This is a genomic window from Streptomyces galbus (assembly GCF_005280195.1).
Taxonomy (GTDB): domain Bacteria; phylum Actinomycetota; class Actinomycetes; order Streptomycetales; family Streptomycetaceae; genus Streptomyces; species Streptomyces galbus.
Genome location: NZ_SZPR01000012.1, coordinates 1 through 57232, shown reverse-complemented (window position 1 = coordinate 57232; position 57232 = coordinate 1). Strand labels below are relative to the sequence as shown.

General features: G+C 73.5%; 48 protein-coding genes (1 of these 48 cut by a window edge). 24 read left to right on the top strand and 24 right to left on the bottom strand.

What is annotated here, in order from left to right; translation table 11 throughout:
- A protein-coding gene (locus E4U92_RS13265; RefSeq protein WP_137300572.1) for a DMT family protein crosses the window boundary here: on the top strand, positions 1–852 show its 3' portion. 162 nt of this gene lie to the left of the window's left edge; the window shows 852 of its 1014 coding nt (coding positions 163–1014); its start codon lies beyond the left edge, outside the window; its stop codon occupies positions 850–852.
- 34 nt (positions 853–886) lie between these two features.
- Here E4U92_RS13265 and E4U92_RS13260 read toward each other — a convergent pair whose 3' ends face one another.
- Entirely contained in the window at positions 887–1729 is an 843-nt protein-coding gene (locus E4U92_RS13260) for an LURP-one-related family protein (protein ID WP_137300571.1), read from the bottom strand.
- A 43-nt stretch (positions 1730–1772) separates the two neighbouring features.
- Positions 1773–3824: a phosphocholine-specific phospholipase C gene (locus E4U92_RS13255; protein ID WP_137300570.1), complete on the bottom strand. Its 2052-nt coding sequence runs from the start codon at positions 3822–3824 to the stop codon at positions 1773–1775.
- A gap of 286 nt (positions 3825–4110) precedes the next feature.
- Between E4U92_RS13255 and E4U92_RS36610 the strand changes: the two genes are divergently transcribed.
- Positions 4111–4230, top strand: coding sequence for an endo alpha-1,4 polygalactosaminidase (locus tag E4U92_RS36610; protein ID WP_137300569.1), 120 nt, complete (start codon positions 4111–4113; stop codon positions 4228–4230).
- A 111-nt stretch (positions 4231–4341) separates the two neighbouring features.
- On the opposite strand, the gene E4U92_RS13245 is transcribed toward E4U92_RS36610, so the two are convergent.
- Positions 4342–5274, bottom strand: coding sequence for a LysR family transcriptional regulator (locus E4U92_RS13245; protein ID WP_137300568.1), 933 nt, complete (start codon positions 5272–5274; stop codon positions 4342–4344).
- Between the two features lie 201 nt (positions 5275–5475).
- Between E4U92_RS13245 and E4U92_RS13240 the strand changes: the two genes are divergently transcribed.
- Genes E4U92_RS13240 through cydC form a run of 4 tightly spaced genes read left to right on the top strand, consistent with a single transcriptional unit; the run spans position 5476 to position 11318 of the window.
- On the top strand, positions 5476–6768 hold the full coding sequence (locus tag E4U92_RS13240; protein WP_137300567.1) for a cytochrome ubiquinol oxidase subunit I: 1293 nt from the start codon (positions 5476–5478) through the stop codon (positions 6766–6768).
- A gap of 55 nt (positions 6769–6823) precedes the next feature.
- Positions 6824–7852, top strand: a complete 1029-nt coding sequence (cydB, locus tag E4U92_RS13235; protein ID WP_137300566.1) for a cytochrome d ubiquinol oxidase subunit II — start codon at positions 6824–6826, stop codon at positions 7850–7852.
- A 29-nt stretch (positions 7853–7881) separates the two neighbouring features.
- The gene (cydD, locus tag E4U92_RS13230; RefSeq protein WP_137300565.1) at positions 7882–9591 is read left to right on the top strand and encodes a thiol reductant ABC exporter subunit CydD; all 1710 of its coding nucleotides are present in this window, start codon (positions 7882–7884) and stop codon (positions 9589–9591) included.
- Complete coding sequence (gene cydC / locus E4U92_RS13225) at positions 9588–11318, top strand: thiol reductant ABC exporter subunit CydC (protein WP_137300564.1); 1731 nt, start codon at positions 9588–9590, stop codon at positions 11316–11318. Before cydD ends, cydC begins: the two co-directional genes overlap by 4 nt.
- A gap of 132 nt (positions 11319–11450) precedes the next feature.
- Here cydC and E4U92_RS13220 read toward each other — a convergent pair whose 3' ends face one another.
- Together E4U92_RS13220 and E4U92_RS13215 are read right to left on the bottom strand one after the other, a co-directional pair.
- On the bottom strand, positions 11451–13607 hold the full coding sequence (locus E4U92_RS13220) for a discoidin domain-containing protein (protein ID WP_174863842.1): 2157 nt from the start codon (positions 13605–13607) through the stop codon (positions 11451–11453).
- A gap of 397 nt (positions 13608–14004) precedes the next feature.
- The gene (locus E4U92_RS13215; protein ID WP_137300562.1) at positions 14005–14673 is read right to left on the bottom strand and encodes an MmyB family transcriptional regulator; all 669 of its coding nucleotides are present in this window, start codon (positions 14671–14673) and stop codon (positions 14005–14007) included.
- 241 nt (positions 14674–14914) lie between these two features.
- On the opposite strand from E4U92_RS13215, the gene E4U92_RS13210 reads away from it, so the two are divergent.
- From E4U92_RS13210 to E4U92_RS13200, 3 genes are all read left to right on the top strand, one after another.
- Positions 14915–15559 (top strand): helix-turn-helix domain-containing protein, encoded by a 645-nt coding sequence (locus E4U92_RS13210; protein ID WP_137300561.1) that lies wholly within the window; start codon positions 14915–14917, stop codon positions 15557–15559.
- 32 nt (positions 15560–15591) lie between these two features.
- Positions 15592–16146, top strand: coding sequence for a toxin-antitoxin system, toxin component (locus E4U92_RS13205; protein WP_174863883.1), 555 nt, complete (start codon positions 15592–15594; stop codon positions 16144–16146).
- 191 nt (positions 16147–16337) lie between these two features.
- Positions 16338–16610 carry a hypothetical protein gene (locus E4U92_RS13200; protein ID WP_137300559.1) on the top strand — a complete coding sequence of 91 codons (273 nt, stop codon included), beginning with the start codon at positions 16338–16340 and terminating at the stop codon, positions 16608–16610.
- Positions 16611–16624: 14 nt separating this feature from the next.
- On the opposite strand, the gene E4U92_RS13195 is transcribed toward E4U92_RS13200, so the two are convergent.
- Positions 16625–17344, bottom strand: a complete 720-nt coding sequence (locus E4U92_RS13195) for a 4'-phosphopantetheinyl transferase family protein (protein ID WP_137300558.1) — start codon at positions 17342–17344, stop codon at positions 16625–16627.
- The gene (locus E4U92_RS13190) at positions 17341–18282 is read right to left on the bottom strand and encodes a metallophosphoesterase family protein (protein ID WP_137300557.1); all 942 of its coding nucleotides are present in this window, start codon (positions 18280–18282) and stop codon (positions 17341–17343) included. Before E4U92_RS13190 ends, E4U92_RS13195 begins: the two co-directional genes overlap by 4 nt.
- 334 nt (positions 18283–18616) lie before the next feature.
- Between E4U92_RS13190 and E4U92_RS13185 the strand changes: the two genes are divergently transcribed.
- Positions 18617–19744 (top strand): ATP-grasp domain-containing protein, encoded by a 1128-nt coding sequence (locus E4U92_RS13185; protein ID WP_137300556.1) that lies wholly within the window; start codon positions 18617–18619, stop codon positions 19742–19744.
- 185 nt (positions 19745–19929) lie between these two features.
- Positions 19930–21618 (top strand): carbohydrate binding domain-containing protein, encoded by a 1689-nt coding sequence (locus tag E4U92_RS13180; RefSeq protein ID WP_137300555.1) that lies wholly within the window; start codon positions 19930–19932, stop codon positions 21616–21618.
- 311 nt (positions 21619–21929) lie between these two features.
- On the opposite strand, the gene E4U92_RS13175 is transcribed toward E4U92_RS13180, so the two are convergent.
- The 4 genes from E4U92_RS13175 to E4U92_RS13160 all read right to left on the bottom strand — a co-directional run bounded on the left by E4U92_RS13175 (position 21930) and on the right by E4U92_RS13160 (position 28181).
- A complete protein-coding gene (locus E4U92_RS13175; protein WP_137300554.1) occupies positions 21930–25010 on the bottom strand; it encodes an alpha-mannosidase in 3081 nt (1026 codons plus the stop codon).
- A gap of 59 nt (positions 25011–25069) precedes the next feature.
- Positions 25070–26407 carry a 6-phospho-beta-glucosidase gene (locus tag E4U92_RS13170; protein ID WP_137300553.1) on the bottom strand — a complete coding sequence of 446 codons (1338 nt, stop codon included), beginning with the start codon at positions 26405–26407 and terminating at the stop codon, positions 25070–25072.
- Between the two features lie 163 nt (positions 26408–26570).
- Positions 26571–27374: a formate/nitrite transporter family protein gene (locus E4U92_RS13165; RefSeq protein WP_137300552.1), complete on the bottom strand. Its 804-nt coding sequence runs from the start codon at positions 27372–27374 to the stop codon at positions 26571–26573.
- 120 nt (positions 27375–27494) lie between these two features.
- Complete coding sequence (locus E4U92_RS13160; protein ID WP_137300551.1) at positions 27495–28181, bottom strand: hypothetical protein; 687 nt, start codon at positions 28179–28181, stop codon at positions 27495–27497.
- 474 nt (positions 28182–28655) lie between these two features.
- Here E4U92_RS13160 and E4U92_RS13155 point away from each other — a divergent pair, with 474 nt between their 5' ends.
- Positions 28656–28964: a hypothetical protein gene (locus tag E4U92_RS13155; RefSeq protein ID WP_137300550.1), complete on the top strand. Its 309-nt coding sequence runs from the start codon at positions 28656–28658 to the stop codon at positions 28962–28964.
- 230 nt (positions 28965–29194) lie between these two features.
- Here E4U92_RS13155 and E4U92_RS13150 read toward each other — a convergent pair whose 3' ends face one another.
- From E4U92_RS13150 to E4U92_RS13110, 9 genes are all read right to left on the bottom strand, one after another.
- Complete coding sequence (locus tag E4U92_RS13150; RefSeq protein ID WP_137300540.1) at positions 29195–29365, bottom strand: hydrophobic protein; 171 nt, start codon at positions 29363–29365, stop codon at positions 29195–29197.
- Positions 29366–29451: 86 nt separating this feature from the next.
- Positions 29452–30474 (bottom strand): SH3 domain-containing protein, encoded by a 1023-nt coding sequence (locus E4U92_RS13145; RefSeq protein ID WP_174863840.1) that lies wholly within the window; start codon positions 30472–30474, stop codon positions 29452–29454.
- Positions 30475–30942: 468 nt separating this feature from the next.
- The gene (locus tag E4U92_RS13140; protein ID WP_137300549.1) at positions 30943–31248 is read right to left on the bottom strand and encodes a hypothetical protein; all 306 of its coding nucleotides are present in this window, start codon (positions 31246–31248) and stop codon (positions 30943–30945) included.
- 145 nt (positions 31249–31393) lie between these two features.
- Complete coding sequence (locus E4U92_RS13135; RefSeq protein WP_137300548.1) at positions 31394–32155, bottom strand: dienelactone hydrolase family protein; 762 nt, start codon at positions 32153–32155, stop codon at positions 31394–31396.
- Positions 32156–32263: 108 nt separating this feature from the next.
- Positions 32264–35527 (bottom strand): amidohydrolase family protein, encoded by a 3264-nt coding sequence (locus E4U92_RS13130; protein WP_137300547.1) that lies wholly within the window; start codon positions 35525–35527, stop codon positions 32264–32266.
- Between the two features lie 169 nt (positions 35528–35696).
- A complete protein-coding gene (locus E4U92_RS13125; RefSeq protein ID WP_229862004.1) occupies positions 35697–36695 on the bottom strand; it encodes an ArsR/SmtB family transcription factor in 999 nt (332 codons plus the stop codon).
- Between the two features lie 214 nt (positions 36696–36909).
- The gene (locus E4U92_RS13120) at positions 36910–37194 is read right to left on the bottom strand and encodes a hypothetical protein (RefSeq protein ID WP_137300546.1); all 285 of its coding nucleotides are present in this window, start codon (positions 37192–37194) and stop codon (positions 36910–36912) included.
- A gap of 37 nt (positions 37195–37231) precedes the next feature.
- Positions 37232–39847: a class IV lanthionine synthetase LanL gene (lanL, locus tag E4U92_RS13115; protein ID WP_137300545.1), complete on the bottom strand. Its 2616-nt coding sequence runs from the start codon at positions 39845–39847 to the stop codon at positions 37232–37234.
- Positions 39848–39850: 3 nt separating this feature from the next.
- Positions 39851–40033, bottom strand: coding sequence for an SflA family class IV lanthipeptide (locus E4U92_RS13110; RefSeq protein WP_137300544.1), 183 nt, complete (start codon positions 40031–40033; stop codon positions 39851–39853).
- Between the two features lie 356 nt (positions 40034–40389).
- Here E4U92_RS13110 and E4U92_RS13105 point away from each other — a divergent pair, with 356 nt between their 5' ends.
- From E4U92_RS13105 to E4U92_RS13095, 3 genes are all read left to right on the top strand, one after another.
- On the top strand, positions 40390–40968 hold the full coding sequence (locus E4U92_RS13105) for a snapalysin family zinc-dependent metalloprotease (protein WP_137300543.1): 579 nt from the start codon (positions 40390–40392) through the stop codon (positions 40966–40968).
- A 140-nt stretch (positions 40969–41108) separates the two neighbouring features.
- Positions 41109–41882, top strand: a complete 774-nt coding sequence (locus E4U92_RS13100) for an alpha/beta fold hydrolase (protein WP_168725105.1) — start codon at positions 41109–41111, stop codon at positions 41880–41882.
- 141 nt (positions 41883–42023) lie between these two features.
- Positions 42024–43628, top strand: coding sequence for an amidase (locus E4U92_RS13095; RefSeq protein ID WP_137300541.1), 1605 nt, complete (start codon positions 42024–42026; stop codon positions 43626–43628).
- A 173-nt stretch (positions 43629–43801) separates the two neighbouring features.
- On the opposite strand, the gene E4U92_RS13090 is transcribed toward E4U92_RS13095, so the two are convergent.
- The gene (locus E4U92_RS13090; protein WP_137300540.1) at positions 43802–43972 is read right to left on the bottom strand and encodes a hydrophobic protein; all 171 of its coding nucleotides are present in this window, start codon (positions 43970–43972) and stop codon (positions 43802–43804) included.
- A 257-nt stretch (positions 43973–44229) separates the two neighbouring features.
- Between E4U92_RS13090 and E4U92_RS13085 the strand changes: the two genes are divergently transcribed.
- On the top strand, positions 44230–44835 hold the full coding sequence (locus tag E4U92_RS13085) for a cadmium resistance transporter (RefSeq protein ID WP_137300539.1): 606 nt from the start codon (positions 44230–44232) through the stop codon (positions 44833–44835).
- A 58-nt stretch (positions 44836–44893) separates the two neighbouring features.
- On the opposite strand, the gene E4U92_RS13080 is transcribed toward E4U92_RS13085, so the two are convergent.
- Positions 44894–45673, bottom strand: coding sequence for an NAD(P)H-dependent oxidoreductase (locus E4U92_RS13080; RefSeq protein ID WP_137300538.1), 780 nt, complete (start codon positions 45671–45673; stop codon positions 44894–44896).
- A gap of 138 nt (positions 45674–45811) precedes the next feature.
- Between E4U92_RS13080 and E4U92_RS13075 the strand changes: the two genes are divergently transcribed.
- A complete protein-coding gene (locus E4U92_RS13075) occupies positions 45812–46723 on the top strand; it encodes a helix-turn-helix transcriptional regulator (protein ID WP_137300537.1) in 912 nt (303 codons plus the stop codon).
- Between the two features lie 40 nt (positions 46724–46763).
- Here the strand turns inward: E4U92_RS13075 and E4U92_RS13070 are convergent, their stop codons facing one another.
- A complete protein-coding gene (locus tag E4U92_RS13070; RefSeq protein ID WP_229862001.1) occupies positions 46764–47450 on the bottom strand; it encodes a TetR family transcriptional regulator in 687 nt (228 codons plus the stop codon).
- A gap of 46 nt (positions 47451–47496) precedes the next feature.
- On the opposite strand from E4U92_RS13070, the gene E4U92_RS13065 reads away from it, so the two are divergent.
- Complete coding sequence (locus E4U92_RS13065) at positions 47497–47961, top strand: SRPBCC family protein (protein WP_137300536.1); 465 nt, start codon at positions 47497–47499, stop codon at positions 47959–47961.
- Positions 47962–48172: 211 nt separating this feature from the next.
- Positions 48173–49564 (top strand): glycoside hydrolase family 16 protein, encoded by a 1392-nt coding sequence (locus E4U92_RS13060; RefSeq protein ID WP_137300535.1) that lies wholly within the window; start codon positions 48173–48175, stop codon positions 49562–49564.
- 117 nt (positions 49565–49681) lie between these two features.
- On the opposite strand, the gene E4U92_RS13055 is transcribed toward E4U92_RS13060, so the two are convergent.
- A complete protein-coding gene (locus E4U92_RS13055; RefSeq protein WP_137300534.1) occupies positions 49682–50605 on the bottom strand; it encodes a helix-turn-helix domain-containing protein in 924 nt (307 codons plus the stop codon).
- Between the two features lie 210 nt (positions 50606–50815).
- Between E4U92_RS13055 and tkt the strand changes: the two genes are divergently transcribed.
- The 5 genes from tkt to E4U92_RS13030 all read left to right on the top strand — a co-directional run.
- Positions 50816–52891 carry a transketolase gene (tkt, locus tag E4U92_RS13050; protein ID WP_137300533.1) on the top strand — a complete coding sequence of 692 codons (2076 nt, stop codon included), beginning with the start codon at positions 50816–50818 and terminating at the stop codon, positions 52889–52891.
- Positions 52892–52909: 18 nt separating this feature from the next.
- Positions 52910–54058: a transaldolase gene (gene tal / locus E4U92_RS13045; protein ID WP_137300532.1), complete on the top strand. Its 1149-nt coding sequence runs from the start codon at positions 52910–52912 to the stop codon at positions 54056–54058.
- Complete coding sequence (gene zwf, locus E4U92_RS13040; protein WP_137300531.1) at positions 54055–55587, top strand: glucose-6-phosphate dehydrogenase; 1533 nt, start codon at positions 54055–54057, stop codon at positions 55585–55587. Before tal ends, zwf begins: the two co-directional genes overlap by 4 nt.
- Entirely contained in the window at positions 55584–56519 is a 936-nt protein-coding gene (opcA, locus tag E4U92_RS13035) for a glucose-6-phosphate dehydrogenase assembly protein OpcA (protein ID WP_137300530.1), read from the top strand. Before zwf ends, opcA begins: the two co-directional genes overlap by 4 nt.
- On the top strand, positions 56512–57232 hold a 721-nt coding region (locus E4U92_RS13030; RefSeq protein ID WP_479681748.1), incomplete at its 3' end, for a glucose-6-phosphate isomerase. The genes opcA and E4U92_RS13030, both read left to right, overlap by 8 nt.

The following is a 57232-nucleotide window of genomic DNA, read 5'->3' as shown; positions in this document are numbered from 1 at the left end:
TCGGCCGCGCTGCTGCACGTGGTGGCGCTCAAGTACGGCCCGCTGACCGTGGTGCAGCCGCTGGGCGCGCTCACCCTGGTCGCGGCCGTGCCGCTGGGCGCCCGGGTCGCGGGCCGGCGGGTCGGCGCCGCCGAGTGGCGGGGCACCGCGTACACCCTGCTCGGCCTCGCGGTGATCCTCGTCGCGGCCTCGGGCCCGGCGCCCGACGACGTGCTGAGCGTGCCCGAGGCGATCGCGGTCGCGGGCACCACGGCCGCGCTGATCGGCCTGCTGGCCCGGCCCGGCGCCCGGCCCGGGCTGCGGCACGCGACCGCGTCGGGCTTCGCCTCCGGCGTCGCCTCGGCGCTCACCCAGACGGTCACGGTGGCCGCGACGGACCGCTCCGGGTCGGTGCTGAGCCTCCAGGTGGTCGGGGTGGCGCTGCTGGTGGCCGCGTTCGCCGCCGGCGGGCTGCTGCTGTCGCAGACGGCCTACCGGGACGGTCTCGGCGCCCCGCTGGCCGTGGTGACGCTAGCCAACCCGCTGGCCGCCGCGGTGATCGGCCTGTCCCTGCTCGGCGAGCGGCTGCGCGGCGGTCCGGCCGGTGTGCTGCTCGCCCTGGCCGGCGCGGCGTTCGCGTCGTGGGGCGTGGTGCTGCTGTCGCGTACGGCGCCGGAGCCGGTGGCGGACGACGGGCGCGCCGTCGGGGCGGCGGGCGGGGGCGCGCTCGCCGCGGAGGACCGCGCGGCGGTCGGCGTCGACGAGGAGCACCCCGTGGCCGTCGTGCTGGCGCTCGACGCGGCGTCCGCTCCGCCCGACCACGTGCCGATGCCCCGGCCCGCGACCGGACCGGGGCACCTCACACCGCTGTAGGCCGGGCCCCGGCACCGACCGGGGCCGCGGGGGCTCAGCCGAGGCCGCGGGAGTCCTGCTTGAGCGCGGTGTCGACGGTCAGGGCCGTGGCGACGACGAGGCTCAGCAGCGGCTCGGGAAGCTGGTAGTGGATCTGCAGGACGTAGTTGTCCGCAGTCGTGAACAGCGTCTTGGCCAGGCCCTCCCACGTCTTGGTGATCCGGGCGACCTCGTTGTCCGCGTGGTCGACGATCGCGAAGTTCCAGGCCCGCCAGTTCTCCGCCTTGATCGCGCCGATCTGCTGCCCGTTCGCCGTGATCGCGAAGTTGATCTTCCCGATGACGTTCTGCTGGACGATCTCGCCGACCGGCTGCCCGTCCGGCCGCTCCACGATCACCCGGGACTTCAGGAACTTCGCGGGCCGGGTCAGCCGCAGCACCGGCCGGCCCTGGGCGTCGCGGATCTCCAGCTTGTGCGTCAGGTACTGGTCGATGCTCGCGAGGAAGCGCACGACCTTGCGCAGGGCGCTCTGGCCGACCTGGACGACGGAGCCGAGCTGGTTGCCCTGCTGGTCCATGACCTTGTACTCGTTGGTCAGCTCGATCAGCTTGGCCTTCTGGTTCACCACCAGCACCGGCTCGGTGAACAGGGTGCCGCCGCCGGGGCCGCCCGCGGCGACGCCGGCCTGCTGCTGGACCTGGTGCTGCACGCGCGGGTCGGGCGCCGCGGGCTGGGCCGGGACGTGCGGTGCGGCCGGGGGCTGTGCGGGCGCGGCCTGCGCCTGCTGGTCGGCGTGCGTGTGGTCGGTCCAGCGGGCGCCGTCCCAGTAGCGCAGCGTCCGGGCCGCGCCGTGCGGATCCGGGTACCAACCAGCAGGTGTGTTCGAATGCGTGGTCACCGGGGCACACTACCCCGGCCCGGCCGGATCTCCACCGTGGTCCTCACTCGGTCACGATCGCGGGGTCGCTGACGCCCGGCCGGCCGTTCTCGACGTGCCCGGCGAAGCGCCGTACGAAGGTCGACTCGGCGTCGGAGGTGACGGTCAGGTCGTACCACCGCTTGCTCGCGGCGAGGTCGACGACCCGCTTCAGCACGGCCCCGGGCCGCACCCGCACCGTCGTACGGCGGTCGCGGTAGCCGTCCGTCACCGTCAACTGCGCCGTCCGCGTGCCCCTGTTGGTGAAGGTCAGCTCGACGTCGTCGCCGACGTGCCGTGCGACGACCTCGGCGCCCGCGGCCCTGTTCGACCCGGCGAAGGCGCGCAGGAAGCCGTTGGGGCCGTGCACCGTCAGGTCGTACGAGCCGCCCGAGTACGCGGAGTTCCAGGTGTCCGAGACGGTCCGGCCGGCCCCGGTGGTGTAACTCCACGGGCCGTCGGTGCGGTTGCCGGAGGTCACCAGGAAGGCGGCGCCGGTGTGCGGGCCGGAGGCGAAGGTGAGCGTGAGCCTGCCGGCCGCGGCGTCGACGGTGGCGTCCACGGAGGGCACGTACCGCAGCGCCCGGGCGGGCCGCAGTCCGCGCTCCTGCTTGGGCAGCACGCCGTGCGCGGGCGGGGTGGGCACGTAGTCGGGGTGGCGCAGGCGGTCCGGCGGCGCGTAGCGGTCGGTGTCGGGCAGGGTGACCGGCCGGGTGTCGCCGCGGGAGAAGTCGAAGGCCGCGGTCAGGTCGCCGCAGACCGTGCGGCGCCACGGGGAGATGTTCGGCTCGTGCACGCCGAAGCGGCGCTCCATGAACCGGATGATCGAGGTGTGGTCGAACGTCTCGGAGCAGACCCAGCCGCCCTTGCTCCAGGGCGAGACGACGAGCATCGGCACGCGCTGCCCGAGCCCGTAGGGGCCGGCGACGTGGCCGGCGTCGCCCGCGAAGACGTCCGGGCCGACGTCGACCGTGGACCTGCCCTGCGCGGCGGAGGCCGGCGGGAAGGGCGGGACGAGGTGGTCGAAGAAGCCGTCGTTCTCGTCGTAGGTGATGAACAGGGCGGTCCTCGCCCACACGGCCGGGTCGGCGGTGAGCGCCTCGAGCACCTGGGCGATGTACCAGGCGCCGTAGTTGGCGGGCCAGTTGGGGTGCTCGGTGAAGGCCTCGGGGGCGACGATCCAGGAGATCTGCGGCAGCCTGCCGCCGGTGACGTCGGCCTTCAGCCGGTCGAAGAAGCCCTCGCCGGTGCGGGCGTCGGTGCCGGTGCGGGCCTTGTCGTAGAGGGGGTCGCCGGGGCGGGCGTTGCGGTACTGGGTGAAGTACAGCAGCGAGTTGTCGCCGTAGTTGCCGCGGTAGGCGTCGGGGATCCAGCCCCAGGAGCCCTGCGCGTCGAGGCCGTCGCCGACGTCCTGGTAGATCTTCCACGACACCCCGGCCTCCTCCAGCCGCTCGGGGTAGGTCGTCCAGCTGTACCCGGCCTCGTCGTTGCCGAGGACGGGCCCACCGCCCTTGCCGTCGTTGCCCGTGTACCCCGTCCACATGTAGTAGCGGTTGGGGTCCGTGGAGCCGATGAACGAGCAGTGGTAGGCGTCGCAGACGGTGAAGGTGTCCGCGAGGGCGTAGTGGAACGGGATGTCGCGCCGCTCCAGGTAGGCCATCGTCGTGGAGCCCTTCGAGGGCACCCACTTGTCGTACCTGCCCCGGTCGAAGGCGGCGTGCCCGTCGTTCCAGCCGTGCGGCAGGTCCTGGATGAAGGCGAGGCCCAGGTCGTCCAGGTCGGGGCGGAAGGGCAGGACGTCCTTGGTGCCGTCGGACTGGTGCCACACCGACGTGCCGTCGGGGCGCGTGACCGGGCGCGGGTCGCCGAAGCCGCGGACGCCCCTGAGGCGGCCGAAGTAGTGGTCGAAGGAACGGTTCTCCTGCATGAGGACGACGATGTGCTCGACGTCCTCGATCGACCCGGTGCGGTGGTTGGCCGGCAGGGCGGCGGCGCGCTCGATGCTGGCATTGAGCGCGGTGAACGCCGTGGTGGCGCCCGCGAGCTGGAGGAATCGGCGCCGGTTGACTTCGGGCATGGCTGGTGGACCTCTCGTCCTGACGGGCTGCGAACCGGCCGGGTTCTGACGGGATGCGCGCACAGAGTGTTCCAGCGGCACCGAACGCCACGGAAGGGTGCGGTGGCGGGGGCGTGAAGTCCGGCGGTACGCGGGGGGTGCGGAGCGACAGGATCCGGCCGGGTCGGGGCCACTGGGACGCAGGGACGGCGGTCGGTGGGACCGCCGTGGACGCGGACCGCCGCGACGGGTCCGCGTGACACCGGCCGTCATGGACAGCGGCCGTCGTGGACGAGGGGAACTCACGATGACGCGCCGGACGCCGGTCCGAACGGCCGTGGTGGCGACGATGCCGGGCGCGCTGTTGTCGGGGCTGCTCGGCCACTTCGACTTCGCGGTCAACGAGGAGTGCGCCCCGCGGCGATGACCGGGCCGCCGCCCGGCCAAGTGGTCCGCCACCGTCCGAGCGGTGATCGGCACGCCGGCCCGAAGAGCCACCGGCGTCACCACCAGGGCGGGACCGCGGGACTCACCGCGGTCAGCCGGCGCACCCTGCTCGGTGCTCCTCCGGTGAGTGACCCGGCCCTGGCAGCCGGTGGGTCATGAACGGCTTGCTCGTGATGAACGTCCGGAACTGCAGCGCCGCTTCGGACAGGTGGGTGTGGCGGTTCCACACCAGGCTGAGCACCCGGTGGCAGTCGGGCGCGTCCACGTGCACCCAGGCGAGTGGGATGCGCGTGCCGGCCTGGCGGGACATCGCGGGGATGAGGCCGATGCCGAGGCCCGCGCTGATCAGGTCCCCGCTGGCGCCGGGTTCGTCGCTCTCGCAGGACAGCACCGGAGTGAGGCCTTCGGCCGCGAACAGTCGGTCGAGCAGGGCGCGTTGCCAGCCGCGCCGGGTCGTGACGAACGGCTCGTCGGCGAGTTCGGGGACGGTCACGGTGTCGCGGCCGTCCAGCCGGTGCCCGTGCGGCACGCCGAGCAGGACCTCCTCGCGGACGAGTTCGATCGACGCCAGGTGCGTCCCCGTCAGCGGCTGCGAGGCCACGCAGAAGTCGACCTCCCGGGCGCGCAGCTGGCGGTCCATCTCGTCCGCGTCCGACTGGAACAGCCGGACGTCGGCGCGGGGGTGGGCGGCCCGGAAGCTGCCGAGGACGGGACTGATCGTGAGCAGGGTCTCGGAGGCGACACTGACCCGGCCGAGCCCGGTGTCGCGGGCCTCGTGGACCGCCCGGCGCCCGTCGTCCAGCTCGCTCAGCGAGCGGTCGACGTGCCGCAGGAACACCGTGCCGTACTGGTTCAGCCGGATCCGGCGGCCCTTGCGGTCGAACAGCGGCGAGCCCAGCTCGGCCTCCAGGCGTGCGATGGCGCGGCTGAGCGAGGGCTGGGCGATGCGGAGCTCCTCCGCGGCGCGGCTGATGTGCTCGTAACGGGCGACGGCCTGGAAGTAGCGCAGCTGCAACAGATCCACGGTCCACCTTCGCTCATGTCTTATGGGTCATCTGTACATAGCCAAACCGGTCTTGGAATGCATAAGCAATTGTCCCTACGGTTTTCCGCAGGGGTCACCGCACAGGTACCGGGCAAAGGCGCCCGGCGCCTGCACACGCGAAGTGGGGCCCCGCACCCGTCCGACGTCCGTCCGGCCACCGTCCCCCAGGAAGGTCGCACCATGAGCGCTGCGGATCTGGCCCGACTCCAGTTCGCGGCCACGACCACCGTCCACTGGCTGTTCGTGATCCTCACCATGGGGCTCGTCCCACTCGTGGCGATCATGCACACCAGGGCCGCGTGCACCCACGATCCCGCCAAGAGGGCCCTCCGGGAACGCATGACGCGCTTCTGGGGCCAGCTCTACGTCATCAACTACGCGGTCGGCATCGTCACCGGCCTCGTCATGGAGTTCCAGTTCGGGTTGAGCTGGAGCGGCCTGAGCAAGTTCGCCGGCAACGTCTTCGGCGCCCCGCTGGCGCTGGAGACCCTCATCGCCTTCTTCGCCGAGTCCACGTTCCTCGGCATGTGGATCTTCGGCTGGGGACGCATCCGCAGCAGCGTGCACGTCACGCTGATCTGGCTGGTCGCGCTGACGGCCTACGCCTCCGGCTTCTGGATCCTGATCGCCAACGGCTTCATGCAGCACCCCGTGGGCTACGAGGTCCGCGGCGGCGTCGCCTACCTGACCGACTTCGGTGCCCTGCTCGGCAACCCCAACGCCCTGCTGGCGCTGGGCCACCTGACGCTGGGCGCGCTCACCACCGCGGGCGTCTTCGTCGCCGGGGTCAGCGCCTGGCACTTCGCCCGGGGCACGAAGGAGACCCAGCTGTTCCGCAGTTCCCTGCGGCTGGGTGTCTGGGTGGGCATGCTCGCCTCGTTCTTCGTCATCATCGTCGGCCAGCTCCAGGTCCCGGTGCTGGACCGGACCCAGCCCATGAAGACGGCCGCGCTGAACAACGACGGCGTCGCCCGTCTGCAGGCGCAGTTCGTCGGGCAGCACGGGCCCGGCGACTACGTACCCCCGCACGACTGGCTGCGCATCGCGATGGACACGATGACGATCATCGGGAACACGGTGTCCACCGTCACGTTCCTCGCCGTCTTCCTGCTGTGGAAGGACTGGCTGGTGCGCTGGCGTCCCCTGGCCTACCTGATGACGGCCATGATCCCGCTGCCCTTCGTCGCCGCCGTCGGCGGCTGGGTCTTCCGCGAGGTCGGGCGCCAACCGTGGATCGTCTACGGCCAGTTGACCGTCGAGGACGCGCTGTCCCACGTGAGCACCACCTCGCTGGCCGTGTCCTGCACGGTGTTCATCGCCGTCTTCGTCGCGCTCGCGGTGACGAACTGGACCCTCATCGCACGCTTCGCCCGCCGCGGCCCGGAGGCGACCCAGCTCGGCGCCACCGAGCCGCTCGCCGACGACGTTCCCGACAGCGGCGCCGACGGGAAGCAGCCGGTCCCGGTCTTCTGAGCCGGCGCCCCCGGGGCCCGGCGAACCTCATCGCTGAGACGGAAAGTGGAACGACATGAGTCTCGAGACCCTCTGGCTGGGCATGCTCGGCCTGCTCCTCGCCGGGTACTTCGTGCTCGGCGGCTACGACTACGGCGTACAGATGCTGCACCCGCTGCTGCGCGCCGACCCCGACGCCGAGCGGGAGCGACGGACCGGCCAGAACGCCGCCCTCGAGGCCATGGCGCCGTTCTTCCTGGGCAACGAGGTCTGGCTGGTCGCCTTCGCCGGGGTCCTGTTCGGCGCCTTCCCGCACCTGGAAGGGACCCTGCTGTCCGGGCTGTACCCCCTGATCGTGGCGATCCTCGTCGGGCTCGTCGTCGGCAACGCCGCGGTGCAGCTGCGGGGCCGGGCGGACAGCGCCCGCGGCCGTCGCTGCTGGGACGTCCTGATCGTGTTCGGCGGCGCCCTGCCCGCCCTGTGCTGGGGACTCGTCGTCGGCCTGCTGCTGCACGGCGTGCCCCGCCGGGCGGACGGGAGCTTCCACCTGGGTGCCGGTGACGTGTTCTCACCGTTCGTGCTGGCCTGCGGGGTGACCACCGCGCTGCTCTTCGCCGCGCACGGAGCCGCCTTCGTCACGCTGCGCTCGGCCCCCCGGCTCGCCGCCACCGCACGGCGGCTGGGCGCGGGGCTCGTGCGCGCGACCGGCGCCGTCGGCCTGCTGCCGCTGCTGCTGACGCTCTTCGGCGCGGGCGCCTCCATGACCAACCGGGTGACCTCGGCGGTCGTCGCCGCCCTGTTCGCGGCGGCCCTCACCGGCGCCTGGTGGTTTCTGACCCAGGGGCACCACGTCCGGGCGTTCGCGGCCACCAGCTGCGCGACCCTGCTGCCCGTGCTGCTGGTCGGGGCGGGTCACTACCCGTACCTCCTCATCAGCTCGGCCGGGGCGGGTCTGACCGTCGGCCAGTCCGTCACCGACAGCGCCACGCTGAGGATCCTCTCCGCGTTCGGTGTCGCGGTGATCCCGACGATCCTCACCTACCAGGTGTGGAGCTGGTGGGCGTTCCGGGGGCGCACGGGCCGGCGCCACCCCAGCTACTTCTGAGCCGTACCAGCGACGGGAGAGACCCCAGGATGCAGCCGGTCGAACGCCGCCTGATGCGGGAAGTACCGGCGCTGCGGCGCCACATGGCGTACTCCACGGCGCTGGCGCTGCTGGGCGCCGCGACGGTGGTCGCCCAGGCGGGCCTGCTGGCGAAGGTCTGCGCGGACGGTTTCGTCGGACACGCGGTGCGGGACACAGCCCTGGCCGCGCTGGCCGCCGTCCTGACGCTGCGTGCGCTGCTGACCTGGGCCCGCGGGACCCTCGCCCAGCGCGCCGCGGCCGACGCCAAGCACACGCTGCGCGAGCGGATCACGAGCCGGCTGCGACGCACCGGCCCGCTGCGGCTCGCCGCCCGCCGCCATGGCGAGACCGCGACGCTGCTCACCCGCGGCCTGGACGCCCTGGACGCGTACGTCGTCGGCTACCTGACCACGATGACGGCCACCGCGGTGGTCCCCCTCACCGTCACGGCCTGGCTGTGGTGGACCGACTGGACGTCGGCGCTGATCGTCGTCGTGACGCTGCCGCTGATCCCCGTCTTCGGGGCGCTGGTCGGCATGCACACCGCGCAGCGCACCGCCCGGCAGTGGCGGTTGCTGAGCCGACTGGGCGGCCACTTCCTGGACGTGGTGGCCGGTCTGCCGACCCTCCGGGCCTTCGGCCGTGAGGTGCACCAGACGCGGGTGGTGGGCGAGATGGCCGACGCCCACCGGCGGGCCACGGTGCGCACCCTGCGCGTGGCGTTCCTGTCCTCCCTCGTCCTGGAGACGGTCGCCACGCTCTCCGTGGCCCTGGTGGCCGTCCCGGTGGGCCTGCGGCTGCTCGCCGGCGAGCTGGACCTGCGCACCGCCCTGACCGTCCTGTTCCTCGCCCCCGAGGCGTACCTGCCGCTGCGGGCGGCGGGAGCCGCCTTCCACGACAGCGCCGAGGGCATCGCGGTGGCCGAGCGGGTCTTCGCGCTCCTCGACGAGGAGGACGACCAGCACGACGAGGGCACCGTCCCGCAACGCGCGGCCCGCCTCCTCGCCGCTCCCGACGGCCGTACGGCGCGGCTGCGGCTCGACCGCGTGACGGTCCGTTACCCGGACCGCCCTATCCCGGCCCTGCACGACGTGTCCCTCACCGTGCGTCCCGGCGAGCACGTGGCCTTGGTCGGCCCGAGCGGCGCGGGCAAGTCGACGCTGCTGTCCCTGCTGCTCGGCTTCGCCGTCCCGGCCTCGGGCCGGGTCACCGTCGACGGCACCGACCTCGGGGCGCTGGATGCCGACGCGTGGCGCGCCCAGGTGGCCTGGGTGCCGCAGCGCCCGCACCTGTTCGCGGTGTCCGTCGCCGACAACATCCGCCTCGGCCGTCCGCACGCCGACATCGCCGAGGTGCGGGCGGCGGCCCGGGCCGCCTGTGCCGACCGCTTCGTCGAGGCACTGCCGAACGGGTACGACACCGTGCTCGGTGAGCAGGGGGCCGGGCTCTCGGCCGGCCAGCGGCAGCGGATCGCGCTCGCCCGCGCCTTCCTGAAGGACGCCCCCGTGCTGCTCCTCGACGAACCGACCGCCCATCTCGACCCGGAGAGCGAGGCCGCCGTCACCCGTGCCACCGTCGCGCTCATGCGCGGCCGGACCGCGGTGGTCGTCGCCCACCGCACCAGCCTGCTGCCCCACGCCGACCGCATCGTCACGGTACGGGCCGGAGCCCTGGTCGCTCCCCGGGCCGACGTCACCGAAGGGCTGCCGGCCTCGTGACGGAGCGCGCCCGGACCGCGGCCCCCGCCCGTGGGTCCCGCCCCACGATCCGTCTCCTGCGCTTCCTGTTGCCCCACTGGCGCAGGCTGCTGCCCGCCGCGCTCGCCGCGGCCGGCAGCGAACTCGCCGCCGCCGCGCTGACGGCCACCGCCGCCTGGCTGATCACCCGCGCCGCGCAGCAGCCGCCGCTCGCCGCGGTGAGCGTCGCGATCGTCGCCGTACGGGCCCTCGCCCTGGGGCGCGGCACGCTGCGCTACGCGGACCGGCTCCTCGGTCACGACGGCGTCCTGCGGGCGGTGGCCGGCTTCCGCACCCGCATCTACGAGGCACTGGTGCCGCTCGCCCCGGCGGGTACGCCCGCCTTCCGCAGCGGCGACCTGCTGACCCGCCTCGTCGACGACGTCGACGCCGCCCAGGACCTGCTGCTGCGCGTCCTGATCCCGGTCGCGGCCGGCTGCGTCGTCGCGACGGGCGCCGGCGTGACGGCGGCCCTGCTGCTGCCGCAGGCGGGCGCGCTGCTCGGTCTGCTGCTGGCCCTGGCGGGAGTCCTCGTGCCCGGCCTGGTGCTCGCGGTGTCCCGCCGCGCGGGCCGCGCGGAGAAGGCGGCGCGCGCGGAACTCGCCGCGGCGACCCTGGATCTGACCCGGGGTGCGGCCGACCTCGCGGCGTACGGCGCCCGGGACCGTGCCGAGGGCCGAGCCCGGGACGCCTCCGCCCGGATCGCGGCACTGGAGCGCTCGGCGGCCCTGACGACCACGTCGGCCTCGGCCGTGGTGCTGCTGCTGCAGGGTGGGGCGACGGTCGGCGTCACCTGGCTGGCGCTGCGCGCGCACGCGGCCGGCGCGTTGCCCGCCGTGCACCTCACCGTCCTCGCGGTGCTCGCGCTGGTCTCCTTCGAGGCTCTCGCGCCCCTGCCCGGCGCGGCCCGCCGCCTCGTCGCGGTACGGGCCTCCGCGCGCCGGCTGGCCGACCTGCTGGACACCCCTCCCCCGGTCGCCGACCCGCCCGTCCCCCTGCCGTTGGACACGGACGAGCCCCTCGGCGTGGACATCACCGACCTGCGCGTACGACACCGCGCCGACGGCCCCGCTGCCCTGGACGGGGTGAGCCTGCGGCTGCCACCCGGCCGCCGGGTCGCGCTCCTGGGCGCCAGCGGGTCCGGCAAGTCGACGTTGATCGCGGCGCTCATGCGGTTCGTCCCGTACGAGGCCGGAAGCATCCGCGTGGGCGGGCGCGAACTGCGTGACTGCTCGGGCGCCGACGTCCGCCGCGTGATCACGGGCATGACCCAGGACGCGCACGTCTTCCACACCACGATCCGCGCCAACCTGCTGCTGGCCCGTCCCGACGCCACGGACGGCGACCTGCGCGAAGCGGCTCGCAGGGCCCGGCTCCTCGACTGGATCGAGTCGCTGGCCGAGGGCTGGGACACCTTCGTCGGCGGCGACGGCGCGACCCTCTCGGGCGGTCAGCGCAGGCGTCTGCTGCTGGCCCGCGCGCTGCTCGCCGACCCGCCCGTCCTGGTCCTGGACGAACCCACCGAGGGACTCGACCCCGACACCGCGGCCGCCGTCCTCGCCGACGTCCTCGACGCCACCCGCGGCCGTACCACCCTCCTGGTCACCCACGAGCAGTCGGGCCTGGCCGCCGCCGACGAGACGGTGGTCCTCGAGGGCGGCCGCATCCGTCCTGTGAGCCTGAACAGCCCGGCAACCGTGGCGCGTTGAGAGGAGCGGCGGGGCAGCGGATCCCGGTCCACCACGCACCTGGCCCCGCGCTGCGCCGGGCCCGGATCCGCGTCAGCGTCAGCGTCAGCGTCAGCGGGCGGATCCTGGCGGCGGAGCGCGGGGCTTGTGGGGTCAGGAGGTCAGGTAGGCCTCCACCTCGCTGAACTGGCCCGCCGGCCAGCCGGTGTTGCCGGTGACCGTCAGGCGCAGGTAACGCAGGTTCGTGCCTGCCGGCAGGGAGACGGTCGCCGTGTTGCCGGTCGCCGGGTCGAAGCGGTAGCCCTGGGCGCCGACGACCGTGCTGAACGACGAGCCGTCGGTGCTGCCGAGGACGGTGACCGTCTCGGTGCGGGCGCCCCACGCGGAGGACGGCGGCAGCTTCAGCACCAGCCGCCGCACGGCGTAGCCGGCGCCGAGGTCGACGGTGAGGGACTGCGGGAAGGCGTTGTTGGCGGACTCCCAGTAGCTGTTCGCGTCGCCGTCGACCGCCCTGCCGGGCGTGTAGACGTCCTGCGAGCCGGTGGCGGTGGCCGGCCGGCCCTTGGCGAGGTTGCGGTTGGGGTCGGGCTGGGGGTTGCTCTGGCCGGGCTGCGGCCAGGTCGAGCAGTCCGACCAGGTGCTGTTCCAGCCGGAGTTGCCGCCGCCGTCGGTGAGGGTGAAGGCGCCGGAGTTCGCCGGGTAGGGGCAGTTGTAGACGCCGGCCGCGCCGACCTGGGTGGCGGTGACGTCCCGGAAGGTCGCGGCGCCCTGGGCCTCGGCCTGGACGACGACCGTACCGGTGTTGCGGACGGTGGCACCGCTGACGGTGACCCCGCGCACGGGGTAGCCCTGTCCCCCGCCGGAGACGAACTCGAAGGCGCTGTACGGGCTGTCGGTGATGGTGGTGTTGGTGATGTTCACGGTCGCGTTGATCGCGCTGTCGTAGGAGTCGACGCGCAGCGCGCCCATCGGGTGGTTCCAGTTGGGGTTGATCGCGCCGGTGCGCACGAGGGTGTTGCCGTCGACCGTGATGGTGCCGGCCAGCGGGGAGAACGGGTCGAGGAACTTCTGGTTGGACACGGCGATGCCGCTGCCGAGGGCGTTGGTGTCGGAGACGAGGTTGTTGCGCACCGCGATGTCGGTGCCGCCGTAGACGGCGATGCCGTTGGCCAGGTTGGGCTGGGTGATGGTGTTGTTGTCGAAGCTGCTGTTGGTGTCGGGCGCGTACAGCGACCACATGGCGAGCGCGTCGTCGCCCTGGTTGCGCAGGAAGTTGTTGCGGACCCGGGCGCCACGCGCGTTGCCGTTGAGGTTGAGGCCGTCGGCGGTGGTGTCGAGGATGCGGTTGTTCTCCACGACCAGGTTGTCGTTGTTGCCGGTCAGCCAGAGCCCGACCTTGAGGTGCTGGATCCACATCCCGGAGACCGAGGAGCCCGGGCCGAGCGAGCCGTTGACGAAGTTGTCGGGGTTGGAGTCGACGCGTTCGGTGACCTCGCCGATCACCGCGAAGTCCCTGATGCGGACGTTGCCGGCCGAGCTCGACTGGTCGATGAAGCGCGAGGTGTGGACGACCGAGTACCAGCTGCCGGCGCCCTGGAGGGTGACGTTCTGGACGCCGCTGAGGGACGACGTGATCCGGTAGTCGCCCGGCGGGATCCACACCGTGCCGCCCTGGGCGGCGGCGATCGCGTCGCGGAAGGCCTGCGTGGAGTCGCCCTGGCCGCTCGGGTCGGCGCCTTTGGAGGTGACGGAGACCGACCCGGCGGGCTGCCCTGCGGCCGCGGCGACCTGCTCGAAGTCGGCGACGTCGACGGTGACCTGGGTGCCGGTGGACTCCACGGCGACCTTGTCGCCGGGCTGGACGGTCTGCCCGAGCAGCAGGCGGGCGTTGTCGTAGAAGTGGTGGGTGCGCGAGCCCGCGATCCAGCCCGTGTCGACGTAGGAGTACTTCGAGGTGACGGCGAGGGTCCTGCTCAGCCGGGTGCCGTTGACGTAGACGTTGAGGGTGCCGGACTGGCCGTCGGGGACGCTGTAGGCGAGGTTCAGCGCGTTGGCCGTGCGGGGCGCGGTGAACTCGACGCGCTGCCCGGCGCTGAGGCGCACGGCCTGCCGCCCGGACGCCTCCGACGCGAGGGAGCCCTGGGTGTAGTCGGGCCCGATGCGGGTGCCGGTGGTCGTCGCGGACTCGGCCTCCACGGAGGTGAACGGCAGGGTGGCGCCGGCCGCCGCCTGCGCGGGCACCGAGGCGAGCGCGACGAGGCTGCCGGCCGCGAGGGCGACGGCCGCACCGGCGGAGGTGAGGACTGTCATGCGCCTGACATGGGGACGGCGGCCTTGGAGGCCGTGAGGGGAGCGTGGCATGTGCTGGTCCCTTCGGGGTGGGGGTACGGACGCGCACGGGTGCGAGGGGTGGGATCGGGGAGGGATGGCCGCGACGGGCGACGCATACTCAAGCACCGGCGACAGGAGTCCGCAAGATGTCGCGTGAAGTTTGTAATTTGCCGACAGCGAGCGGATGCCCGCGGGCATGCGGGAGGCGCTGGGCGCGCCAGCTCCGTGTTTCTTCCTGGCTTACGCAAGTCGACGCATCGGGACCGCAACACCGACGCAAGAAGCGCAAACGGCTTGCGCGGAGGGAGGGGGGCTCACCGGACGGCAGGACGCCGACCGAGGCGCCGTCGGCGACCTGAACGCCGACGGTGCCCGGTCAGGTTCCGGTGGCGGGCACCACCGTCAGGTGGCTCGCGCGGCGGCGCGGGCGGCGGGCTCCCCGCGGCGCGGGGGCCGGGCGGGTCTCGCGCAGGACCAGGGTCAGCCGCGTACAGCCCAGGGCCCGCAGGGCCGGCGGCGTCTCCTCGACGACCCGGCACTCGGTGGCGCCCCAGCGCGGGTCGGGGTGCACCAGCGGGCGGACGGCACCGTCGTGTTCCACGGCCTCGGCGCCCACGGCGCGGATCCAGTGCGGCAGGCCCTGCCGGTAGGCGGCCTCCATGATCGGGTCCTGGGCGATCTCCCGGCGGATCGCCTGGAGCCCGTGGTCGTGTCCGTGCGTCTCCACCGCGGACGCGAACTGCGCGAGCGAGGGCAGGAACCAGCTCGACTCGAACGCGCCGAGGACACCGGCGGCGTCCGGGTGGAAGAGCACGAACCGCAGGAAGTTGTCGCCCGGCATGGCCGTCGGATGGGGGCCGACCTCGCGGAAAAGTGTCTCGAAAGCGGTGTTCGCCAGGACGACGTCCCAGCGCCGGTCGAACACGAGGGAGGGGAAGGGGACGGCCTCCAGCAGCGTGGCGTAGTCCTGGAGGTACGCCTCGGCCTCGGGGCTCGCGGGGACGAGCCGCGGCGCGGGCCGCTGCTCACCTGCCTGATATGCCATCGGGAGGTCACCCCTCTTGCCTGATGCGGCCTTCTCGCGGCGCCCCGATCCTGCTGCCCCGACGCAAGGCATGTCAACTATCGTGGCATTCGGCGCTTGTTGACGGCTGAAATTGGCCACAGTTGTGGCGAGACCTGGCTGTGGGTCGGGAACACCCGTTACTCTCCGGGCAGTTCACGGCGGCCGCCCGCGCCTGGTGCGTGCCGGTGAGCGGGTGGTGAGAGACGTAGGAGACCTGTCGGTGACGGATGACCTTGAGGTTCCGGACGCCACGGCGACGGCTTCGCTGTCGGCCGTCGTCACCCGTGTCACCGCGCTCGCCGACCGGCTCGGCGTACCGCACGCGGAGGTCTTCGACACCGCCCGGCTGTCCGTCGCCTCCGGGGTGCCGGAGTCCGTGGTCAAGGCCCTGCTGAGCGGCCGGCCCGCCGGCCAGCCCGACGTGCAGGCGCGCTTCCTGCAGCGGCTGGACCTGCTGCGCCGCACCCGGCTCAAGCCCAACGGGCGCAAGTACACCCAGCAGGAGATCGCCGACGGCGCCGGCATGTCGCGGCAGCAGGCGGGTGCCCTCATCAACGGCGACCGCCGCCCCACCATGGAGCACTGCGACGCCCTCCAGCGCTTCTTCCGGGTGCACGCGGGCTTCCTCACCGCCGAGGACCCCGAGGCGCTGGCCGGCGCCCTGCAGCACACCGAGCAGGAGCTGCTGCAGCGGCTCGCGGAGCGCGAGGGCGCCCCGGACGACCCGCTGGAGCGGCTGCTGCAGGACCACGGGGTGCGCGGGATCGCCTGGCGCGCCGCCCAACTGCCCACCGACCAGCACCGCGACAAGGTCGCCGAGTGGCTGGACATGCTCCTGGAGAGCGTGAAGCGGCCCGAGACGTGATCCGGGGGAGGACCGTGGGCATCGGCAAGGACATGCGCCGCCTGTGCGACGAGCTGGTCGCGGAGCTGGACCTGCCCGCGCCGGCGCCCCCGGAGGCCCTCTACGGCGCGCTGTGCGCCGCGATGAGCCGTCGCCGCGGCCGCCCGGTCCACTTCCGTACGGCCGCGTTCCCGGCCGGCACCGCGAGCGGGCTGTGGCTCGACCTGACCGACCGGGACCTGGTCGTCGTCGAGGAACGCACCGCGCCCGACCACCAGTTGGTGATCCTCGGCCACGAGCTGTGGCACATGAAGGCCGGTCACCACGGCCATGACGTGGGGGGCGCCGCGGTCGCCGCGCGCGGCCTGGCCGACGGGGACGGGCCGCAGGGGCACCCGGGGGAACACCTGGAGGAGCTGGCGGAGACCGTGCGCCGGGTCGCCGCCCGCACCCGCTTCGACCGGGCCGACGAGAAGGAGGCCGAGAGCTTCGGCCTGCTCCTCGCCAGCAAATGCCGTACCTGGCTCACCGACTCGGCGCCGCGCGAGCGCGGCCGCCGTGACCACCTCGCGGGACGGATCGAGGCGTCGCTGGGGTACCTGGGCTGACGGCCCTCTTCCGCCTGACCCTTCCTCACCTGCGGTTCCAGGCCGCTCATGCGGTGCCGAGTGGGCGGGCCGGGCCGTGCGCGAGGGGCATTGTCAGTGGGGGGCGGCAAGCTGGGGGTGCGCCGTCGTGCCGCGGCGTACGCGCCGTCCGGGCGCGTGGGAACCGATGCCGACGCGGGGAGAGCCGACCGATGCCCACTGCCGTACTGACCGACCGCGAGCGGACCGCCGTCCAGGCCTACCTGCGCCTGCTGCACACGGTGCGCGCCGCGTTCGGGGACACCCATGACGAGACTGCGGGGGACGGCCGTCCCGAGACGTCCGGTCCGCCCCAGCACCGGCTGCCGCCCGTGGTGCCGCCCTCGGTCCTCGCGGAGGCCGAACAGGCCCTGCGGCGGGCGGGCCTGACGGGGAACGAGGAGGCGTTCTTCCGGCTGCTGGGGAGCTGGTGCCCGGAGGGGTGACGGGACCGGCGCTTTCAGGGTGCGGGGGCCGGCTGGGCGTGCGGGACCGTGATCGCCGTGGCCACCAGGCCCCGCCGGACCGTCCAGCGGCCCTCGAAGCGGTCCACGCGGCGCCCGCCGACCACCGGGCCGGGGACGAGCAGGCGGGCGTGCAGCGTGCCGTGCGGGGGAACCCCCGGGGCCGCGCCGGGCGCCGGCGTGATCTCGATGTCCGCCTCGGAGAAGTCCAGCCACAGCCGGGTGAGCGGGAACCACGCCTTGTAGACCGACTCCTTGGCGCTGAACAGCAGCCGGTCCCAGTGGACCTGGGGCCGCTCGGCTGCCAGCCGCTCCAGCCGCTCGGCCTCGGCGGGCAGCGCCACGGCGGACAGGACGCCCTCGGGGAGCCGGTCGTGCGGTTCCGCGTCGATGCCGAGCGAGGCCAGGTCGGCGGCGCGCACCAGCGCGGCGGCGCAGTAGCCCTCGCAGTGGGTCATGCTGCCGGTCAGCCCCTGCGGCCAGGTCGGGGCGCCCCGCTCCCCCGGCAGCACGGGCTGCGGCGGCACGCCCAGCTCCTCCATCGCGCGCCGGGCGCAGGAGCGGACCAGGGTGAACTCGCGGCGCCGCTTGGCGACCGCCCGCGCCACCAGCGCCTCCTCCTCGGGGTACAGCACCGCCTCGCCGGGCACGCCGTCGACCTCACCGCCGTACGCCTCCACGGCGACGACGGACTGCGGCAGCAGGTCCTCGATCACGCGCGGCCACCGTCCGCGCGGCCGTTCTCCGTGCCTGCGGCCTCGGGGCGTCCGGCCTCCGTGCCGCCGCCGTCCGCGGGGGTCCGCTCCGGTGTGTGGGGCAGGATGCGGCGCAGCCGTCCGGGCGGGCCGGGGCGCTTGCGCCACTCGCGGGGATAGCCCACCGACACCTCCTCGAAGCGGATGCCCTCGTGCCAGGTGGTGCGGGGGATGTGCAGGTGGCCGTAGACCATGGCGGCGACGCGGAAGCGGCGGTGCCAGTCGGCGGTGAGCCGGGTGCCGCACCACATCGCGAACTCCGGGTACCAGAGCACCTCGGTCGGGTGCCGGTCCAGCGGGTAGTGGTTGACCAGGACGGTGGGCAGGTCCGCGGGCAGCGCGGCCAGCCGGGCCTCGGTCTCGGCGACCCGGGCCCGGCACCAGTCGTCGCGGGTCGGGTACGGGTCGGGGTGCAGCAGGTACTCGTCGTTGCACACGACGCCGGTGCCGTGCGCGTACGCCAGACCCTCCTCCTTGGTGGCGCAGCCCGCCGGGAGGAACGAGTAGTCGTAGAGCAGGAACAGCGGGGCGACGGCGACCGGTCCGCCGGGGCCCTCCCAGAGCGGGTAGGGGTCCTCGGGGGTCGTGACGCCCAGGTCGCGGCAGACGTCGACCAGGTGGGCGTAGCGCTCGGCGCCGCGCAGGGTGACGGGGTCCTTGGGATGGGTCCACAGCTCGTGGTTGCCGGGGGCCCACACGACCTTGCGGAAGCGGCTCGCGAGGGTCTTCAGCGCCCACCTGATGTCGGACACGGTCTCGGCGACGTCCCCCGCCACCAGCAGCCAGTCCTCGTCGGACCCGGGGCGCATCTCCTCGACCAGGGCCCGGTTCTCCGGGTAGCCGATGTGCAGGTCACTGATGGCCAGCAGTTGCCCGGCGCCCACGCCCGTCGACCCCACCTCGCGCTCCCCGCAGACGATCCCAGGCGCCCCGTGCGGGCACACGCATGCCACCACGACAACACATCCGGCGGCCCCCGACAAGAGTGGATCAGGCCGGTGGCGGGCGGAACGCCGGGCCGGACGGCGGACGGCACGCCGGGCGCAGCGGCGGGCGGACGCCGGGCGAATCCGTAACACGCGCGTTGCACGCGCACCGCTCGGGAAGTCGTATGATCGCCCCGATACCACCGCCTCCCGCTTCCTTTCCGCAGGCGGTTCGGTGCACCTCCACTTCCCCCTGCCCGGGCCGGGCCAGCTTCGCCCTGCCCGCCGACCGTGAAAGGCGGCCTGCATGGTCTCTCGCGTACGCGTCTGGCTCAACCGCACGTACGCGGAGAACGTGTTCTTCATGGATCAGCTGCGGAGGAATCCCAGCGATCGGGCGGTCGAGATCCACGCCACGCACGGCGACCCGGACTCGCCGGTGCTGGCCGCCGCGGACACCGCCGAACTGGAGCCGGAGGGCCTGTCCCCCGCCGCCTACGTCGAGTACGCGCTCGACCAGTGCCGGCGCCGCTCCGTCGACGTGTTCGTGCCCCGGCTGCACCAGGCGGCGATCGTGGCGCACCGCGCGGACTTCGCCGCGGCCGGCACGGCCCTGCTGGCGCCGCCGCCGGAGGCCGTCGCGGTCTTCGAGGACAAGGTGATCGCCTACGAGGCCGTGCAGGCGATCGGGGTGCCGGTGCCGCCGTGGTGGCGGGTCCGCACCGCCGACGAACTGGTCGCCGCCGTCGAGGCGGTGGAGGCCACCGGGCACAAGGCGTGCTTCAAGCCCGCGTCGGGCGCGGGCGGGGTGGGCTTCCGGGTGGTCACCCGCGCCCCCTTCTCGCTCAGCCACCTCACCGGCTTCCCCAGCCCGTACGTCCCGCTCGACCTGGTCGTCGAGGCGCTGCGGTCGGCCGAGGAGCCGGTGGACTGGATGGTGATGCCGCGCCTGGAGCAGCCCGAGGTGTCGGTGGACTGCCTCACCGGCCGCGACAACGTGCTCCGGATGGCGATCGGCCGCACCAAGAACGGGCGCCGGCGCGGGTTCACGCTGCACGAGCAGTGGCTGGAGCCGGCCCGCCGCATCGCCGAGGGCTTCGGGCTGCACCACCTGTCCAACATCCAGTTCCGGATGTACGACGGCCGTCCGGTCCTGATGGACGTCAACACCCGGCCGGCCGGCGGACTGCACCAGCTCGCCCTGTGCGGCGTCAACGCCCCCTGGGCAGCCGTGCAGTTGGCGCTCGGCGAGGACCCCGGCACCATCGAGCCGCCGTTCCTCGGGCAGGACTACACCGTGGTGTCGGGCGCGCGTCCGCTGCGCCCGGTGACGCTGCCCCAGCAGCGGGTGGAGGAGACCGCGACGCTGCTGCCCGCGGTGCCCGCGCCCGCCGACGCGGTGGAGCCGGCCGCAGGGGCGCCGCTCCCCCTCTGATCCGAGTACGGCTCAAAAGGCGCTTCTTCGGCACTTCGCCCACCGGTATGGACCAATCCCGTCGTTCCGCTTGACACCGGGATTGGTCCATACCACTTTGGTTGCGCACCACCCCGGCACGGCCCCCGTGCCGCCTCGCACTTCCGTGCACTCCCGAACCACCCCACTTTCCCCAGGGAGATCGCGTGCGCTCCATACCCCCAAGACGCCCCGTGCGCCGGATCCTCGGCCTGCTCGGCGCAGCCGCTCTCGCCGTCGGCGGGGCCGTGGCCCTGCCCGGCACCGCCCAGGCGGCCAACGTCCTGTCCAACCCCGGCTTCGAGTCGGGCGGTCTGTCCCCCTGGTCCTGCACCGGCAACCTCGGCTCGGTCGTCTCCTCCCCCGTGCACGGCGGCTCCAAGGCCCTCGCCGGAGCCGTCACGTCGAGCGACATCGCCCAGTGCAGCCAGACCGTCGCCGTCAAGCCCAACACGACGTACGCGCTGACCGGTTGGGTGCGCGGCTCCTACGTCTACCTCGGCGTCGACGGCGGTGCCTCGACCTGGACGTCGTCGCCGTCGGCGTACAGCCAGCTCTCGGTGTCCTTCACCACCGGCGCCTCGCAGACCAGCGCGAAGATCTACGTGCACGGCTGGTACGCCCAGGGCACCTACTACGCCGACGACATCAGCCTCGACGGGCCCGGCGGGGGCGGCAGTTCGGACACCCAGGCGCCGACCGCGCCCACCGGTCTGACCTCCACCGGCAAGACCTCCTCCAGCGTCTCGCTGTCCTGGGGCGCGGCCTCGGACAACGTGGGCGTCACGGCGTACGACGTCTACAGCGGCTCCAGCCAGGTGCTGAGCGTGTCCGGGACGAGCGCCACGGTCAGCGGTCTGTCGCCGAGCACGAGCTACACGTTCTCCGTGAAGGCACGCGACGCCGCCGGCAACGCCTCCCCGGCGTCGAACTCCGTGACCGTGACGACGAACGCGGGCACGGGCGGCGGCACCGGCTTCAAGCAGGCGGCGCCCTACCTCTACGAGGGCTGGGGCGACCCGCCGAACCCGGCGACGGTGATGAGCGCCACCGGCATCAAGTGGTTCACCATGGCCTTCGTGCTGGACTCCGGCGGCTGCACCCCCTCCTGGGACGGCAGCCGGCCGCTGACGGGCGGCGTCGACCAGACGGCGATCAACCAGATCCGCTCGGCCGGCGGTGACATCGTCCCGTCGTTCGGCGGCTGGTCGGGCAGCAAGCTCGGCGCCAACTGCTCCTCCGCGAGCGCCCTCGCCGGGGCCATCCAGAAGGTGGTCGACGCCTACGGCCTGAAGGCGATCGACTTCGACATCGAGAACACCGACGAGTTCGAGAACGAGGCCGTCCAGGCGAAGATCCTCACCGCGCTGAAGACGGTCAAGACCAACAACCCCGGCCTGCGGACCATCGTCACCTTCGGCACCTCGACGACCGGGCCGTCCTACTACGGCAACCGGCTCATCGAGCAGGCCAAGTCGCTGAACGCCGACATCGACGTCTTCACCATCATGCCGTTCGACTTCGGCGGCGGCTCGGACATGTACGGCAACACCGTCAACGCGGCGGAGGGGCTGAAGAACAAGCTGAAGTCCACCTTCGGCTGGGACGACGCCACCGCCTACGCGCACATCGGCATCTCCGGCATGAACGGCCTGTCCGACCAGCAGGAGAACACCACCACCGCGATCTGGACCCAGATCCGCGACTGGGCCAACGCGCACCACATCGCCCGGCTCACCTTCTGGTCCGTCAACCGTGACCGGCCCTGCCCGGGCGGCGGCGTGACCTCCAACTGCTCCGGCATCAGCCAGAACAACTGGCAGTTCACCTCCATCACGGCGGGCTTCACCGGCTGAGCCGAACCCCTCCCCGCACCGCGGTTCGGCACGGCGGTTCCCCCGGTCCCAGGACCGGGGGAACTTTTTTCCGCGCGGGGTGTATCAGGGGCCGGGGCCGGTGCTCTTAGTGGTGAAGAACAACGGGGGAACCACGGGGGAACGGGTCCACGGGGGGCCTGCGGGGGAACCACGGGGGACCAGGGGGAAGCACCGCCCGGGGGGGGTACGGGGGAAACGGGGGGCCGGGTCGGTCGGTCGCTGTCACGGGGAGCGACCGGCCGACCCGGTGGTGCGTCCGCCTCCGGGCCGGTGCCGCACGCCCCGTCCGGTCAGCCCTCCTCGGCGCGGCGCAGGCGCAGCGTGAGGATCTGGAAGGGGCGCAGAGCGATCCCGACCTCGCCGTCGTCGCCGGCGACGACGTCCGCGCCGGCCTCGGGCAGCGGTCGCTCCAGCAGGTCGGTGACCTGGGCGCCCGCGAGCGGGAACCCGGTGCGCAGGACACCCCGGGCGCGGCCGCCGCGTGACTCGTAGAGCCGGACGACGACGTCTCCGGAGCGGTCGTCGGCGAGCTTGACCGCCTCGACGGTCACCCCGTCGCCCTCCACCGAGACCACCGGTGCGGGGGCACCGGCCGCCTCGGCCACCCGCAGCGGCAGGTTGAGCGCGTAGCCCTCGGCGACGGCCTCCGCGATGCTCGCGCCGGGCAGCAGTGCGTAGGTGAAGCGGTGGCGCCCCTGGTCGGCGCCGGGGTCCGGGATGCGCGGCGCGCGCACCAGGCTGAGCCGGACGGTGGTGGTCGTGCCGCCGTCCTCGCGGACCGTGCGGGAGACGTCGTGGCCGTAGGTGGAGTCGTTCAGGACGGCGACGCCGTAGCCGGGTTCGCCGACGTGCACCCAGCGGTGCCCGGAGACCTCGAAACGGGCCGCCTCCCAGCTCGTGTTGGTGTGGGTGGGGCGCAGGACGTGGCCGAACTGGATCTCCGCGGAGGAGTGCGCGGCGCGCACGTCCACCGGGAAGGCCGCCTTGAGGATCTTCTCGGCCTCGTGCCAGTCGAGGTCGGTCCCGACGTCGACGCGGGGGCTGCCCGCGCGGACGGTGACCGTCTGGGTGATCCGGGAGCCCTTGCCGAAGGCGCGCTCCACACGGACGGCGCCGACCAGCGGGTCCTGTTCGACGACGGTGACCGACTCGGCGTCCAGCAGGTCGGTGGAGCGGTTGCGGTAGTGCTTGTCGATGTCCCAGGCGTCCCAGTGGTTGGGCAGGTCGGTGTGCAGGCGCAGCAGGTTGCCCGCCTCGGCGAGGACCTCGCGGCCGGCCCGCAGGTCGTACACGGACGCCAGGGTGCCGTCGTCGGCCACCCTTACGCGGACGAAGCCGTTGTCGAGCACCGGCCCGCCGTCCGTGACCGTGACGGTCACCGGCCGCGGCGGTGCGGCGTCGGTCAGCGGCGCGCTGCCGCCCGCGGGCACCGCGACGTACGCGGGTGCGCCGTCCGGGGTCCGGATCACCTCGGTACGGTCGTAGGGGCTCGTGTTGAACACCCGGGGGCCGCCCGCCCCGAGCGCCGCGACCGCCTCGGCCGTCAGCGCCTCCAGCTCCCCCGCGACGCGCGCGTACTCGGCCTCGGCCTCACGGTGCACCCAGGCGATCGAGGAGCCGGGCAGGATGTCGTGGAACTGGTGCAGCAGCACCGTCTTCCACAGCCGGTCCAGCCTGTCGTACGGGTAGGTGTAGCCGCCCGGCGCGTGCAGTGCGGCCGTCGTCGCCCACAACTCGGCCTCGCGCAGCAGGTGTTCGCTGCGGCGGTTGCCCTGCTTGGTGCGGGCCTGGGAGGTGTAGGTGCCGCGGTGCAGCTCCAGGTACAGCTCGCCGACCCACACGGGGGCGTCGGGGTACTCGGCGCGGGCCTTGGCGAAGAACGCGTCCGGGTGCTCGATCTCGACCCTGGCCGAGCCCTCCAGGTCCCTCAGGCGCCGGGCCCGCTCCATGATCTCGCGGGTGGGGCCGCCACCGCCGTCGCCCCAGCCGAAGGGGGCCAGTGAGCGGTGGGCGCCGCCCTTCTCGGCGTAGTTGCGCACCGCGCGGGCCATCTCCTCGCCGCTGAAGCGGGCGTTGTAGGTGTCGACCGGCGGGAAGTGGGTGAAGATGCGGGTGCCGTCGATGCCCTCCCACCAGAAGGTGTGGTGGGGGAACGTGTTGGTCTGGTTCCAGGAGATCTTCTGGGTGAGGAACCACTCGTTGCCGGCGAGCCTGGCGAGCTGCGGGTAGGCGGCGGTGTAGCCGAAGGAGTCCGGCAGCCACACGCCCTTGGTCTCGATGCCGAAGTGCTCGAGGAAGAAGCGCTTGCCGTGGACGAGTTGGCGGGCGATGGCCTCACCGCCGGGCAGGTTGCCGTCGGCCTCCACCCACATGCCGCCGACCGGCGCCCACTGGCCCTTCTCGACCGACTCCTGGATGCGGGCCCACACCTGGGGGTGGTGGTCGCGCACCCACGCGTACTGCTGGGCCTGGGAGCAGGCGAAGACGAGTTCCGGGTACTCCTCGGCGAGCGAGGTGACGTTGGAGAAGGTGCGGGCGATCTTGCGCCGGGTCTCGCGGATCGGCCACAGCCACGCCGAGTCGATGTGCGCGTGGCCGACGCCGGACACGATGTGTGCGCTGGCGTGGGCGGGCCTGGCCAGCACCGGTTGCAGGGACTCCCGTACGGCGGCCGCGGAGCCGGCCACGTCGTCCAGGTCGAGCAGGTCCATCGCGCGGTCCAGGGCGTGCAGGATCTCGTGCCGGCGCGGGTCGTGGTCGTCCAGCTCCCCCATGAGTTCGCGCAGCACCTGCACGTCGAGGTCGAGGTGCCAGACGTCCTCGTCGAGGATCGCGAGGTCGGCCCGCCGGAAGGTGTACAGCGGACGGTCGCCGGCCGTCAGCACGTCGCCGAGCGGGGTCGGCGCGGCGAAGCCGTCCGCCAGGATGTCCGGGTTGGAGGCCGCCTCCACCAGGTAGTCGACGCTCTCGCCGCCGGCGGCCGGGTGGGCGACCGGGACGTACCGGTTGAGCGGGTTGACCGCCTTCAGCGGGGTCCCGTCGGTGAGGTGGACCAGGGCCTCGGCCTGGTTGCCGGGCCAGCCGCCCACGAAGCCGAGGTCGATGACCGACTCCACGCGCCGGCCGGCCCACTCGGCGGAGACCGTGCCGCGCATCCGGAACCAGGTGGTGCCCCACGGCGGTCCCCAGGGGGTGTCCATGGCGAACGGCTCGTAGGACGCGGCCGCGGCCTGCTCGAACGGCACCGGCTCGCCCGGCGCCTGCCAGGCCCGCACCTCCAGGGGGACGCGGGCGGCGTGGACCGCGGGCCTGATGCGCTGCTGGTGGAGGCGCTCCACGCGCCCCTCGATCCGGCGGCGTTCGTCGTGCATGAGAGGTCTCCTCGGAGGACGACGGGAGCACCCACGGGGGAAGCGCCGTCCGCGGGGCGTTACTTCAGATAGTCCAGCCCGGGGTGGACGGCGCGGTAGCCCTCGACCAGGCGACGGGCGACGTTCACCGAGTCGACCAGCGGGTGCAGCGCGAACGCCTTGACCGCGGTGGCGCGGGAGCCGGACTCGGCGGCGGCGAGCACCTCGCGCTCGACGGCCTTGACGGAGCAGACCAGCCCGGTGGCGTGGCCGGGCAGCGGGTCGACGGAGACCGAGTGGGCGCCGCTCGCGTCGACCAGGCAGGGCACCTCGATCACGGCGTCCGTGTCCAGGGCCGCGAGGGTGTGCCGGTTGCGCACGTTGAGGATCAGCGTGGTGCGCTCGTCGCGGGCGATGGCCCGCATCAGGGCGAGCGCGACCTTCTCGTAGCCGCCGGAGAGGTCGTCGGCGTCGCGCTCGCCCGCGCCGGCGGTCTCGCGGTTCTCGGCCATGTAGGTGGCCTCGCGCTCGGCGCGGGTGCGGTCCCACAGCTCCAGGGCGCTGGTGCCGGGCGTCCCGACCCGCGCGTAGAAGCGGGCCTGCTGGTCCCGCAGGAAGGCACCGCGGGTGCGCTCGGCCTGCTGGTAGGCGTGCACCGCCTCGCGGTTGAAGTAGTAGTAGTGCAGGTACTCGTTGGGGATCGCGCCGAGCGAGCGGAGCCAGTCGGCGCCGAAGAGCTTGCCCTCCTCGAAGGAGCCGAGCAGGTGGGGGTCGGCGAGCAGCCGCGGCAGTTCGTCCCGGCCGGCCACGCGCAGGCCGCGCACCCAGCCGAGGTGGTTGAGGCCGACGTAGTCGATCCACGCCTGCTGCGGGTCGGCGCCGAGCACCCGGGCGATGCGGCGGCCGAGGCCGACCGGGGAGTCGCAGATGCCGATGACGCGGTCGCCGAGGTGGCGGGACATGGCCTCGGTGACGAGGCCGGCGGGGTTGGTGAAGTTGATGACCCAGGCGTCGGGGGCGAGGCGGGCGACCCGCCGGGCGATGTCCACGGCGACGGGCACGGTCCGCAGGCCGTAGGCGATGCCGCCCGCGCCGACCGTCTCCTGGCCGAGCACGCCTTCGGCGAGGGCCACCCGCTCGTCGTCGGCACGTCCCTCCAGGCCGCCGACACGGATGGCGGAAAAGACGAAGTCGGCGCCGCGCAGGGCCTCGTCGAGGTCGGTGGTCGCCGTGACCCGGGGGGCGTCGCCGACGGCCGACGCCTGTTCGTCCAGGACACGGGCGACCGCACGCAGTCGGCTGTCGTCGAGGTCGTGCAGCACGACCTCCGTCACCCGGCCCGGGCCGCGGTCGGTCAGCAGCGCCCCGTACACGAGCGGCACCCGGAACCCGCCGCCGCCCAGAATCGTCAGTTTCACGCCTGCGCCTCTCCTGCCACGGCCACCTCGACGCCCGCCTCCTTTGGGGAGGGCCGGGTCGCCGCGTGCACCGGGGCGTTCTCTTCCCTCGTGGACCACCTGTTCGACTATGGACCAAGGTCGCCGGGCGCCGCGTGATTCCCGTGACGCATGCCTCGGGCCGTCAGGAAGCCGCCCGTCCGTCGTCGTCGCTCAGGACGGGGGCGCTGCGGATCAGGCGCAGCGCCGTGGTGAGCAGGAGGCCGCCGACGATGTTGCCGAGCACCGCCCAGGCCAGCCACGTCAGCCAGTCGGGGTAGCCGTAGGGCGCGTTGCCGGTGTGCAGGCCGGCGAACGCGATGAGGGAGTCCAGCACCGAGTGCCACAGTCCGAGTCCGGCCAGCGTGAACGCGGTGACGACCGACGCGGTGATCTTCCCGGTCATGGACTCGCTGCCGTGGTGCATCCGGGTCATGAGGGTGATGACGCCGCCGCCCAGCACCGCGAGGCAGAAGGTGCCCAGGGTGTAGCCCCCGTCGACGTACGTGGCCCCCGAGGCGGCCGCGGTGCCGTGCAGCTCCGGGAAGGCCCGCATCACCAGCCACATGAACACCCATCCGCCGAGCAGGTTCATCACCAGGACCGTTCCCCACATCCGCAGCAGGTCCAGCCAGGTGGCCGCGCCCGCGACGACGGTGGCGACGGGCACCAGGAACCCCTCCGTGAAGAGTTCGCTGTGCCCGAGCAGCAGGGCGATCAGGCCCATGGAGAAGGCCAGTCCGGCCAGGAGCTCGCTGCCGGTCTCGTGCCGCACGAACAGCAGCACCATGACGCCGATCCCGACGTCGATCCCGCCCAGCAGGGAGGTGGCCACCAGCGACGTCCAGGTGCGGTGCAGCCGTGGCCGGCCCTCGGCCACGATCCGCTCCGCCGCCTCGGCGACCCTGCGCTCACCGGGTCCCTGCATGATCGGGTCTTCCGGGTCCATGGGGCTCCTCCGGTCCTGGGCGTCACCGCGGGAAACGTGCCCTTCGATTCTCGGTGGCGAAGGGCACGCCCGCCGCTCGGCCGCACAGGGTGCCCGGGGGCCGGGGACCCGGGAGAGCCGTTACGGGGTGAAGACCTCGTCGAGGCGGTCGATGGCGCCGTCGGCACCCAGGTGGTAGGTGAAGACGAGCCCGGAGTCGGGGTTCGCCTCCAGCCAGTCGAGGAACTCCTGCACGCCGATGTGCTGGTTCTCGGTGCTCTCCACGATGGGGTTGGTCACGGTGACGTACGCGGCCTGGTCCATCGGGATGAACGTCTCCTTGCCGACCGTCTCGAACGGCGGGCCGTCGGAGTCGGGCGATCCGCAGCCCCAGTTGCCGTGCTTGACGATGAGGCTGAGGGATCCCCCTTCCGGGGTGTAGCGGTAGACCGCGACCTCGTCGGGCGAGATGGGCATCTTGTGGTCGCAGCCGTCGTCGTCCGCGCCGGCCGCGCCCGGCCCCTCGGGAGCGGACGACGCGGACGCGGCCGGGGCTGATCCCGGGGACTTGGCGGCGCCGCCCGAGCCCGAGGTCGCCCCGGTGGCCGGCTTCTTGCTCGCCGCGGCGGTGGTCGGCGCCTTGCCGCCGGTGCCCGCCGGGCTCGGGACGGCGGTCCCCGCCGTCGTCGGGCCGGTGCCGGTGTCCGCACCTGCCACGTCGTCGCCGTTGCAGCCGGTGAGGACCAGCGTCCCCACCGCGCAGGCGGCCAGTACGGCCGCCCGGACGGCTCCCGGTCTGCGCCCGCTCTTGCTCGACGTCACGCTCATGATGTGTCCCCCCTGGTGTCCCAGTACTGGTGTGCCTCGACGGCGTGCTGGTGTGCCTTGCCTCGACGGCTCGCCGCAAAGGACGACTTCCAGCCGTCGTCAGTTGCACGTCCGCCCGAGGAGTTCACGCCTGCGTGGCCTGATTTCGCCCGCTGACCCTAGCGTGGCGGCGGGGGCGTGGGGAGCCGGGGAGCGGTCTTCCTCCGCGCCGACGCCGCCCGGGGCACCGCGGGTGACGCGTGCGGGCGGGGCGCGGGAGAGTGTCAGGTCCATCATGCCTGCTGGGAGGCGGGTTCCGGTAGGACGAAGGGCACGCCCCCACGGCCTTGTTGCGGGTGGTGCCGTGACCGCAGACTCGTCGTCATCCTCCCTCCGGCCCAGGTGCCGGCATCCGTCACCGGCTGCCGGCGCGTTCGTCGTGCCTCCCGCCGTGGGACAGGCGCCGGCCGCGGGGAGCGGGGACGAAGGGGATCGATGGATCAGGACATGGTGATGCTGGCGAAGGTCAGGCTGCTCGGTGCCAACCGGCGGGTGGTGCGGGGCACCGAGGGGCTGTGGATCTACCGCCTGCTGGCGCGCGTCGAGCCCGAGGTGTACGGGTCGAAACTGGCGTACGTCCTGGTGGAGGAGAGCGGTTCACCCCGGGTGCGGGAGGTCCCCGGACGGCGGCTGGCCCTGCTCGACGAGGCGGTGGCGGTGGCGACGGCCCTCGACCGCGCGAACCCCTTCCGGGCGAAGGTCCTGGAGAGGGCGCTGGCCGCGAGGGCCCGCATCGCGCCGTAGCGCCAGGGGGCCGGCCGGGACCGGCACCTCGCACCGGAGCACCGGCCCCGCGGACAGGAGGTGCAGGGTTCCCCTGCTGGGTCCGCGGGGCCGGTGCATGACTCACGTACCCCGCGGTGCGTCCGATACGCCCGTTCCCTCCCAACCGGTGTGCCAGAAGGGCTCCTTACGCGAGTGGGGCCCGGCCGCACCCCGGCCGGGCCCCACCACCGCTCGCGCGCGGCGCGCTTCTACCAGCGGTACCAACGGCCCCTGCGGCCCGCACCGTCCGCGGAACGGACGACGAAGCCGAGCAGCCACACGACCAGCACGAAGATCGCGATCCACCACAGGGCCTTCAGCGCGAAACCCGCACCGAAGAGGATCAGAGCCAGCAGCAGAACCAGAAGCAGGGGAACCATAGTCATCAACCTCCTGGCCAACCAATGCCCCGACTTCCGTCGCGCACGCCCACGGAACGTGAGGTCGTTCTCCGGCCGTCGCCGGCCTACTTGCCGCCGTCCTCGGCCGGCTGGAAGGTGACGTCGACCCAGTCGTTGTCGGTCAGGCCGAGGCCGTCCCAGAAGGTGCCGTCGGCCAGGTCGATGCCGGCGGGGTTGGCGACCCGGCGGCCGAACTCGTCGAGGCCGTCGTTGTAGCCGGACTGGTAGGCCGCCTGCGACTCGGGGGTGCCCTGGGGCAGGTCGTACCACATCTGCCGTTGCGTGGGCGGGTTCCAGTAGTCGTCCCGGGTGTTCCAGGGGCCCACGTCCCACACGGGGGCCGTCTCGCAGCGGCCGGTGCGCGCGTAGCACAGCCTGACCCGGTACTCGGTGCCGCCCTTGGAGGCCAGCATCCGCCTCGACGGCAGGGCCACGAAGTGGTCGCGGGACCGGATGACATGGCCGTTGGCCGTGGTCTGCCCGGTCAGGCCCTCGCGGGTGGCGAAGAGCCGGTAGGTCGGCGACGCCGTGCCGGTCGTGTCCTCGTTCGGCCGTGTGTCGGACCGCTCCGGTTCGGCGTGCACGCCGACGTCGGAGACGACCGGGGCGGCGGTGCCGCTGCCGAGCAGGGTCACCCGCACCTGGAGGACGGAGACGGTCTCCGGCAGCCGCAGCCGGCCGTCGGCGTCGGGGGTGCTCCACTGCGTCCACCGGCCCGGGTGGGCGCTGCCGCGCACCTCGGTCACCACCTGGGTGCCCGCGGGCACCTGGGCCTGCCGGGTGACGGTGAAGACGTTCGCCTGCCGGCCGAGGCTCTGGGCCGGCGCGGTGTACACGGCGTACGCCTTGCCGGGGGCGGACCGGGTGCGCGCCCTGCGGTCGTCGATGGTGAGACCGTCCGGGCGGTGGCCGATGTTGTGCTGGTCGGCCGCGACGGCGTCGAGGTCCACGCGCCAGTCGTCCGCCGGCTGCGTGGCGGCGGGTGGTTCGGCGGGGCCGTCGGTGGCGGCGGCGGTGGCGGGCGGCAGGCCGCCGGCGACGAGCAGGGCGCACAGACCGCGTATGAGTCGGCGGGTGGTGGAGGGCACCAGGGATCTCCCCAATCGGGCTTCGCGGAAACGGATGGCTCTGACCGAAGCCCTACCGGCCGGTGCCGCGGGCTGCCATCCCGGAACGTTCCGGATGCCGCCGTCCGGGTCATCGCGGCCGCCCCTTGGGCCGTCCGCGCCACGGCCCCGGAGAGGAAGTGCCGGGCGTCTGCTAGGAGGCGTCCGGAAAGGCAGCCGGCCGATGTGCACGGAAGGAGGAATACCCCTGCCGTCTCGGGGCACCAGCACACCGACAGCAGCTCGGCTCCCCCTCCGAGCGCTCCGGCCCCGCCACCTCCCCCCGTGGCGGGGCCGCCCCTTTTCCACGCTTCCCCCCAGCACATGCGGACGGTCCCCGCCTCTTCACGAGTGCGGGGACCGTCTGTACGAGGCGCAACGGCCTCAGTTGTCGACCGGGTTGTCGACCGGGTTGCCGGCCGGGCACGGGGCGGGACCGGCGGAGCGTCGTCAGCGGGACTCGTCGTAGGGGTCGCGGCTGCCGGACTTGGCCAGACCCCGGCTGATCATGTAGCCGACGGTGAGGACCACGATGTACAGCCACGCCCTGTCGGCGCGGAAGTAGTCGGCGTGGCCGTCGTCGTCCCCGACGACCATGGAGGCGATCAGCACCGCGACGACCGCGGCGACGTAGGCGAAGAACTCGGTGGTCTTGAAGGCGGCCTTGGTCTCGGTCGTCAGCCTGCGCGGCCGGTGGAGAGCGGCGTCGGTGCCCGTGTGGTGGCCTGCGTTGCCGACCGGATTCACAGCGCTCATGAAGAAGGCACCTTTCAGGTGGTGCGGAGCGCCCGAGGTGCTCCGCGGTGGGGACAGTGTCAAGATCAGCGTTGCCTCCCCCGAGTGGCCCGAACCGGCCGCGCTAAACACTCCGTCAACTCGTGACCATGACAATTTTTTCGGGTCACCCCGTGACGGGGACGCACTCGGTGAGCAGGTCGACGACGTCGCGCCAGGCCCGCTGCGCGTGGCGCGGGTGGTGGCCGACGCCGGGCAGCGGGCTCCGGTCGGCCAGCGGGTGGTGGAAGGCGTGCAGGGCGCCGCCGTAGACCACGAGGCGCCAGTCGACGCCCGCGGCCTGCATCTCGGCGGTGAACGCCTCCCGTTGGGCGGGCGGCATGATCGGGTCCTCCGACCCGACCCCGGCCCACACCGGGCAGCGGATGCGGGCCGACTCGCCCGGCCGGCCCGTCGTCAGCGCGTTGACCGTCGCGATGGCCCGCAGGTCCACGCCGTCGCGTCCGAGTTCCAGGCCGACCGCGCCGCCGGTGCCATAGCCGACGGCAGCGATCCGGTCGGGGTCGGTGCGCGGTTCGGCCCGCAGCACGGCGAGCGCCGCGTGGCCGATGTCCCGCAGCCGCTCGGGATCGGCGAGCAGCGGCATGCACCGCGCGAGCATCTCGTCGGGGTCGGCGAACCAGCGCCCGCCGTGCAGGTCGAAGGCGAGCGCCACGTACCCCGCCCCGGCCAGCGCGTCGGCCCGGCGGCGGTCGACGTCGCTGAGTCCGGGGCCCTCGGGTCCGACGAGGACCGCGGGCGCGCGGCCGGCCCCGGCCGGGACCGCGAGGTGGCCGATCATGGTCAGCCCGTCGGCCGGGTACTCCACCGTGCGCGTCGTCACCGCCGTAGCCGTCGTCGCCGTCGTCGCCGTCGTCGCTGTCGTCATGAGGGGACCGTAGCGAGCGTCGGGGTCCGGCGGGCCGGTGTTCTGCCAGCGGCAGAGCGGCGGTGTGGCGGAGACCGGTGTCGGGAACTCCCGTGACAACCGGGGCCGTCAGGGTGCGCAGCAACTCTCGCTGCGGAGGAGCCGGCCGACCTCCCGCCAGTGCTCGGTGTCGCCGCCCGCCCGCCCGGCGGTGAGCCGGTGGGGGCCGATCACGTCCTCCCGGCGGTGCACGATGCCGTCGCGCATCACCCAGGACACGCGTGTCAGGTCGGTGAAGTCCCGGAAGGGATCGCCGTCGACCACCGTGAGGTCGGCCAGCTTGCCGGGTTCCGCGGTGCCCAGGTCGTCCTCGGCGCCGAACATCCGGGCGGGTACGACGGTGGCGGTGCGCAGGGCCTGCGCGGGGGACAGACCGCCGTACCGGTGGAGGGCGCGCAGGCCGAGGTGGAGCTGGAGGCCGACGGGGGTCAGCGGGGAGTCGGTGCCCAGGGCGAGCGTGCCGCCCTCGGTGACGATCCGGCGGTAGGTGGCCATCTCCCCGCCCAGGTCGCGCAGTTGGTCCTCGGTGGGCCGGGACCGGGCCAGGGCCTGGACGGTGACCGTGTCCCACGGGGGCATGAGGACGGTCACCCGGGGGTCGTCGGCCAGGGCCGGGTCGTCGCCGAGCAGGTAGAGGGCGTTGAAGGGCGTGACGATGATCTCGAAGCGGCCGCCGCGGTAGACGGCGTGGACGTCCTCGTAGGAGTGCCCGGTGGCGGACGCCGAGCGGCCGTACTCCTGGCGCTGGGTCGCCGTCAGGTGCGTCGTCAGGTCCTGGCCGACCTGGACGCCGGGCGTCAGCAGGTGGCTCCCGGCCGGGACGCCCAGCTCCTCGTGGGCGGTGCGGGCCGCCTCCGCCATGGTCCGTGCGGGGGCCCGGACGTAGGTCTTGACGAAGTCGTAGTCGAGCGCGACGGCACGGCGCAGCGTGCGCCGCAGTCCGTCGGCGGTGTGGTGCGCGCGGCCCATGCTGTACGCGACCCGGCTGCCGTCGATGAGTTCGCCGGTGGTGAGCAGCCGCGGTCCGGCGACGGCGCCGCTGTCGGACGCCTCGCGCAGGCGGGCCCCTTCGTGGGCGAAGCCGCCCAGGGAGACGGTGGTGGTGACGCCGTAGGCGAGCATGAGGCTGTTCTGACGGCCGCCGTAGATATTCTGGTACGGGTGGGTGTGGGAGTCCCACAGGCCCGGGACGACGGTGCTCGCCGAGGCGTCGATCCGCCGCTCCCCCGCTCGCCCCGCGCCGGTGCGGTGGCGTTCGACGGCGGTGATGCGGTTGCCGGTGATGACGATGTCGACGTCCTCGTGGACGGTCTCCCCCGTGCCGTCCCACAGCCGTCCGGCGTGCACCCGGGTCACGTCGGTGCGGGGCGGCAGGCGGCGGGCGGCCGCCAGGGGGACGGGGAGGGTACGGCGCCCGGTGCCGTCGCGGGCGACCAGCCGCAGCCGTCCGCCGCAGAGGTAGAGCAGGCGGCGGGAGTCGCCGGACCAGGACGGGTGGTCGGCCGGTTCGTCGGTGATGCGCCGCGGCCGGCCGGCGGGCGTGCCGTCCGTGCCGACGGGCAGCACCCACAGCGCGGACTCCACGACCAGCGCCATCGCGGTTCCGTCGGGCGACCACACCGGTCCGCTGTCGCAGCGGTCGGACACCGAGGTGTGGGGCAACGGCAGGAAGGCGGTGGCGGAGCCGTCCCGGGTGTCGATCACACGGATCACGTTGTAGCCCTCACGGAACCGCTGGTTCAGCCGGTTGCGGTCGCACAGCGCGAGGTAGCGGCCGTCCGGGGACCAACTGGGGCGACCGGGCAGGCCGTTGCCGCCGAGGGGTGCGGCGAGCCGGGTTTCGGTGCCGGAGGCGAGGTCGACGACGAGGAGGTTCCCGGTGGTGTCCTGGCAGGCGAGCCGGTCGCCGTCCGGGGAGAGGGCGGGGTTGAGACGGCCCCCGGTGGCGAGCACGGTGTCCTCGCCGGTGTCGGGGCGCAGCCGGTGGACGGCGGCCAGACCGTCTCCGCCGGCGTCCCCGTCGTACGCGTAGACGATGCTCCTGCCGTCCCTGGACCAGGAGGGCATTCGCACGTACCGGGAGGGAGCCGCCTGGAACAGCTTGCGGGGCCGCGTGCCGAGGGGCATCAGCCACAGGGCGTTCAGGGCGGCGAAGACGACGGATGCGCCGTCGGGGGAGAGCGCCGGGAGGTGGATGCCGCGCACCGCCTTGCGCGCGGTGGAGTCGAAGTCACGTGTCTTGCGGCGGTACTCGGGCCGGGGGACGTCGAGCGAGGCGGTGAACGGCACGTCCCGGGCCGGTTGCAGCGCGGGGTCCAGGGCCTTGAGCCGGCCGTCGGCGAAGTAGAGCAGGCCGCCGTCCGGCGTCCAGTAGGGCGGGAGCGGCGAGACGTCCTCGGTGCCCGAGACGGTCCGGCCGTCCACGACCAGGCTCGACGTCGCGGCGGCGGCCCGGGTTCCGCCGGCGGTCCACACGTGGGCCACGCGGCCGTCCCGGGAGACGGCGGGGCACATCAGCGCGCCGGTGCCGACGGTGCGGACCGTGGTGACCTCGCCGCCCCCGGCCGGTACGGAGGCGAGGGTGCGGGCCCCGGCGGCGTCCGCGCGGACGAAGAGGACGCGGTCGCCGTCCGGGTGCCAGGCGGGGTCGTAGTCCTCGACGTCGGGCCGGCTGGTCAGGCGGGTCAGCTCGCCGCCCGCCACGTCCACGGTCCAGATGTCGTACGAGCTGCCCCGCACCGGGTCGCCGCCGCGCTCGGAGGCGAAGGCGATCCGGGTGCCGTCCGGCGACCAGGACACGCCCCGGTCGTCCCAGGGGCCGGAGGTGAGCCGGCGCGGGTGGGCGCCGTCCGGGGCCATCGTCCACACGTGGAAGCCGCCGCCGCGGTACGCGCAGAAGGCGATCGCCGAGCCGTCCGGCGACCAGGCGGGCCGGGTCGGCTCCAGGTCGGGGGCGGTCAGCGCGGTCGCCGTGCCCCCGCTCCTGGGCAACGACCAGAGCACACCCTGCACTTCGATGACGAGCCCGGTGCCGTCGGGCGAGACCGTCGCGGAGGCGTTGGTGCCGGTGGTGAACGTCAACGTCCGGGTGTACGGCCCCTTTTCGGCGCCCGCCTCGTCCGGCACGGTGGCCGGTGGCGCGGCCGCCGCGGGGGACGCCGTGGACGGAGCGAGCGCGGCACCCGCACCGCCGAGGGCCGCCGCGCCCAGGAGGGCCCGCCGGGTGACCCCCGCGGACGGCCGCCTCCCCTCCGGCGCGTCGGGGAGGTCGGGGGTGTCGGGTCCGGTCGGGTGAGCGGGTTCGGCGGGGGGTCCGGGCGTCGCTGTGGTCATGGGGTGGGCTCCGGTGGTGGGGGGTGGCTCCGGTGGGGGGTGGCTGCCGTGGCGGGGGGTGGCTCCGGTGGTGGGGGGATCCGGCTGCGGTGATGGCGGGATCCGGCTCCGGTTCATTGCTGCCCGCGCCCGCGGTGGTGGTCCCGCGGGCGCGGAATCCGTCCTCCGGTCAGACTCGGCCCGCCGTCCCCGTGCCTGCCAGTAGGGCGTGCGCCAACGGTGTGACCGAATGCTCCACATGCTTGCCGTCCCGATGGCTCACGATCAGGCCGGCCCCGCGCAGGACGCCGATCTGGTAGCTGGCGGTGGCGAGAGCCAGCCGCAGGGCGTCCGCCACCTCCGTCGTGGTCCGCGCCCGGCGGTTCGCGACGTCGAGGAGGACAGCGGTACGGGTGCGGCCCAGCAGGCGGTCCAGCCTCTCCTCGCCGGTGCGCAGGATCTCGATCTGCTGCTTCACCACGGGATAGACGAGGACCGGATCGAGCCCGGGGTCCGCCAGCGCCGTGGGCCTGCGCCAGCAGAAGTAGGAGGGTACGAGCACCAGGCCCCGGCCCTCCAGGCGCAGTTCCCGGTCGGCGGGATAGTCGACTTCGAGGTAGGGCGGCTTCCACCGGGCGAAGGGGCGCAGCCCGTCCAGCAGGGCCCCGGTACCCCCCTCCAGCAGCGTCCGCGTGCGCAGCGACACGTCGTCGCTGACCGCGGCGCGCACGTGGTCCCAGTAGGGCTCCAGGAGGGTCCGGAAGGAGCGCCGCATGACGTCGGTCAGGGGGCCGAGCGAGAGGCCCGTCGGATCAGTGGTGCCTCTCACCTCGGCGGAGGCGGTCCGGGACCCGACGAGGCGGGCGAGCTCGCCCCTCACCCGCTCGCGCGGCGTCGCCCGCACGGCGTCCAGCGAGGAGTCCAGCCCCTCCCCCGTGACGGGAGGGGTCAGGAAGTCGGGGATGTAGCCGGAGGTCGGGACGTACGCGCTCAGGACGCGCAGCGCGTGGGCGGCCCGGACGTCGCGGGGCAGCCGCTGCCTGACCTCCCTGTGCCAGTGTCCGAACTCCAGGGGGCCTTGACGGGTCTGCCAGCGGCAGGTCGCGCACATCAACTCCCATAACGGGTCGGGCTGCTGGGCGACCCGTACGCCCTGCAGGTCACGCCAGTCGAAATGAATACGGAGCATGGGTCCTCGGTGGGGGGTGACGACCATGGATCACGCTCACCGTAGGGACGGTCGGCAGGTCACGGGCACCAATGCGCGCACGGCGACTCCCCAGTTCGCGCACGGGGGGGGCGGCCGGGCCGTTCGGGAAACGGGCCCGTTCGGGGCTCGGGACCGTCCGGGGTACGGGGCCGTCCGGGGTACGGGGCCGTCCGGGGTACGGGGCCGTACGCGGCTACAGGCCGCGGTGGGCCGCCCACAACGCTCCGGCGCGGTCCGCCGCTTCGGCCACCAGGGCCGCCAGTTCAGGTCGGTCGGGGACCGGGAACGAGACGTAGGCGCCCCGGCCGCCGGCGACCGGCCGGCCGTAGGCCTTCACGGCGAGGTGGCCGTCCGGGAGGAGCCGGACGTTGAGCGTGGTCAGTTGGAACTCCTGGCCGCGTCGCGTGTCGGTCCAGCGGAGCGCCGGCGGGACGGTGACGTTGATCGCCAGAGCACTTACTTCCGGGTCGCTGCTCACGGAGAGATGCTCTCACGCGAGCCCGAGCCCGAGCGGGTCAGGTGACGAGGCCCAGCCGCGGGCCGCCCCGGTCGTGGAGGCGTCTGAAGAAGGCCAGCACGCCCGCGGAGCCGCCGGCCCAGCCGGCACCGGACCGGGCCAGGCCGGTGTCCGGGAACACGGGCCGTGACCAAGTGCCGCCGCTGCGGCTGAGGATGAGCAGGGCCACCGTCTCGGCCGCGTCCCGGAACTCCTCGGACGCGGACGCCTCCGCCACGTCCACCATCAACTCGCCCACTCCGGCCAGTCCGCAGCACTGTGTGACCAGCGGCATCCGCGGGGCCAGTGCGGCGCAGGTGCGCGCGGTGTGCCGGGCGAGGTCGAGGTACCGGGGTTCGTCTAGGCGCCGGGCGGCCCGGACGAGTACGGTCCCGATGCCCGCGAGGCCCCGGCACCACGAGCCGTAACGGCGGGTCGCCCCCGGCCCGGTGGCCGCCGCGACGATGTCCGGCGTGACGGCGGCCAGGCGCGCGGCGGCCTTCTCGGAGCGGCTGATCGCGTCGGGGTCCCCGGTCGCGGCGCCGTATTCGAGCAGGAAGCAGGCGACGCCCGCCTCCCCGTGGGCGAGGCCCTCGCCGAGCGCGGCCCTGCCGGGCGTGTCCGCACCGGTCGCGGACAGCCGGGCGGTGCCCGAGGCCAGCAGCCGGTCGCAGGCGGCGGCGACGGTCAGGTGCCGGTCCGCGGCGTGCCGGTGGCCGGACCGGAGGGCGTGCCGGGCGAGCAGCAGGTGTCCCAGGCCGATCCCGGCGGCGCCCGCGATCAGGTCCGCCTCCGGTGGTCCGCCGTCCGGTGTGCGGCCCGGCAGGTCGGGGTGTGCGGACGCCGTGCCCGCGGCTGCGCGCGTACCCGTGCCCGAGCCCGAGCTCGCGTCCGTGCCTGCATCCGTGCCCGCGCTCGCCGTACCCGTCGTATCCACCTCCGCCTCCGCCTCCGTGAGGAAGAGTTCGACTCCGGTGCGTCCCGTGTAGAAGCCGGGTGGCAGGTTCCTGGACTGCTCGGCCGTCCACCGGGCCAACGCGGTGACGGTCGCGCGCACCTGGGGCCGGTGCGCGTGGTGGAGCAGTTCCAGTCCGAGTCCCGAGCTGCCGCCGTAGACGTCGATCGAGGTGGGGACGTGCAGTCGTGCGGCCCGTTCCGGGTCCACGATCGCCTGCGCCTCGGCGACGCAGAAGGCGGTCGTGTGCGCGATGACCTCCGCCAGCAGGTCGCTGTCGATCCGGGGGCGCGCGGGCCGGCGGGCGGTGGTGACCGTACCGGTGCGCAGGTGGCCGGCGGCGGCGGTGCGCACCGCCGGGTCGAAGTCCAGGAGGCCGGTGATCGAGGACCGGATGCCGCGGTGGGCGTGCCCGGGCAGTGCCGCCGCCAGGCAGGCCAGGGTGCGGTCCCGGTTGACCCGGTGGTCGCCGTCGATGATCACCGGGTCCAGTCCGGTGGCGGCGAAGAACAGCGTCGCGCCGAGGGCGTAGAGGTCGTCGGCGGGGGCGGCCGGGCCGGTGGCGGGCAGGACCGGCTCGCTGTACCCGGGGGTCGCCCCGCCCGGGCCGGTGCCGTCCCACTCGCTGATCCCGAAGTCGATCAGGTGGCAGTGGCCGGGGCTGGGTCCGGGTCCGTCCAGTACGACGTTGTCGGGCTTGAGGTCGCGGACGACCACGTTCCGGTCGTGGATCGCGTCCAGGACGCTCAGGAGCCGGGACGCCAGGAGGGACAGGGAGCGCCCCGGCCGGGGGTCGTCGTCCCGGAAGGGGCCGTTGCGCAGGACCTCCCTGCGCAGGTCCCGGTCGCCGCAACTGGTCATCACCAGGTACTCGTCCGTCTGGTGGGCGAAGTAGTCCAGTGCGCGGGGCACGCCGGTGACGCCGTCGAGCGCGGTGAGGACCGTGCGCTCGTTGCGCAGCCGGTGGCGGGCGTCCGCACCGGATGCGTCCTCGCCCACGAAGGCCCTCGCCTGTTTGACCACCACGGGGCGCCCGTCGGTGCGGTCGAGCGCGCGGTAGACGTTGCCCTGAGGAGCGCGGGTGATGCCGGCCGTGACCGTGTAGCGTCCGCCGCCGAAGCCGGGAGCGGACGGTCCGTCAGCGGGTGCGGCGCCGCCCGCGAAGGGGTCCTCGGCCCAGGGCGGGCACCGGTAGCGGCCGGTGGCCAGACCGTCGAAGAGCCGGCCGTCGGGCCCGGTCATGACGGATTCGAGCCGCCCGCTCCGTCCGGTGCGGTAGTCGCCCGTGAAGGGGCCGTAGCGGTAGTAGACGGGGGCGCGCGGGTCGACCCTGCGGTCGCTGACGATCCGCGGTCCCTGCCGGTCCCGCAGTACTTCGGCGAGGTCACGGGCGACCTCGACCACGGTGCCGGCCAGGGGGTAGACGGTGATGGCCTTGCCGACGGCTCCCGGGCTCACCGTCCCGGAGTTGAGGCGGCGCAGCGTTTCCGGGTCACGGGCGAACTTGGCGTGGCAGACGTGCCGGGACAGCACCGGCAGGACGAGCCGGATCACCGCGTCGAGGTCGCCCGGACGAGCCGAGACGTGCAGTTTCCAGCCGTGTTCCATCGCCGGCATCCGCGGGTCGTTCAGGTACGACCACGTGTCGTCGGACCCACCGCTGCGGCCGGCGAGGGACACGGCCTAGGAGTTCAGATCACAGGCGAAGCGGGTGGTGGCGGTCACCCAGGGGTCGGCGAGACACGCCGTGGGCTCGCGGTCCTCGCGGTCGTCGTCCTCGAACACGATCGCCTCGTCGTCGATCTCCAGCGGACCCTCGTCGCGGAATCGGTCGGTTTCCAGAAGATCCGGCACGGCTACGGGCATGGGGTGCCTCCAAGGTCGGTCGTGCGCTGAGGAGTGGGCAGTGGCCGACGGGGTCGGCGGACCCCTGGCCAAGGACTCGCTGGACCAAGGTAGGGAGGGGGCCGACTCGCTGACAAGGGGTCAGTTGACATTGGTGTCACGTGAATTGGACCTGTCCGAGAACCGCCTGTCGGACGGCGGCGGCCGATGATCGACATGGCAGGTACATGGCGGACGGAGAGGGCGGGGCATAGCATCGCAACGCCCCGGAGGGGCGGTCCACGGTGTCCGGTCCCCCACCGGACGCCCCGTGCCGCTCCTTCGCGTACCCGGCCCCGCCGGGGCCGGACTCCCCCCCCACGGATGAAGGAGCAGCAATGCCCCTCGGCACCTGGCTCACGGCGGGCACCTCCGCCGCAGCGCTCGTCCTCGCCCTGGCCGGTCCCGCGACCGCAGCCACCGCCCCCGCCGGTACGCCGTCCGCCGCGCAGGCGACGGTGACCCTTCGCTACGACGACAGCCGCGCCGCCGGCTGGGAGTCCGCGATCGCGGCCGGAGTCGCCTCCTGGAACGCGAACGTGACCAACGTCCGCCTGGTGGAAGCGGCGCCCGGCGCCGTGGCCGAGATCGTGATCGTCGCCACCACGGGCTGGCCGCAGGCCACGCTCGGCCCCGTCCGTCCGGGCCGCCAGGTCCGCGTCGAACTCGGCAGCCAGGCCGTGGACCAGGGGTACGACAAGACCCGGATCGCCGCGCACGAACTGGGGCACAGCCTCGGCCTGCCGGACACCAAGCCCGGCCCGTGCTCCCAGTTGATGTCGGGCTCGAGCGCCGGTACGGCCTGCACCAACGCCACGCCGAACGCCACCGAACGCTCCCGCGTGCAGGCCGCCTACGCGAGCGCCGTCGCCGCACTCGTGCCCGCCGGCGGACGGACCCTCGTCGACGCACCCTGACCGTAACCGCCACCGGCTACCGGCTACCGGCGACCGGCGACCGGCGACCGGCGACCGGCGACCGGCGACCGGCGACCGGCGGAGGCTTCCGGAACACGATGCCCCCGCCGCAACCGCCCGTGGGCGGGTACTCGTCGATCATGCCGATCACGACGCAGCACGGGCACGCGCTTCTGCACGTCACGCACGACCGGGTCGGGGCGTCCGCGGTGCGCAGCATGGGCACCGCGGACCTCCGCACCGGGAGCGTGCCCGTCGTGCTGGTCCCGGGGCTGGGGGCGCCCGGCTACCTGCTGCGGACGCTGGAGCGTTGCGCCCGGTCGGGTCCGGCGCGGCTGCTGGACGTCCCCGGCTACCGCGATCCCGCCGGACCCGTCTGCGGGGAGACGCTGGGGGCGCTGGCCGACACGGTGGCCCGGTGGCTGGCGGACGTGCCCGGCGGGCCGGTGGTGCTGGCCGGGCACTCCACCGGCGCCCAGGTGGCCCTGCACGCCGCCGCGCGCAGTCCCGGGCGAGTACGGGCCCTGGTCCTGATGGCGCCGACGTTTCCTCCCCCGCTGCGCCGCACGGCTCCGCTGTCGGTCGCGGCGTTCCGTACCGCCGTGCAGGAGTCCCCCGGTGTCGTACCGGCCGTACTGCCGTCCTACCTCGCGGCCGGCCCCCGGCGGCTCCTGACCTGCGCGCGGTCCGCCCAGGCGGACGCCCCCGAGGCGGTGCTGCCGCACGTGACCTGCCCGGTGACCGTGCTGGGGGCCGAGGACGACGCCCTCAGCCCGCCCGGGTGGGTGCGGCACCTGGCCGGCCGGGCCGCCCGGGGCCGTGCCGTGGTGGTACGGGGAGCGCACGCGTTCCCGCACCGCCACCCGGACGTGACGGCGGAGGTGCTGAACGGTGCCCGGCGCACGTCATTCTGATGCGTCGTCAGCGGTGCCGTAGACCTCTGCCGAGCGAGTGTCACTGCGGCCCGCCCCCCGCACGGCAGGGGGTGGGCCGCAGGGCAGAAGCGGGGGTTCGCCGGAGCGAGGAGGACGGGCTGCGTCCCTAGGGTTGCGGGCATGGACCGGACGACCACGCGCCGCACCGCGCTCGGACTCGCCGCCGCGGCGGCCGCCCCCTTGCTGGGGTCCGCCCCCGCACACGCCGCTCCCGTCGTCGGCGGACCGGCCCCGCCCTCGGGCCTGGACGGGCTGGGTGTCGCGGAGTTGCGCCGGCTGATGGACCAGGGGCGGCTCGACGCCGAACGGCTGACCCGCCACTACCTGGACCGCATCGCCCGCATCGACCCGCTGCTGCACGCGGTGATCGAGACCAACCCGGACGCGCTGCGCGAGGCCCGCCGCCTCGACGGCGCCCGGGGCCGCCGCGGGCCACTGCACGGCATCCCCGTCCTGCTCAAGGACCTGGTGGAGACGGGCGACCGTATGCACACGACGGCGGGCTCGCTCGCCCTCGTCGGTCTGCGGCCCGCGGCGGACGCCACGGTCGCGGCCCGGCTGCGCGCGGCCGGTGCCGTCATCCTCGGCAAGACCAACCTGAGCGAGTGGGCGGGCGGGATGTCCCTGACCCACCATGCGGGACACAGCGCCCGCGGCGGGCAGACCCGCAACCCGTACAAGCTGGACCGCTCGCCCAACGAGTCCAGTTCCGGCACCGCGGTCGCCGTCGCGGCCGAGCTGTGCGCCGCCGGCATCGGCACCGAGACCAACGGCTCGATCGTCGACCCGTCCTCCGCGAACTGCGTGGTCGGGGTGAAGCCGACCGTCGGTCTGGTCGGGCGCGGCGGGGTGATCCCCGGTGTGCCCAGCCAGGACAGCGTGGGCCCGATCGCCCGCACCGTCCGCGACGCGGCGATCCTGCTCGGCACGCTGGTGGGGGTCGACGGCCGCGACCCGGCGACCGCGGCGAGCCGTGGCCGCTCGCACCGCGACTACACCCGCTTCCTCGACGCCGACGGCCTGCGCGGGGCCCGTATCGGCGTGGCGCGCACGGTGTACTTCGGATACAGCGACCACGCCGACGAGATCGCCGAGCGGGCCCTCGCCGTGCTGCGGCGCGCCGGTGCGACGCTGGTCGATCCCGCCGACATCCCCACGGCCGAGGAGCTCGAGGACCTGCCCAGCTCCCCGGTCGTCCAGGCGTACGAGTTCAAGCGCGCGATCAACGCCTACCTGGCGGGCGCGCCCGGCGAGCACCCCCGCGACCTGGCCGGGCTGATCGCGTTCAACCGCGCCCACGCCGACCGCGAGCTGCGGTACGTGCGCCAGGACGGGCTGGAGGCGGTGCAGGCGCTGGAGTTCACCGCGGACGAGTACCGGCGGGCCCTCGCCACCAACCACCGGCTCTCCCGCACCGAGGGCATCGACGCGGTGCTGCGCCGCCACCGCCTGGACGCCCTCGTGATGCCGACCACCGGACCACCCGCCAAGATCGACCTGATCCGGGGGGACACCTACGGCGGCGGCTCCTCGACACCCGCGGCGCTGGCCGGGTACCCGGCGGTCAGCGTCCCGGCCGGTTTCGCGTTCGGGCTGCCGGTCGGCCTGACCTTCATGGGCACCGCGTGGTCCGAGCCGACGCTGCTGCGCCTGGCCCACGCCTACGAACACGCCACTCGCGTCCGCCGCCCACCGGCCTACCGCCCGCCCGACGTCGGCTTCTGATCGGCGTGGTCCGTTCCGGCCGCTGTCCCCGGGCCGGTGCGGCGGGCGCCGTCCGGCCGACGGCGTCCGGCCCGCACCGGGTCGCCGGTCGCCGGGCCGACGGACCGTGGAACGCCGAGGGGGCCCGGCCGTTGCCCGGCCGGGCCCCCTCGACACGCACGCGTGGCGCGCTTCTACCAGCGGTACCAACGGCCCCTGCGGCCCGCACCGTCCGCGGAACGGACGACGAAGCCGAGCAGCCACACGACCAGCACGAAGATCGCGATCCACCACAGGGCCTTCAGTGCGAAACCCGCACCGAAGAGGATCAGAGCCAGCAGCAGAACCAGAAGCAGGGGAACCATAGTTATCAACCTCCTGGCCAACCAATGCCCTTACTCCGGCCCTACAAGCACACAAAACGAGAGTTATTTATCCGGGGTACGGGGCATCAGCAGTCGGCCCGGTGTGCAGCGTTCCCCGGCTCCGGCCCCGCACGCACCCCTCAGGCCGGCCAGGCGGTCAGGGCGTCGTCAGTTCGGCAGCATGCCGAGGTGGGGCTGGTCCGGGCTGCCGGTAGCGTCGCCAGGGACACCGGCGCCGCAGAAGGAGGCATCCGTTCGTGGACCTGGGCATCGTCGGGCAGGCCGTGGGGCTGTTCGCCGTCACCAACATCGACGACATCGTGGTGCTGGCGCTGTTCTTCGCCCAGGGAGCCGGTCGCCGTGGTGCGGCCCGCCGAGTGGTGCTGGGGCAGTACCTGGGGTTCGCCGCGATCCTCGCGGTGGCGGTGGCCGCCGCCTTCGGCGCGACCTTCCTCCCCGCGGCGGCCCTCCCCTACCTCGGGCTGCTGCCGCTCGCCCTCGGCCTGAAGGCCGCCTGGCGGGCCTGGCGGGACCGCCGTGACGGCGGCACGGACCACGAGGACGAGCAGGCCGGGGCGGGCGGTCCCGGCCCGCTGGAGGTCGCCGCCGTCACCTTCGCCAACGGCGGCGACAACATCGGCGTCTACGTGCCGGTGTTCGCCACGGCCGGCGTCGGCGGGATGAGCGTGTACGCCGTGGTGTTCCTCGCGCTGGTGGGAGTGTGGTGCTGCGCCGGCCGGTTCTTCGCCACCCGTCCCGTGATCGCCGGGGCCCTCGCCCGGTGGGGGCACGTCCTGCTGCCCCTGGTGCTGGTCGCGCTCGGTGTGCTCATCCTCGTCGAGGGCGGCGCCTTCGGCCTGTGACAGCCTCCGCGCAGCGGGCCGGTCCGGCGTCCGCCCCCACCGGGCGCCCCGTCACCGGTCAGCCGCGGACGTGCAGCCCGAACCCCGTGCGGCCCCCGGGCTCCAGGCCCTCCTTGAGCTGCAGTGAGGGGATCTCGTAGTCACCGGCGTTCTGGCGCCGGAAGGCGATCGGCTCGGTCGACTCCAGGGTGAGCAGGCGCTGTTCCCACGCCTTGGCGATGTCCGGGAAGGCCTCGTCGGTGACGCGGTCCGTGCCGTACAGCACGAACGGCGGCAGCACCTCCATGCCCGGGTAGTAGAGGATGCCGTGCTGGATCGGGAACAGCAGGTCGTCGATGGGGCCGTTGATCCCGCGGGCGGCGTAGTGCGGCTCCGGGCCGCCGGCGGTCACCGACAGCAGGGCCCGCCGGCCCGCGAGGGTGCCTTCGCCGAAGCGGTCACCGTAGTGCGTGTCGCTGTGCTCGCCGACGCCGTAGGCGAAGTGGTACGTGAAGACCCGGTCCACCCAGCCCTTGAGGATCGCGGGCATCGAGTACCACCACAGCGGGAACTGGAAGACGACCGTGTCGGCCCACAGCAGCTTCTCCTGCTCGGCGCGGACGTCCGGGGTGAGCGCCCCGGCGTCGAAGGCGCGGCCCGAGTCCAGGGCGACCTTCAACGGACGTGAGGCGTGCGGGCCGTAGTCCTCGGCGTCGACGGCCGCCTTCCAGTTCATCGCGTACAGGTCGCTCACCCGCACCTCGTGCCCGGCGCCCTCCAGCGTGGACACCGCGAGGTCCTTCAGCGAGCCGTTCAGCGACCGCGGCTCGGGGTGGGCGTAGACGATCAGCGTCTTCATGGCAACTCCTTCGGATCGGACGCCTTCGATCCTGGACGGCGCCGCGCCCGGCGTTCAGGGGCCCGCGTTCCGTCGGACGGGACTTCCTGGTAACGGCAGGACCACCTTCGCGGACGGGCCCGCGGCCATACTGGGGACATGGACGATCTCGCGGGTTTCCTGCGGACCCGGCGCTCCCGCGTCGACCCGGCCGCCGTCGGCATCCCCACCGACAGCCGCCGCCGGGTCCAGGGGCTGCGCCGCGAAGAGGTCGCGCACCTGTCCGGCGTCAGCGTCGACTACTACGTCCGCCTGGAGCAGGGCCGCGCGACCCAGCCCTCCGACCAGGTTCTCGACGCCCTCGCCCGCGTCCTCGGCCTCGACGAGACCGAACGCGAGCACCTGCACCGGCTCGCCTGCCAGCGCCGCCGCGCGAAGGTGCCGGGCGTGCGGGTCCGCCCCGAACTGCTGCGCGTCCTCGACCTGGTGGCCGACGGACCCGCGCTGATCACGAACCACCGCCTGGACGTGCTCGCCGCCAACCGCCTCGCCGGGCTCCTCTACGGCCGGCCGGTGCCGGGCCTGAACACCGCGCGGCACCTCTTCCTGGAGGAGGCCGAACGCGGACTGTACGCGGACTGGGAGAGCTGCACCCTCGACGTGGTCGGGCACCTGCGCCTGGCCGCGGGGAAGTACCCCGAGGACCCCCGGCTGGCCTCGCTGGTCGGCGAGTTGGCGATGGGCAGCGAGCGCTTCCGCCGCCTGTGGGCCCGCGCGGACGTGCGCGCCCGCACCTACGGACGCAAGGCGTACCGGCACCCGCTGGTCGGGCTCCTGGAACTGCACCAGGAGAACTTCGTCCTGCCAAACGAGGCGGGCATGGAGCTGGTCGTGCTGTCCGCGCCTCCCGGCAGCCCCGCCGAGGACGGGCTGCGCCTGCTCGCGAGCCTGGACCCGGCCGACACGGCCGACACGGCCCGCCAGGCCGGCACCGCCGACGCGGCCGACCAGACCGGCACCGCCGCGTCTCCCCGCCGACGGCCCCCGGTGAACGCCCGGTCGAGCGAGTGACGCGACGGCGCCCGGGCTCCCGCCGCCCGGAGCGGCCAGGTCACTGCGCGCCGTAGAACAGCCCGAGGAACTCCTCCATCGCCGCGTCCACTCCGGCGCGGTCACCGGTGGCGAGCAGGTCGAGCAGCAGCCCGCGGACGGTGGCCAGACCCAGCCGGGCGCGGTGCCGGGCGGCGACGGGGTCCGCCCCGGCGGCCACTTCGGCGGCCGCCAGCGGTTCCAGCCAGTCCGCGACGAGCCCGTCGAGGAACGGGACGGCCTCGGGGCGTCCGCGCAGCGCGTGCCCGCAGATCTCGAAGAAGAGCCGCTCCTGACCGGCCAGGGCGGGATCCGTCAACTGCCGCCACAGCGACCTCGCGGCGTCCGCGGGCGCGAGACCGGGCTCCTGGCGGAGCCGGGACAGCACCTCGCGCCGGCGCCGCTCCGACGTCCGGACGATCTCGACGAGCAGCTTCTCCTTGGAGCCGAAGTAGTGGATCAGCATGCGGTGGCTGACGCCGATCGCGGCACCCAGGCGGCGCAGACTGAGGTCCGCGATGCCGTGTGCGGCGACGTACTCGACGGCCGCGTCCACGAGTCGGGCACGCCGGCCGCCGTCCGGGCCCTCCACACGGTCGCCGTCCGAGCCGTCCACCCCGTCACCGGCCGCGCCGCCCGGGCCCCCCGCGCCGCCCGCACCCGCCGCGCCGTCCGGGCCCCCGCTCCGCACGTCCTCCGCATCCGTCACGCCGCGAGTGTACCCATCGGTACACGGCGCATGTACCGTGTGGTACATGGAGCCCGTCACCGCAGCGATCGACGTACCGCAGACGCCGCAGCAGGTCTACGACTTCCTCGACGTCATGGCTCACCACCAGCGCTTCACGGACCACTACTTGACCGACTGGCGGTTCCACGGCCCCGCCCGCGGCGTCGGGTCGGGCGCCACGGTCACCGCCGCGCTGGCCGGCACGCGGACCGAGGTGACCGTGGAGGTCGTCGAGACCGAGGCACCGGGGCGCATCGTGGAGCGCAACGTCAGCGCGGGCGGCCGGCGCGTGGGCCACGGCACCTACACCGTCGTGCCGCTGCCGGACGGCGGCAGCCGCGTGGCCTTCACCTACGCCTGGGTGCGCGCCCCGTTCGCCGACCGCCTCGCGGCGCCCCTGGTGCGGGCCACGATGCGGCGCGCGAACCGCACGGTCATGCGGCGCCTGGCCACCGAGCTGGCCCGCCACACGCCCGTCGACGGCTCCTGACCCCTCGGTGCGGCGAGCGACCGCGCCCGGGGTGCCGCAACGGGGCGATACAGCCCTTCATCGGGTGAACTCGCCCCGCCCTCCAGCACTTTCCTTGTTTCAACTCTTGACGACCGGTCCGCCGGGGAGCACATTGGCGTCGCTTTGAGAGCGCTCTCAGAACGCTTTCCGAGCCACCCGCGCACCTCACCCGTACCGGGAGGCACTCCCCATGTCCGCAAGCCCCCGCACCCCCAGACGGCGGCGCGTCCTCGTCGCCGTGCTGTCCACGCTCGGCCTGGCGGCCGCCGTCGCGACCGGCGTCACCCCCTCCGCCAACGCCTCGGCCCCCACCCCGCCCTCGGGCTGGACGCAGGTCTTCCTCGACGACTTCAACGGCGCCGCCGGCACCGGCGTCAACACCTCCAACTGGCAGTACGACCTGGGCACGTCGTACCCGGGCGGAGCCCCCAACTGGGGCACCGGCGAGGTCGAGACGATGACCAACAGCACCAGCAACGTCGCGCTCGACGGCAGCGGCAACCTCAAGATCACACCCCTGCGCGACTCCTCGGGCCGCTGGACCTCGGGCCGCATCGAGACGGTCCGCACGGACTTCCAGCCCCCGGCCGGCGGCAAGCTCCGCGTCGAGAGCCGCATCCAGATGCCCAACGTCACGGGCACCGCCGCCGAGGGCTACTGGCCGGCGTTCTGGATGCTGGGCGCGCCCTACCGCGGCAACTACCAGAACTGGCCGTCCGTCGGCGAGATGGACATCATGGAGAACGTCCAGGGCCTCAACCGCGTCTGGGCGACCCTGCACTGCGGCACCAACCCCGGCGGCCCGTGCAACGAGACGACCGGCATCGGCAACAACATCCCCTGCCCGAACACCACATGCCAGTCCGGTTTCCACACCTACGCGCTGGAGTGGGACCGCTCGGTGAGCCCGGAGGCGCTGCGATTCTCCGTCGACGGCGTGACCTACCACACCGTGACGGCCAATCAGGTCGACGCGACGACCTGGGCCAACGCCACCAACCACGGCTACTTCGTCATCCTGAACGTGGCGATGGGCGGCGGCTTCCCGGACGCCTTCGGCGGCGGTCTGGACAACGACACCCAGCCGGGCCACCCGATGGTCGTGGACTACGTGCAGGTGCTCCAGTCCGGCGGCGGTGGGAGCGGTACCACCCCTCCCCCGTCGGGCAACCGTGACGCCTACGGCACGATCCAGGCCGAGTCCTACGACAGCCAGTCCGGCCTGAACACGGAGACCACCGGCGACAGCGGCGGCGGCCAGGACGTCGGCTGGGCGGCCAACGGCGACTGGGCCCTGTACAAGGGCGTCAACTTCGGCTCCAGCGCGGCCCGGCAGTTCTCCGCCCGGGTCGCGAGCGGCGCCGCGGGCGGTGTCAGCGGCCTGGTCGAGGTGCGCCTGGACAGCCGCAGCAACGCGCCGATCGGCAGCTTCGCCGTGGGCAACACCGGTGGCTGGCAGACCTGGAAGACGGTCCCGGCCAACATCAGCGCGGTGACCGGCACGCACGACGTGTACCTGACCTTCAGCAGCGGCCAGCCGGCCGACTTCGTGAACGTCAACTGGTTCACCTTCGGCCACTGACGTCCCGCGGCCGACGTCGGGCCGCCCACGCAGCACCCTCCCCGCGCACCGGACGGGCCCCGCTCACCGAGCGCAGCCCGTTCCGCGTGTGCCCGGCCGGCGCGGCGGGGTGCGCCCTCAGCGCATCTCCGCACGGAACTGCGCCGGCGTCAGGTCCGTGTGCTGCTGGAAGAACTTGGAGAAGTTCGCCGGGTCGGGGAAGCCGACCGCCGCGCCGACCCGGCCGATCGGCAGGTCGCTGTGCGCGAGCAGGCGCTTGGCCTCCAGGACCACCCGCCGGTCGATGAACGCCTTGGGGGTGAGCCCGGTCGCGGCGCGCACGGCGCGCACCAGGGTGCGCCGCGAGTAACCGAGCGCGTCGGCGTAGGCGCTGACGCTGTGGTTGGTGGGGAAGCCCTCCTCCACGGCCTCGCGGAAGAGGCTGAAGGTGGTGTCGGCCCGGCGCTCGGCCTCGGCGGAACTGGCCGCGAGGTGCGCGAGGCGCAGCAGCAGGGCCGTCAGGACGTGGCGCAGGACGGCCGTGTGCAGGCTCAGCGGGAGGGTGGCGGTGTCCTCGTACTCCCGTTGCAGGTGGGCCAGGGCGGCCCGCAGCGCGGTGAGCTGCTCGGCGTCGGGGCGCAACAGCGGCGGGAGGTCGTAGCGGTACAGGCCGGCGGCCTCGACGGTGGCGCGCGGCAGGAAGCCGGGTTGCATGGTCAGGACGGTTCCGCGGTACCCGCTCCTGGAGAAGCGGTGCACCTGTCCGGGCCGGATCCAGAGCAGGTCCCCGGCGGTCGCCTCGTACTCGGCGAAGTCGACCATGTGCCGGACGGGTCCCGCGGAGAACAGCATGACGACGTGGAAGTCGATCCGGTGCACGCGGTCCGGTACGGCGTCGGCGGCGCGCCAGGTGCGGCCGGTCCCCATCGGGCCGACCTGCATGCCGACGCCGCCGACGCTGAGGTCGGCCGGGAAGGGGTAGGTCCTGATCTCACCGTCAGGCGCGAGGCCGCCGGGCCGGGCGATCCCAGGGGAGCCCGGCCTGTCCGCCGTGTCCGCCATATCTGTTTCACGCTGCTTTCATGCCGCTCGTACCGCCCCGTCCCGGCTCGAGCCGCCCCGGGGCCGGGGTCCGGGTGCGGGGGTGTCCCACTTTCACCACAGGCTGACACACCCCGACCTACCGAACGAAAAGTCTGACTTTTAAGGTCGAACGCGTCTGACCAGCAAGACCGCACTGTTCCACAACCTTTTGAAGGGGACTGCTTCCAGATGAGCACGCAGACGCCCGACACCCTGGAGTGGACCGATATCGACCGGCGTGCCGTCGACACCGCACGGGTGCTGGCGGCGGACGCCGTCCAGCAGGTCGGCAACGGCCACCCCGGGACGGCGATGAGCCTGGCCCCGGCCGCGTACACGCTCTTTCAGAAGGTGATGCGGCACGACCCGGCGGACCCGGAGTGGACCGGCCGTGACCGCTTCGTCCTCTCCCCCGGCCACACCTCGCTGACGCTGTACACGCAGCTCTACCTCGCGGGGTACGAACTGGGCCTCGACGACCTGAAGGCGTTCCGCACCCACGGTTCGAAGACCCCCGGGCACCCGGAGTACGGGCACACCGCCGGGGTGGAGACCACCACGGGCCCGCTCGGCCAGGGCGCCGCCAACGCCGTGGGCATGGCGATGGCCGCCCGCTACGAGCGCGGCCTGTTCGACCCCGGGGCCCCGGCCGGCGAGTCGCCCTTCGACCACATGATCTGGGCGATCGTCTCCGACGGCGACCTGCAGGAGGGCGTCTCCGGCGAGGCGTCGTCGCTGGCCGGCCACCAGAAGCTGGGCAACCTGGTCTTCCTGTACGACGACAACCACATCTCCATCGAGGGCGACACCGCCACCGCCTTCTCCGAGGACGTCCTCAAGCGGTACGAGGCGTACGGCTGGCACACCCAGCGCATCGAGCCCGCCGAGAACGGCGACATCGACGTGCACGCCCTGTACGCGGCCCTCACCGCGGCCCGTGCGGAGACCGGCCGGCCGTCCATCATCGCGATGCGCACGATCATCGCCTGGCCCGCACCGAACGCGCAGAACACCGAGGCCGCCCACGGCTCCGCGCTCGGCGCGGACGAGGTCGCCGCCACCAAGCGCGTCCTCGGCTTCGACCCGGAGCAGTCCTTCGAGGTCGCCGACGAGGTGCTCGCCCACACCCGCGGGGCCCTGGACCGGGGCGCCGAGGCGCACGCCGCCTGGGACAAGCAGCTCGCCGGGTGGCGCGAGGCCGAGCCGGAGCGCGCGCGGCTCTTCGACCGGGTCGTGGCCGGCCAGCTCCCCGAGGGCTGGGAGGAGTCCCTGCCGGTCTTCGAGGAGGGCGGGTCCGTCGCCACCCGGGCCGCCTCCGGCAAGGTCCTGCAGGCACTCGGCCCGGTGCTGCCCGAGCTGTGGGGCGGCTCCGCCGACCTGGCGGGCTCGAACAACACCACCATCGACAAGTCCAGCTCCTTCCTGCCGGACGGCAACCCGCTGCCCGAGGCGAGCCCGTACGGCCGTACGGTCCACTTCGGCATCCGCGAGTTCTCCATGGCCGCGGAGATGAACGGCGTCGCCCTGCACGGCAACACCCGGATCTACGGCGGGACCTTCCTGACGTTCTCCGACTACATGCGCAACGCGGTGCGCATGTCGGCGCTGATGCAGCTGCCGGTGACGTACGTGTGGACGCACGACTCCATCGGCCTCGGCGAGGACGGCCCGACCCACCAGCCGGTCGAGCACCTGGCCGCGCTGCGGGCCATCCCGGGCCTGAACGTCGTCCGCCCGGCGGACGCCAACGAGACCGCGGCCGCCTGGGCCGAGATCCTGAAGAGGCACGCCACGCACCCGGCCCCGCACGGGCTGGCGCTGACCCGCCAGGGCGTGCCGACGTACGCGCCGAACCCGGACGCGGCCAAGGGCGGCTACGTGCTGCGCGAGTCGTCCACCGAGACCCCGGAGGTGATCATCGTCGCCACCGGTTCCGAGGTGCAGCTCGCGGTCGCCGCCCGCGAGCTGCTGGAGGCCGAGGGGACCGGCACGCGCGTGGTCTCGATGCCGTCGGTGGAGTGGTTCGAGGAGCAGCCGCGCGCCTACCGCGAGAGCGTCCTGCCGCCCGCCGTCCGGGCGCGCGTCGCGGTCGAGGCCGGGATCGGCCTGACCTGGTACCGCTACGTCGGCGACGCGGGCCGCATCGTGTCGCTGGAGCACTTCGGCGCCTCCGCCGACGCCAAGACCCTGTTCGCCGAGTACGGCTTCACCCCTGAGAACGTCGCCGCCGCGGCCCGGGAATCCCTGGCCGCCACCCGCGGTTGATCCGACCGCCGAAAGAAGATGATCACAGTGACCGAATCCACCGCGCCGACCGCGGGGCCCCTCGAGCGGCTCTCCGCCGAGGGGGTGTCGATCTGGCTCGACGACCTGTCGCGCCGGCGCATCGAGAGCGGCAACCTCGCCGAGCTCGTCCGCACCGGGAACGTCGTCGGCGTCACCACCAACCCGTCGATCTTCCAGGCGGCCATCGGCTCGGGTGAGGGCTACGAGGAGCAGCTCGCCGACCTGGCGGCGCGCCGGGTGACCGTCGACGAGGCCGTCCGCATGATGACGACCGCCGACGTGCGGGCCGCCGCCGACGTGCTGCGCCCGGTGTACGACGCGACCGCCGGCCGCGACGGCCGGGTCTCCATCGAGGTCGACCCGCGTCTGGCCCACGACACCCGGGCCACGGTCGCCGAGGCCAAGCAGCTCGCCTGGCTGGTCGACCGCCCCAACGTGATGGTGAAGATCCCCGCGACGAAGGCGGGCCTGCCGGCGATCACCGAGGTCATCGGCCTCGGCATCAGCGTGAACGTGACGCTGATCTTCTCGCTGGAGCGCTACGGCGAGGTCATGGACGCCTACCTGGCCGGTCTGGAGAAGGCCGCCGCCCGGGGCCTGGACCTGTCCGCGATCCACTCGGTGGCCTCGTTCTTCGTCTCCCGCGTGGACAGCGAGATCGACAAGCGGCTCACCGTCCTCGGCAGTGAGGAGGCCCTGGCGCTCAGGGGCCGCGCGGCCCTGGCGAACGCCCGCCTGGCCTACGCGGCGTACGAGGAGGTGTTCTCCGGCCGGCGCTGGCTGGCGCTCGCCGGGGCGAAGGCCACCAAGCAGCGTCCGCTGTGGGCGTCCACCGGGGTGAAGGACCCCGCCTACAAGGACACCCTGTACGTGGACGAGCTGGTCGCGCCCGGCACCGTCAACACGATGCCGGAGGCCACCCTGAAGGCGGTCGCCGACCACGGTGTCATCAGCGGTGACACCGTCACCGGCGGCTACGCGCAGGCCCGCGCCGACCTCGCGGCCGTCGAGCGCCTCGGCATCTCCTACGACGAGGTGGTGCGGCGGCTGGAGGACGAGGGCGTCGCCAAGTTCGAGGCGGCCTGGCAGGACCTGCTGGACGCGGTCACGAAGTCGCTCGACAGCAAGGGAGTTGACGCGGAATGACCACCCCCGTGTGGACCAACCCGCTCCGGGACGCGCGCGACCGGCGGCTGCCGAGGATCGCCGGCCCGTCGGGGCTCGTGATCTTCGGGGTCACGGGTGACCTGTCCCGCAAGAAGCTGATGCCGGCCGTGTACGACCTGGCCAACCGGGGTCTGCTGCCGCCGGGCTTCTCGCTGGTCGGCTTCGCCCGCCGCGACTGGGCGGACCAGGACTTCGCGCAGGTCGTGCACGACGCGGTGCGCGAGCACGCGCGCACGGAGTTCCGTGAGGAGGTCTGGCAGCAGCTCGCCGAGGGCATGCGGTTCATCCCCGGCGACTTCGACGACGACACCGCCTTCAAGCAGCTCCGCGACGCCGTCGAGGAGCTGGACTCCTCGCGCGGCACCGGCGGCAACTTCGCCTTCTACCTCTCGGTGCCGCCGAAGTTCTTCCCCAAGGTCGTCGAGCAGCTCAAGAAGCACGGCCTGGCGAAGGCACCGGAGGGCTCCTGGCGGCGCGCGGTCATCGAGAAGCCGTTCGGCCACGACCTGGCCAGCGCCCAGCAGCTCAACGCCATCGTGCACGACGTGTTCGAGCCCGACCAGGTGTTCCGCATCGACCACTACCTGGGCAAGGAGACCGTCCAGAACATCCTGGCGCTGCGCTTCGCCAACCAGATGTTCGAGCCGATCTGGAACCGGTCGTACGTCGACCACATCCAGATCACCATGGCCGAGGACATCGGCATCGGCGGCCGGGCGGGCTACTACGACGGCATCGGCTCGGCCCGGGACGTCATCCAGAACCACCTGCTGCAGCTCATGGCGCTCACCGCGATGGAGGAGCCGGCGTCGTTCGACGCGTCCTCCCTGCTCACCGAGAAGCTGAAGGTGCTCAAGGCGGTCAAGCTGCCCGAGGACCTGGGCGCGCACACCGTGCGCGGCCAGTACGCGGCCGGCTGGCAGGGCGGCGCGCAGGTGCCCGGCTACCTGGAGGAGGAGGGCATCGACCCGGCCTCCACCACCGACACCTACGCCGCCGTGCGGCTGAACGTGGACAACCGCCGCTGGGCGGGCGTCCCGTTCTACCTGCGCACCGGCAAGCGCCTGGGGCGGCGGGTCACGGAGATCGCGGTGGTCTTCCAGCGCGCCCCGCACTCGCCGTTCGACTCGACGGCCACCGAGGAGCTGGGCTCCAACGCCATCGTCATCCGGGTCCAGCCCGACGAGGGCATCACGGTCCGCTTCGGCTCGAAGGTGCCCGGCACGTCCATGGAGATCCGGGACGTGACGATGGACTTCGCGTACGGCGAGTCGTTCACCGAGTCCAGTCCCGAGGCGTATGAGCGCCTCATCCTGGACGTGCTGCTCGGCGACGCCAACCTGTTCCCGCGCCACCAGGAAGTGGAAGAGTCCTGGAAGATCCTCGACCCGATCGAGGAGTACTGGGCCACGCACGGCAGGCCGGCCCAGTACGCGTCGGGGAGCTGGGGACCCGAGGAAGCGGACGAGATGCTCGCACGAGACGGACGGAGCTGGCGCAGGCCATGAAGATCGACCTGACCGACACCACGGCAAGCAAGATCAACAAGGCGTTGGTGCAGGGCCGCCGCGCCATCGGCACCCCGGCCGTGGGCATGGTCCTGACGATGGTCATCGTCACGGACGAGGAGAACGCCTACGACGCCCTCAAGGCGGCCGAGGAGGCCTCGCACGAGCACCCCTCGCGCACCCTGGTCGTCATCAAGCGGCACGCCCGCACCTCCCGGGAGCGCACCCGGTCGCGGCTGGACGCCGAGGTCCGGGTGGGCTCGGAGGCCGGCACCGGCGAGACGGTGGTGCTGCGCACCTACGGCGAGGTGTCCGACCACGCCGACTCGGTGGTGCTGCCGCTGCTGCTGCCGGACGCCCCGGTCGTCGTGTGGTGGCCGGTGGACGCGCCCGAGGTGCCCTCCAAGGACCCGCTGGGCGCCCTGGCGCAGCGCAGGATCACCGACCTGTACGCGGTGGAGAACCCGCTGCGGACCCTGGAGGACCGGGCGCGCTCCTACGCCCCCGGCGACACCGACCTCGCCTGGACGCGGCTCACGCCGTGGCGCTCGATGCTGGCCGCGGCCCTCGACCAGGCGCGGGTGCCGGTCGTCTCCGCCGCGGTGGAGGCCGAGGCCGAGAACCCGGCCGCCGAGCTGCTGGCCCGCTGGCTGGAGGCGCGGCTGCGGGTCCCGGTGGACCGGGTGGTCTCCGAGGGTCCGGTCGTCACCGCCGTACGGCTGGGCACGGCCGACGGCGAGGTGGTGATCGACCGGCCGGAAGGCCCGCTGGCCACGCTGTCCCTGCCGGGCCAGCCCTCGCGCACCCTCGCACTGAAGGTGCGCTCCACCTCCGAACTCATCGCCGAGGAGCTGCGCCGCCTCGACGCCGACGAGATGTACGCCGTCGCCCTGCGCGGCGAGGCCCACGAGGAGACCCCCGCCCATGTCTGAGACCCCGTTGCTCACGCGCCGGCCCGAGTGGGCCGCCCTGGAGGACCACCGCGCCCACTGGCAGGCGCACCTGCGCGAGCTGTTCGCGGCGGACCCCGGCCGCGCGGAGCGCTACGTGGTGCGCGTCGGTGACCTGCGCATCGACTACTCCAAGCACCTGATCACCGACGAGACGCTGTCGTTGCTGCAGGAACTGGCCACTGCCACCGACGTGTTCGGGTTGCGGGACGCGATGTTCCGCGGTGAGAAGATCAACATCACCGAGGGCCGGGCGGTGCTGCACACCGCGCTGCGGGCCCCGGCGGGTGCGGTGGTGGAGGTGGACGGCGAGAACGTCGTCCCGGCGGTGCACGCGGTGCTGGACCGGATGGCCGACTTCGCCGAGCGGGTGCGGTCCGGGGAGTGGACCGGGCACACCGGCCGGCGGATCAGGAACGTCGTCAACATCGGCATCGGCGGCTCGGACCTGGGCCCGGCGATGGCGTACGAGGTGCTGCGCCCCTACACGGACCGGGAGTTGACCGTCCGGTTCGTCTCCAACGTCGACGGCGCCGACCTGCACGAGGCGACCCGCGACCTGGACCCGGCGGAGACGCTGTTCATCGTCGCGTCCAAGACGTTCACCACCATCGAGACGATCACCAACGCCACGTCGGCGCGCACCTGGCTGCTGGACGGCCTCGGTGGCGACGAGAAGGCGGTCGCGAAGCACT

Bases quoted from the DNA above. Each gene is read 5' to 3' on its own strand.
- E4U92_RS36610 (WP_137300569.1), top strand. From the start codon at position 4,111: ATGACGCGCCGGACGCCGGTCCGAACGGCCGTGGTGGCGACGATGCCG.
- E4U92_RS13105 (WP_137300543.1), top strand. From the start codon at position 40,390: ATGCCCCTCGGCACCTGGCTCACGGCGGGCACCTCCGCCGCAGCGCTC.
- E4U92_RS13205 (WP_174863883.1), top strand. From the start codon at position 15,592: ATGCGCCGCCTGTGCGACGAGCTGGTCGCGGAGCTGGACCTGCCCGCG.
- E4U92_RS13160 (WP_137300551.1), bottom strand. From the start codon at position 28,181: ATGAGCGTGACGTCGAGCAAGAGCGGGCGCAGACCGGGAGCCGTCCGG.
- E4U92_RS13255 (WP_137300570.1), bottom strand. From the start codon at position 3,824: ATGCCCGAAGTCAACCGGCGCCGATTCCTCCAGCTCGCGGGCGCCACC.
- E4U92_RS13185 (WP_137300556.1), top strand. From the start codon at position 18,617: ATGGTCTCTCGCGTACGCGTCTGGCTCAACCGCACGTACGCGGAGAAC.
- E4U92_RS13200 (WP_137300559.1), top strand. From the start codon at position 16,338: ATGCCCACTGCCGTACTGACCGACCGCGAGCGGACCGCCGTCCAGGCC.
- E4U92_RS13065 (WP_137300536.1), top strand. From the start codon at position 47,497: ATGGAGCCCGTCACCGCAGCGATCGACGTACCGCAGACGCCGCAGCAG.
- E4U92_RS13110 (WP_137300544.1), bottom strand. From the start codon at position 40,033: ATGCCCGTAGCCGTGCCGGATCTTCTGGAAACCGACCGATTCCGCGAC.
- E4U92_RS13165 (WP_137300552.1), bottom strand. From the start codon at position 27,374: ATGGACCCGGAAGACCCGATCATGCAGGGACCCGGTGAGCGCAGGGTC.
- E4U92_RS13080 (WP_137300538.1), bottom strand. From the start codon at position 45,673: ATGAAGACGCTGATCGTCTACGCCCACCCCGAGCCGCGGTCGCTGAAC.
- E4U92_RS13055 (WP_137300534.1), bottom strand. From the start codon at position 50,605: ATGGCGGACACGGCGGACAGGCCGGGCTCCCCTGGGATCGCCCGGCCC.
- E4U92_RS13125 (WP_229862004.1), bottom strand. From the start codon at position 36,695: ATGCTCCGTATTCATTTCGACTGGCGTGACCTGCAGGGCGTACGGGTC.
- E4U92_RS13220 (WP_174863842.1), bottom strand. From the start codon at position 13,607: ATGACAGTCCTCACCTCCGCCGGTGCGGCCGTCGCCCTCGCGGCCGGC.
- E4U92_RS13090 (WP_137300540.1), bottom strand. From the start codon at position 43,972: ATGGTTCCCCTGCTTCTGGTTCTGCTGCTGGCTCTGATCCTCTTCGGT.
- E4U92_RS13215 (WP_137300562.1), bottom strand. From the start codon at position 14,673: ATGGCATATCAGGCAGGTGAGCAGCGGCCCGCGCCGCGGCTCGTCCCC.
- tal (WP_137300532.1), top strand. From the start codon at position 52,910: ATGATCACAGTGACCGAATCCACCGCGCCGACCGCGGGGCCCCTCGAG.
- E4U92_RS13175 (WP_137300554.1), bottom strand. From the start codon at position 25,010: ATGCACGACGAACGCCGCCGGATCGAGGGGCGCGTGGAGCGCCTCCAC.
- tkt (WP_137300533.1), top strand. From the start codon at position 50,816: ATGAGCACGCAGACGCCCGACACCCTGGAGTGGACCGATATCGACCGG.
- E4U92_RS13135 (WP_137300548.1), bottom strand. From the start codon at position 32,155: ATGACGACAGCGACGACGGCGACGACGGCGACGACGGCTACGGCGGTG.
- opcA (WP_137300530.1), top strand. From the start codon at position 55,584: ATGAAGATCGACCTGACCGACACCACGGCAAGCAAGATCAACAAGGCG.
- zwf (WP_137300531.1), top strand. From the start codon at position 54,055: ATGACCACCCCCGTGTGGACCAACCCGCTCCGGGACGCGCGCGACCGG.
- E4U92_RS13150 (WP_137300540.1), bottom strand. From the start codon at position 29,365: ATGGTTCCCCTGCTTCTGGTTCTGCTGCTGGCTCTGATCCTCTTCGGT.
- E4U92_RS13100 (WP_168725105.1), top strand. From the start codon at position 41,109: ATGCCGATCACGACGCAGCACGGGCACGCGCTTCTGCACGTCACGCAC.
- E4U92_RS13075 (WP_137300537.1), top strand. From the start codon at position 45,812: ATGGACGATCTCGCGGGTTTCCTGCGGACCCGGCGCTCCCGCGTCGAC.
- cydD (WP_137300565.1), top strand. From the start codon at position 7,882: ATGCAGCCGGTCGAACGCCGCCTGATGCGGGAAGTACCGGCGCTGCGG.
- E4U92_RS13060 (WP_137300535.1), top strand. From the start codon at position 48,173: ATGTCCGCAAGCCCCCGCACCCCCAGACGGCGGCGCGTCCTCGTCGCC.
- E4U92_RS13140 (WP_137300549.1), bottom strand. From the start codon at position 31,248: ATGAGCGCTGTGAATCCGGTCGGCAACGCAGGCCACCACACGGGCACC.
- E4U92_RS13240 (WP_137300567.1), top strand. From the start codon at position 5,476: ATGAGCGCTGCGGATCTGGCCCGACTCCAGTTCGCGGCCACGACCACC.
- E4U92_RS13155 (WP_137300550.1), top strand. From the start codon at position 28,656: ATGGATCAGGACATGGTGATGCTGGCGAAGGTCAGGCTGCTCGGTGCC.
- E4U92_RS13130 (WP_137300547.1), bottom strand. From the start codon at position 35,527: ATGACCACAGCGACGCCCGGACCCCCCGCCGAACCCGCTCACCCGACC.
- E4U92_RS13095 (WP_137300541.1), top strand. From the start codon at position 42,024: ATGGACCGGACGACCACGCGCCGCACCGCGCTCGGACTCGCCGCCGCG.
- cydB (WP_137300566.1), top strand. From the start codon at position 6,824: ATGAGTCTCGAGACCCTCTGGCTGGGCATGCTCGGCCTGCTCCTCGCC.